The 57,503-nt window shown below is 59.7% G+C and carries 49 protein-coding genes and 3 tRNA genes (2 of these 52 running past the window's edge); 19 read left to right on the top strand and 33 right to left on the bottom strand.

Annotation, left to right across the window (positions count from 1 at the left end; genetic code table 11):
* Positions 1-268: the beginning of an AMP-binding protein gene (locus AC3WMT_RS22455; RefSeq protein ID WP_103305272.1), read on the bottom strand. Its footprint begins 1,430 nt before the window's first position; only the first 268 of its 1,698 coding nucleotides appear in the window; it begins with the start codon at positions 266-268; its stop codon lies off the left edge, out of view.
* A gap of 359 nt (positions 269-627) precedes the next feature.
* Here AC3WMT_RS22455 and AC3WMT_RS22450 point away from each other — a divergent pair, with 359 nt between their 5' ends.
* The 4 genes from AC3WMT_RS22450 to AC3WMT_RS22435 are packed head-to-tail and all read left to right on the top strand — an operon-like array spanning position 628 to position 6,190.
* Positions 628-1,791 (top strand): isovaleryl-CoA dehydrogenase, encoded by a 1,164-nt coding sequence (locus AC3WMT_RS22450; protein WP_103305271.1) that lies wholly within the window; start codon positions 628-630, stop codon positions 1,789-1,791.
* Positions 1,792-1,804: 13 nt separating this feature from the next.
* A complete protein-coding gene (locus AC3WMT_RS22445) occupies positions 1,805-3,412 on the top strand; it encodes a carboxyl transferase domain-containing protein (RefSeq protein ID WP_103305270.1) in 1,608 nt (535 codons plus the stop codon).
* Between the two features lie 13 nt (positions 3,413-3,425).
* Positions 3,426-4,241, top strand: a complete 816-nt coding sequence (locus tag AC3WMT_RS22440; RefSeq protein ID WP_103305269.1) for a gamma-carboxygeranoyl-CoA hydratase — start codon at positions 3,426-3,428, stop codon at positions 4,239-4,241.
* Positions 4,241-6,190 (top strand): acetyl/propionyl/methylcrotonyl-CoA carboxylase subunit alpha, encoded by a 1,950-nt coding sequence (locus AC3WMT_RS22435; RefSeq protein ID WP_103305268.1) that lies wholly within the window; start codon positions 4,241-4,243, stop codon positions 6,188-6,190. Before AC3WMT_RS22440 ends, AC3WMT_RS22435 begins: the two co-directional genes overlap by 1 nt.
* Positions 6,191-6,231: 41 nt before the next feature.
* Here AC3WMT_RS22435 and AC3WMT_RS22430 read toward each other — a convergent pair whose 3' ends face one another.
* Positions 6,232-6,891, bottom strand: coding sequence for a LexA family protein (locus AC3WMT_RS22430; protein ID WP_103305267.1), 660 nt, complete (start codon positions 6,889-6,891; stop codon positions 6,232-6,234).
* Between the two features lie 129 nt (positions 6,892-7,020).
* Here AC3WMT_RS22430 and AC3WMT_RS22425 point away from each other — a divergent pair, with 129 nt between their 5' ends.
* Positions 7,021-7,359, top strand: coding sequence for a DUF6124 family protein (locus AC3WMT_RS22425; RefSeq protein WP_103305266.1), 339 nt, complete (start codon positions 7,021-7,023; stop codon positions 7,357-7,359).
* Between the two features lie 143 nt (positions 7,360-7,502).
* Here AC3WMT_RS22425 and AC3WMT_RS22420 read toward each other — a convergent pair whose 3' ends face one another.
* On the bottom strand, positions 7,503-7,742 hold the full coding sequence (locus tag AC3WMT_RS22420; RefSeq protein ID WP_103305265.1) for a hypothetical protein: 240 nt from the start codon (positions 7,740-7,742) through the stop codon (positions 7,503-7,505).
* Positions 7,743-7,839: 97 nt separating this feature from the next.
* Between AC3WMT_RS22420 and AC3WMT_RS22415 the strand changes: the two genes are divergently transcribed.
* Together AC3WMT_RS22415 and AC3WMT_RS22410 are read left to right on the top strand one after the other, a co-directional pair.
* Positions 7,840-8,991 (top strand): M14 family metallopeptidase, encoded by a 1,152-nt coding sequence (locus AC3WMT_RS22415; protein WP_103305264.1) that lies wholly within the window; start codon positions 7,840-7,842, stop codon positions 8,989-8,991.
* Positions 8,992-9,141: 150 nt separating this feature from the next.
* A complete protein-coding gene (locus tag AC3WMT_RS22410; protein ID WP_103305263.1) occupies positions 9,142-10,356 on the top strand; it encodes an MFS transporter in 1,215 nt (404 codons plus the stop codon).
* Here the strand turns inward: AC3WMT_RS22410 and AC3WMT_RS22405 are convergent.
* The 5 genes from AC3WMT_RS22405 to AC3WMT_RS22385 all read right to left on the bottom strand — a co-directional run bounded on the left by AC3WMT_RS22405 (position 10,353) and on the right by AC3WMT_RS22385 (position 15,865).
* Positions 10,353-10,898, bottom strand: a complete 546-nt coding sequence (locus AC3WMT_RS22405) for a cytochrome b (protein ID WP_103305262.1) — start codon at positions 10,896-10,898, stop codon at positions 10,353-10,355. The genes AC3WMT_RS22410 and AC3WMT_RS22405 overlap by 4 nt on opposite strands.
* The gene (locus AC3WMT_RS22400) at positions 10,895-12,001 is read right to left on the bottom strand and encodes a catalase family peroxidase (RefSeq protein ID WP_103305261.1); all 1,107 of its coding nucleotides are present in this window, start codon (positions 11,999-12,001) and stop codon (positions 10,895-10,897) included. The genes AC3WMT_RS22405 and AC3WMT_RS22400 overlap by 4 nt, the downstream gene beginning before the upstream one ends.
* Before the next feature lie 121 nt (positions 12,002-12,122).
* The gene (locus AC3WMT_RS22395) at positions 12,123-12,887 is read right to left on the bottom strand and encodes an enoyl-CoA hydratase-related protein (protein WP_103305298.1); all 765 of its coding nucleotides are present in this window, start codon (positions 12,885-12,887) and stop codon (positions 12,123-12,125) included.
* Positions 12,888-12,938: 51 nt separating this feature from the next.
* On the bottom strand, positions 12,939-14,273 hold the full coding sequence (locus tag AC3WMT_RS22390; protein ID WP_103305260.1) for a ferredoxin reductase domain-containing protein: 1,335 nt from the start codon (positions 14,271-14,273) through the stop codon (positions 12,939-12,941).
* Positions 14,270-15,865 carry an amino acid adenylation domain-containing protein gene (locus AC3WMT_RS22385; protein WP_103305259.1) on the bottom strand — a complete coding sequence of 532 codons (1,596 nt, stop codon included), beginning with the start codon at positions 15,863-15,865 and terminating at the stop codon, positions 14,270-14,272. Before AC3WMT_RS22385 ends, AC3WMT_RS22390 begins: the two co-directional genes overlap by 4 nt.
* A gap of 269 nt (positions 15,866-16,134) precedes the next feature.
* Between AC3WMT_RS22385 and AC3WMT_RS22380 the strand changes: the two genes are divergently transcribed.
* Both AC3WMT_RS22380 and AC3WMT_RS22375 read left to right on the top strand, forming a co-directional pair.
* Positions 16,135-16,641, top strand: a complete 507-nt coding sequence (locus tag AC3WMT_RS22380; RefSeq protein WP_103305258.1) for a sigma-70 family RNA polymerase sigma factor — start codon at positions 16,135-16,137, stop codon at positions 16,639-16,641.
* On the top strand, positions 16,638-17,384 hold the full coding sequence (locus AC3WMT_RS22375) for an anti-sigma factor family protein (RefSeq protein ID WP_103305257.1): 747 nt from the start codon (positions 16,638-16,640) through the stop codon (positions 17,382-17,384). Before AC3WMT_RS22380 ends, AC3WMT_RS22375 begins: the two co-directional genes overlap by 4 nt.
* A gap of 106 nt (positions 17,385-17,490) precedes the next feature.
* Here the strand turns inward: AC3WMT_RS22375 and AC3WMT_RS22370 are convergent, their stop codons facing one another.
* The 7 genes from AC3WMT_RS22370 to AC3WMT_RS22340 all read right to left on the bottom strand — a co-directional run bounded on the left by AC3WMT_RS22370 (position 17,491) and on the right by AC3WMT_RS22340 (position 24,107).
* Positions 17,491-18,462, bottom strand: coding sequence for a Csu type fimbrial protein (locus AC3WMT_RS22370; RefSeq protein ID WP_103305256.1), 972 nt, complete (start codon positions 18,460-18,462; stop codon positions 17,491-17,493).
* A complete protein-coding gene (locus AC3WMT_RS22365; protein ID WP_103305255.1) occupies positions 18,459-20,816 on the bottom strand; it encodes a fimbria/pilus outer membrane usher protein in 2,358 nt (785 codons plus the stop codon). Before AC3WMT_RS22365 ends, AC3WMT_RS22370 begins: the two co-directional genes overlap by 4 nt.
* Before the next feature lie 244 nt (positions 20,817-21,060).
* Positions 21,061-21,849, bottom strand: coding sequence for a fimbrial biogenesis chaperone (locus tag AC3WMT_RS22360; protein WP_103305253.1), 789 nt, complete (start codon positions 21,847-21,849; stop codon positions 21,061-21,063).
* A 34-nt stretch (positions 21,850-21,883) separates the two neighbouring features.
* Positions 21,884-22,384: a Csu type fimbrial protein gene (locus AC3WMT_RS22355; RefSeq protein ID WP_103305252.1), complete on the bottom strand. Its 501-nt coding sequence runs from the start codon at positions 22,382-22,384 to the stop codon at positions 21,884-21,886.
* A 4-nt stretch (positions 22,385-22,388) separates the two neighbouring features.
* Positions 22,389-22,925 (bottom strand): Csu type fimbrial protein, encoded by a 537-nt coding sequence (locus tag AC3WMT_RS22350; protein ID WP_103305251.1) that lies wholly within the window; start codon positions 22,923-22,925, stop codon positions 22,389-22,391.
* Positions 22,926-22,945: 20 nt separating this feature from the next.
* Positions 22,946-23,479, bottom strand: a complete 534-nt coding sequence (locus AC3WMT_RS22345; protein ID WP_103305250.1) for a Csu type fimbrial protein — start codon at positions 23,477-23,479, stop codon at positions 22,946-22,948.
* A gap of 106 nt (positions 23,480-23,585) precedes the next feature.
* Complete coding sequence (locus tag AC3WMT_RS22340; protein WP_475225611.1) at positions 23,586-24,107, bottom strand: Csu type fimbrial protein; 522 nt, start codon at positions 24,105-24,107, stop codon at positions 23,586-23,588.
* A gap of 285 nt (positions 24,108-24,392) precedes the next feature.
* Between AC3WMT_RS22340 and zapE the strand changes: the two genes are divergently transcribed.
* Both zapE and AC3WMT_RS22330 read left to right on the top strand, forming a co-directional pair.
* Positions 24,393-25,532, top strand: a complete 1,140-nt coding sequence (gene zapE / locus AC3WMT_RS22335) for a cell division protein ZapE (protein WP_103305248.1) — start codon at positions 24,393-24,395, stop codon at positions 25,530-25,532.
* A gap of 96 nt (positions 25,533-25,628) precedes the next feature.
* On the top strand, positions 25,629-26,942 hold the full coding sequence (locus AC3WMT_RS22330; protein WP_103305247.1) for a leucine-rich repeat-containing protein kinase family protein: 1,314 nt from the start codon (positions 25,629-25,631) through the stop codon (positions 26,940-26,942).
* 123 nt (positions 26,943-27,065) lie between these two features.
* Here the strand turns inward: AC3WMT_RS22330 and AC3WMT_RS22325 are convergent, their stop codons facing one another.
* Positions 27,066-27,770 carry a YebC/PmpR family DNA-binding transcriptional regulator gene (locus AC3WMT_RS22325; protein ID WP_038362748.1) on the bottom strand — a complete coding sequence of 235 codons (705 nt, stop codon included), beginning with the start codon at positions 27,768-27,770 and terminating at the stop codon, positions 27,066-27,068.
* Positions 27,771-27,991: 221 nt separating this feature from the next.
* Between AC3WMT_RS22325 and AC3WMT_RS22320 the strand changes: the two genes are divergently transcribed.
* The gene (locus tag AC3WMT_RS22320) at positions 27,992-29,392 is read left to right on the top strand and encodes a type VI secretion system Vgr family protein (RefSeq protein ID WP_103305246.1); all 1,401 of its coding nucleotides are present in this window, start codon (positions 27,992-27,994) and stop codon (positions 29,390-29,392) included.
* Between the two features lie 6 nt (positions 29,393-29,398).
* Here AC3WMT_RS22320 and AC3WMT_RS22315 read toward each other — a convergent pair whose 3' ends face one another.
* Together AC3WMT_RS22315 and AC3WMT_RS22310 are read right to left on the bottom strand one after the other, a co-directional pair.
* Entirely contained in the window at positions 29,399-30,790 is a 1,392-nt protein-coding gene (locus AC3WMT_RS22315; protein WP_103305245.1) for an FAD-dependent oxidoreductase, read from the bottom strand.
* A 72-nt stretch (positions 30,791-30,862) separates the two neighbouring features.
* Positions 30,863-32,188 (bottom strand): MFS transporter, encoded by a 1,326-nt coding sequence (locus AC3WMT_RS22310; RefSeq protein ID WP_103305244.1) that lies wholly within the window; start codon positions 32,186-32,188, stop codon positions 30,863-30,865.
* A 282-nt stretch (positions 32,189-32,470) separates the two neighbouring features.
* On the opposite strand from AC3WMT_RS22310, the gene AC3WMT_RS22305 reads away from it, so the two are divergent.
* Complete coding sequence (locus tag AC3WMT_RS22305) at positions 32,471-33,343, top strand: LysR family transcriptional regulator (RefSeq protein ID WP_103305243.1); 873 nt, start codon at positions 32,471-32,473, stop codon at positions 33,341-33,343.
* A 121-nt stretch (positions 33,344-33,464) separates the two neighbouring features.
* On the opposite strand, the gene AC3WMT_RS22300 is transcribed toward AC3WMT_RS22305, so the two are convergent.
* Positions 33,465-34,325, bottom strand: coding sequence for a LysR substrate-binding domain-containing protein (locus AC3WMT_RS22300; protein WP_103305242.1), 861 nt, complete (start codon positions 34,323-34,325; stop codon positions 33,465-33,467).
* A gap of 112 nt (positions 34,326-34,437) precedes the next feature.
* On the opposite strand from AC3WMT_RS22300, the gene AC3WMT_RS22295 reads away from it, so the two are divergent.
* Together AC3WMT_RS22295 and phnX are read left to right on the top strand one after the other, a co-directional pair.
* Positions 34,438-35,547 (top strand): 2-aminoethylphosphonate--pyruvate transaminase, encoded by a 1,110-nt coding sequence (locus tag AC3WMT_RS22295; RefSeq protein WP_103305241.1) that lies wholly within the window; start codon positions 34,438-34,440, stop codon positions 35,545-35,547.
* Positions 35,548-35,699: 152 nt separating this feature from the next.
* Entirely contained in the window at positions 35,700-36,527 is an 828-nt protein-coding gene (gene phnX / locus AC3WMT_RS22290) for a phosphonoacetaldehyde hydrolase (RefSeq protein WP_103305240.1), read from the top strand.
* A gap of 102 nt (positions 36,528-36,629) precedes the next feature.
* On the opposite strand, the gene AC3WMT_RS22285 is transcribed toward phnX, so the two are convergent.
* Complete coding sequence (locus AC3WMT_RS22285; protein ID WP_146041250.1) at positions 36,630-37,403, bottom strand: hypothetical protein; 774 nt, start codon at positions 37,401-37,403, stop codon at positions 36,630-36,632.
* 350 nt (positions 37,404-37,753) lie between these two features.
* Between AC3WMT_RS22285 and AC3WMT_RS22280 the strand changes: the two genes are divergently transcribed.
* On the top strand, positions 37,754-38,302 hold the full coding sequence (locus AC3WMT_RS22280) for a cytochrome b (protein WP_103305239.1): 549 nt from the start codon (positions 37,754-37,756) through the stop codon (positions 38,300-38,302).
* Positions 38,303-38,510: 208 nt separating this feature from the next.
* Here the strand turns inward: AC3WMT_RS22280 and AC3WMT_RS22275 are convergent, their stop codons facing one another.
* On the bottom strand, positions 38,511-39,437 hold the full coding sequence (locus AC3WMT_RS22275) for a 1-aminocyclopropane-1-carboxylate deaminase/D-cysteine desulfhydrase (protein WP_103305238.1): 927 nt from the start codon (positions 39,435-39,437) through the stop codon (positions 38,511-38,513).
* Positions 39,438-39,582: 145 nt separating this feature from the next.
* Entirely contained in the window at positions 39,583-41,622 is a 2,040-nt protein-coding gene (locus tag AC3WMT_RS22270; protein WP_103305237.1) for an oxidoreductase, read from the bottom strand.
* A 208-nt stretch (positions 41,623-41,830) separates the two neighbouring features.
* Between AC3WMT_RS22270 and AC3WMT_RS22265 the strand changes: the two genes are divergently transcribed.
* Together AC3WMT_RS22265 and AC3WMT_RS22260 are read left to right on the top strand one after the other, a co-directional pair.
* Entirely contained in the window at positions 41,831-42,958 is a 1,128-nt protein-coding gene (locus AC3WMT_RS22265) for a nitrilase-related carbon-nitrogen hydrolase (RefSeq protein ID WP_103305236.1), read from the top strand.
* A gap of 3 nt (positions 42,959-42,961) precedes the next feature.
* Positions 42,962-44,002 (top strand): AraC family transcriptional regulator, encoded by a 1,041-nt coding sequence (locus tag AC3WMT_RS22260; RefSeq protein WP_103305297.1) that lies wholly within the window; start codon positions 42,962-42,964, stop codon positions 44,000-44,002.
* Positions 44,003-44,348: 346 nt separating this feature from the next.
* Here AC3WMT_RS22260 and AC3WMT_RS22255 read toward each other — a convergent pair whose 3' ends face one another.
* Together AC3WMT_RS22255 and AC3WMT_RS22250 are read right to left on the bottom strand one after the other, a co-directional pair.
* The gene (locus AC3WMT_RS22255; RefSeq protein ID WP_103305235.1) at positions 44,349-45,191 is read right to left on the bottom strand and encodes a DUF2242 domain-containing protein; all 843 of its coding nucleotides are present in this window, start codon (positions 45,189-45,191) and stop codon (positions 44,349-44,351) included.
* 92 nt (positions 45,192-45,283) lie between these two features.
* On the bottom strand, positions 45,284-46,183 hold the full coding sequence (locus AC3WMT_RS22250) for a LysR family transcriptional regulator (protein WP_103305234.1): 900 nt from the start codon (positions 46,181-46,183) through the stop codon (positions 45,284-45,286).
* Between the two features lie 118 nt (positions 46,184-46,301).
* On the opposite strand from AC3WMT_RS22250, the gene AC3WMT_RS22245 reads away from it, so the two are divergent.
* A complete protein-coding gene (locus AC3WMT_RS22245) occupies positions 46,302-47,507 on the top strand; it encodes an MFS transporter (protein WP_103305233.1) in 1,206 nt (401 codons plus the stop codon).
* Between the two features lie 726 nt (positions 47,508-48,233).
* On the opposite strand, the gene AC3WMT_RS22240 is transcribed toward AC3WMT_RS22245, so the two are convergent.
* The 9 genes from AC3WMT_RS22240 to AC3WMT_RS22200 form a co-directional block, all read right to left on the bottom strand.
* On the bottom strand, positions 48,234-50,105 hold the full coding sequence (locus tag AC3WMT_RS22240) for a SurA N-terminal domain-containing protein (RefSeq protein ID WP_103305232.1): 1,872 nt from the start codon (positions 50,103-50,105) through the stop codon (positions 48,234-48,236).
* 227 nt (positions 50,106-50,332) lie between these two features.
* The gene (locus AC3WMT_RS22235; protein WP_003183171.1) at positions 50,333-50,605 is read right to left on the bottom strand and encodes an HU family DNA-binding protein; all 273 of its coding nucleotides are present in this window, start codon (positions 50,603-50,605) and stop codon (positions 50,333-50,335) included.
* A gap of 148 nt (positions 50,606-50,753) precedes the next feature.
* Positions 50,754-53,150: an endopeptidase La gene (gene lon, locus AC3WMT_RS22230; protein ID WP_007917325.1), complete on the bottom strand. Its 2,397-nt coding sequence runs from the start codon at positions 53,148-53,150 to the stop codon at positions 50,754-50,756.
* A gap of 163 nt (positions 53,151-53,313) precedes the next feature.
* Positions 53,314-54,597: an ATP-dependent Clp protease ATP-binding subunit ClpX gene (clpX, locus tag AC3WMT_RS22225; RefSeq protein ID WP_016775335.1), complete on the bottom strand. Its 1,284-nt coding sequence runs from the start codon at positions 54,595-54,597 to the stop codon at positions 53,314-53,316.
* A 112-nt stretch (positions 54,598-54,709) separates the two neighbouring features.
* Positions 54,710-55,345, bottom strand: a complete 636-nt coding sequence (gene clpP, locus AC3WMT_RS22220; RefSeq protein WP_007951559.1) for an ATP-dependent Clp endopeptidase proteolytic subunit ClpP — start codon at positions 55,343-55,345, stop codon at positions 54,710-54,712.
* Positions 55,346-55,437: 92 nt separating this feature from the next.
* Positions 55,438-56,748, bottom strand: coding sequence for a trigger factor (gene tig / locus AC3WMT_RS22215; protein ID WP_103305231.1), 1,311 nt, complete (start codon positions 56,746-56,748; stop codon positions 55,438-55,440).
* A 402-nt stretch (positions 56,749-57,150) separates the two neighbouring features.
* A tRNA-His gene (locus AC3WMT_RS22210) sits at positions 57,151-57,226 on the bottom strand.
* A 76-nt stretch (positions 57,227-57,302) separates the two neighbouring features.
* A tRNA-Leu gene (locus AC3WMT_RS22205) sits at positions 57,303-57,387 on the bottom strand.
* Between the two features lie 58 nt (positions 57,388-57,445).
* A tRNA-His gene (locus AC3WMT_RS22200) sits at positions 57,446-57,503 on the bottom strand (it continues 118 nt past the right edge of the window).

Genomic DNA, 57,503 nt, shown 5'->3' with positions numbered 1-57,503 from the left:
ACCACTGCGCGCAATTCGGTGCCCAGATGCCGAGCCGGTCGCCAGCCTGCAAACCCAATGCGAGCAAGGCTCTGGCATGCACATCCACGGCGTCGGCCAGTTGTCGCCATGAGTAGCGCAACTGCTGATGGCGCACCACCAGCGCCTCGCCGTCCGCGTACTGCGTGACGGTCTCGTCGAACTTCTGCCCGATGGTCATCGCCAGCAAGGCCTTGTTCTGAGAACCGCGGCTATAGCTGCGCTGCGGGTTTGCACTGGGTTGATCCATGACGACCCCTATTGTCTTTATTTATGGGTTGCCGACAGTCACTTGCAGGATTGAGCTTTGTGGCGAGAGGATTTATCCCCGATCGGCTGCGAAGCAGACGAGTACCCGGCGAATGCGTTTTTAACGCGATCACAGGTTTCAGGGCCGCTACGCGCCCCATCGGGGATAAATCCCCTCACCACAAAGGCTCAGTCCTACAGAACCGGTCCGCTTTCAATCTTGAACTGCCCCTACTCTCGCTCAAGCTGACGTTAACGTAAAGGGTGATTGACAGCCATTCGCCGCAGGCTTACGTTAACGTAAAGGTGAGAACTGAAACGCCACTCTCCCCACCCTACAAAAAAGCCAAAAGGTGCCTCATGAGCTATCCATCCCTGAATTTCGCCCTCGGTGAAACCATCGACATGCTGCGCGATCAGGTTCAGTCCTTCGTCGCTAAAGAGATCGCTCCGCGTGCGGCGCAGATCGACAGTGACAACCTGTTCCCCGCCGACATGTGGCGCAAATTCGGTGACATGGGCCTGCTCGGCATCACCGTGCCGGAAGAGTACGGCGGTGCTGGCCTGGGTTACCTGGCGCACGTGGTGGCGATGGAAGAAATCAGTCGCGGCTCGGCGTCGGTGGCGTTGTCCTACGGCGCGCACTCCAACCTCTGCGTCAACCAGATCAACCGCAACGGCAACCACGAACAGAAAAGCAAATACCTGCCGAAGCTGATCAGCGGCGAACACGTCGGCGCCCTCGCGATGAGCGAGCCTAACGCCGGCTCCGACGTGGTTTCGATGAAACTGCGCGCCGACAGACGCGGTGATCGCTTTGTCCTCAACGGCAGCAAGACCTGGATCACCAACGGACCCGACGCCAACACCTACGTGATCTACGCCAAGACCGATCTGGAAAAAGGCCCGCACGGCATCACCGCATTCATCGTCGAGCGCGACTGGAAAGGCTTCAGCCGCAGCAACAAGTTCGACAAGCTCGGCATGCGCGGCTCCAACACTTGCGAGCTGTTTTTCGATGACGTTGAAGTGCCGGAAGAGAACATTCTCGGCGTGCTCAACGGCGGTGTAAAAGTCTTGATGAGCGGCCTCGATTACGAGCGTGTCGTGCTCTCCGGCGGCCCAACAGGCATCATGCAGTCGTGCATGGACCTGATCGTGCCGTACATCCACGACCGCAAACAGTTCGGCCAGAGCATCGGCGAATTCCAGCTGATCCAGGGCAAAGTTGCTGACATGTACACCCAGCTCAACGCCAGCCGCGCCTATCTCTACGCCGTCGCCCAGGCCTGCGAGCGCGGCGAAACCACGCGCAAGGACGCCGCCGGCGTGATCCTCTATACCGCCGAACGCGCCACGCAAATGGCCCTCGACGCAATCCAGATTCTTGGCGGCAACGGCTACATCAACGAGTTCCCGGCCGGGCGTCTGTTGCGTGACGCCAAGCTATACGAAATCGGCGCCGGCACCAGTGAGATCCGTCGCATGCTGATCGGTCGCGAACTGTTCAACGAAACCCGCTAAAACGGAGCTGGCCATGGCTATTTTGCATACTCAGCTCAATCCTCGATCAGCGGAGTTCGCCGCCAACAGCGCAGCGATGCTCAAGCAAGTCGACGCCTTGCATACCCTGCTTGCCCAAGTGGCGCAGGGTGGCGGCGCAAAGGCTCAGGAACGCCACACCTCACGGGGCAAACTGCTGCCGCGTGAGCGCATCAATCGCTTGCTCGATCCGGGCTCGCCGTTTCTGGAAATCAGTCAGTTGGCCGCGCACGCCGTTTATGGCGAAGACGTGCCCGCCGCTGGCGTGATTGCCGGGATCGGTCGGGTTGAAGGCGTCGAATGCATGATCGTCGCCAACGACGCGACCGTGAAAGGTGGCTCGTATTACCCGCTGACCGTGAAGAAACACCTGCGCGCGCAGACCATCGCCCAGCAAAACCGCCTGCCGTGCATTTATCTGGTGGACTCCGGCGGCGCCAACCTGCCGCGTCAGGATGAAGTGTTCCCGGATCGCGAGCACTTCGGGCGGATCTTTTTCAACCAGGCCAACATGAGCGCCATGGGCATCCCGCAGATCGCCGTGGTCATGGGCTCGTGCACCGCTGGTGGTGCGTACGTGCCAGCGATGGCTGACGAAGCGATCATGGTGCGCAATCAGGCAACCATTTTCCTCGCTGGCCCGCCGTTGGTGAAAGCCGCAACCGGAGAAGTGGTCAGCGCCGAGGACCTTGGTGGCGCCGATGTGCACTGCAAGATTTCCGGGGTGGCCGACCATTATGCCGAGAGCGACGAGCACGCCCTCGCCCTCGCCCGCCGCAGCGTTGCCAACCTCAACTGGCGCAAGCTCGGCGAAGTGCAGCAGCGCGCGCCGATTGCGCCGCTGTACGCCAGTGACGAGTTGTATGGCGTGGTCTCGGCCGACGCCAAGCAACCGTTCGATGTGCACGAAGTGATTGCGCGACTGGTCGACGGATCGGTGTTCGATGAGTTCAAAGCGCTGTTCGGTACCACGCTGGTGTGCGGTTTTGCTCATCTGCACGGCTATCCGATTGCGATCCTCGCCAACAACGGCATCCTCTTCGCTGAAGCCGCGCAGAAAGGCGCGCACTTCATCGAACTGGCCTGCCAGCGTGGCATTCCATTGCTGTTCCTGCAGAACATTACCGGCTTCATGGTCGGGCAGAAATACGAAGCCGGCGGCATCGCCAAGCATGGCGCAAAACTGGTAACGGCGGTGGCCTGCGCCAAGGTGCCGAAATTCACCGTGATCATCGGAGGCAGCTTCGGCGCCGGTAACTACGGCATGTGCGGCCGGGCCTATGATCCGCGTTTTCTGTGGATGTGGCCGAACGCGCGAATTGGCGTGATGGGCGCCGAACAGGCAGCGGGCGTGCTGGTGCAGGTCAAACGCGAACAGGCCGAGCGTAGCGGCCAGGCCTTCAGCGCCGAGCAGGAAGCCGACATCAAGCAGCCGATCCTCGACCAGTACGAAGAACAGGGGCATCCCTACTATTCCAGTGCGCGGCTGTGGGACGACGGCGTCATCGACCCGGCGCAGACCCGTGATGTGCTGGCCCTGGCCTTGTCCGCGTCGCTGAACGCGCCAATCGAACCGAGCCGCTTCGGCGTGTTCCGGATGTGATCGGGAGAATCTCATGAGCGACTTCAACACCCTTGAACTGCAGACTGACCCACGCGGTTTCGCCACGCTGTGGCTCAACCGCGCCGAAAAGAACAACGCGTTCAATGCCGAGATGATCCGCGAGCTAATCCTCGCCCTCGACAAGGTGGCCAGCGACGCCAGCCTGCGTTTCCTCCTGGTGCGCGGGCGCGGCAAACATTTCAGCGCCGGTGCCGATCTGGCCTGGATGCAGCAATCGGCCGAACTCGATTACCACACCAACCTCGACGACGCCCGCGAACTGGCAGAGTTGATGTACAACCTCGCCAAGCTGAAAATCCCGACCCTGGCTGTGGTCCAGGGCGCGGCGTTCGGCGGCGCACTGGGCCTGATCAGTTGCTGCGACATGGCGATTGGTGCGGATGACGCGCAGTTCTGCCTGTCGGAAGTGCGCATCGGTTTGGCACCTGCGGTGATCAGCCCGTTCGTGGTGCAGGCCATCGGCGAACGTGCCGCACGTCGATATGCCCTGACCGCCGAACGCTTTGGTGGCCAACGTGCTCGGGAAATCGGTTTGTTGTCCGAGAGCTATCCGGCGACCGAACTTGATGGGCAAGTTGAACAATGGATCAACAACCTGCTGCTCAACAGCCCCGCTGCCATGCGAGCCAGCAAAGACTTGCTGCGCGAGGTCGGCAACGGTGCACTGACCCCGGCGCTGCGCCGCTACACCGAAAACGCCATCGCGCGCATCCGCGTCAGCCCCGAAGGCCAGGAAGGCTTGCGCGCCTTTCTGCAAAAACGCCCACCGGGCTGGCAAGCCGCAACCACCACCAAGGAGCCGCGTTGATGAGCGCACCTGTTCTCACCACCCTGCTGGTGGCCAACCGTGGCGAAATCGCTTGCCGCGTGATGCGCACCGCCAAGGCTCTGGGCCTGACCACCGTCGCTGTGCACAGCGCCACCGACCGCGACGCGCGGCACAGCCGTGAAGCGGATATCCGCGTTGATCTCGGTGGCAGTAAAGCCGCCGACAGCTATCTGCAAATCGACAAACTGATCGCTGCAGCGAAAGCCAGCGGCGCGCAGGCGATTCACCCGGGTTATGGCTTTCTTTCCGAGAACGCCGGGTTTGCTCGCGCCATTGAAGCGGCGGGCCTGATTTTCCTCGGCCCACCCGCCTCGGCCATCGACGCCATGGGCAGCAAATCCGCCGCCAAGGCGTTGATGGAAACGGCTGGCGTGCCTCTGGTGCCGGGTTATCACGGCGAAGCCCAGGATCTGGATACCTTCCGTGATGCCTGTGAGCGGATTGGTTATCCAGTGTTGCTCAAGGCCACTGCCGGTGGCGGCGGCAAGGGCATGAAAGTCGTCGAGGACGTCAGTCAATTGGCCGAAGCGCTGGCCTCGGCTCAGCGTGAGGCGCAGTCGTCGTTCGGTGATTCGCGGATGCTGGTGGAGAAATACCTGCTCAAGCCGCGCCATGTGGAGATCCAGGTGTTTGCCGACCAGCATGGCAATTGCCTTTATCTCAACGAGCGTGACTGCTCGATTCAGCGCCGCCACCAGAAAGTCGTCGAGGAAGCACCGGCACCTGGCCTGACACCGGAACTGCGTCGCGCCATGGGCGAGGCAGCGGTTCGTTCGGCGCAGGCGATCGGCTATGTCGGCGCCGGCACCGTGGAGTTCTTGCTGGATGCACGCGGCGAGTTCTTCTTCATGGAGATGAATACGCGGCTGCAGGTCGAGCATCCAGTCACCGAAGCCATCACCGGACTGGATCTGGTGGCGTGGCAGATTCGCGTGGCCCGTGGGGAAGCGCTGCCGATCACACAAGCGCAAGTGCCGCTCAACGGGCATGCGATTGAAGTGCGGCTGTATGCCGAAGATCCGTCGAACGATTTCCTGCCAGCCACCGGGCGTCTGGAGTTATATCGCGAATCGGCTGAGGGGCCGGGACGGCGGGTGGATAGCGGCGTTGCAGAAGGTGACGAGATTTCGCCATTCTACGACCCGATGCTCGGCAAGCTGATTGCCTGGGGCGAGGATCGTGAACAGGCGCGACTGCGGTTGTTGGGCATGCTCGATGAATTCGCGATTGGCGGACTGAAGACCAACATCAATTTTCTGCGCCGAATCATCGCGCATCCGGCGTTTGCCGCTGCGGAACTGGATACCGGGTTTATTCCGCGTTATCAGGAGCAACTGTTGCCGGTTCCGGGCGAGTTGAGTGATGCGTTCTGGAATGCCGGGGCGCAGGCGTTCGTGCAGACTTTGCCGGCGCTTGCGCGCAAGGATGACCCGAGTTCGCCATGGGCATTGAACAGTGGTTTGCGTGCAGGTCTGCCGCAGGAAATCACTGTGCATTTGAGCTGCGAAGGCCAGGATCGAGCGCTGACGCTGGGTGCCAGTGGCGACGCGAAGCTTGCCGGTGAAGCGCTGGTTGTCGAACACGATGGCGTGCGTCGTTCCTTGCGCGCGATTCGCCAGGGCGATTCGTTGTTTCTGCAATGGGAAGGTGAGTTGCGGCGCATTCAGGCCTTTGACCCGATCAGCGCCGTCGAAGCCAGCCATAGTCATCAGGGTGGCCTGACGGCGCCCATGAACGGCAGCATCGTGCGTGTTCTGGTCGAGGCCGGGCAATCAGTAGAGGCCGGTGCGCAACTGGTGGTGCTGGAAGCCATGAAGATGGAACACAGTATTCGCGCGCCGCATGCCGGGGTGATCAAAGCGCTGTATTGCCAGGAAGGTGAAATGGTTGGCGAAGGCAGCGCTCTGGTTGAATTGGAAGAAGTGTAAATGACGAAGATCGATCCTACGCCAAGCGAGGATCGATCTGACTAGTAACGCGCCGTTGCCTGAACCACTACGCCGATGATTCGACAGTCATCGGTAAACAAGGCTTTCGGCCAGGTCGGATTGAGCGGCACCAGGTAACGCTGACCGCCCTCTTCGTCCAGCTTGCGGAAGATCGCCTCTTCGCTGTCGGCCCACCGCGCAATCACCAGTTTGCCAGGCACCGCTTCCGCCTCCGGATCCACCAGGATCAGCATACCTTCGGCAATGCTCGGGCCGCGGGGTGCGGTCATCGAGTCTCCAGCCACCGTCAGCCAGAACGCTGCCCCTCGGGCATGGTAGTCCGTCAGTTGGAAAACCTGCTTGTCTGTCAACGAGACATAGACCGGCTGACCGTTTTCGCGCACTTCGCACGGTGTTCGCCAATCGCTGACCGGGTAGCGGAAGTACGGGTTGTACTTCTGCGCCAGCGGCATGTCGTCGTCCGGCGTGACTTGCGGTTCGCGAATCACCAGGACCACCTCAAGGAAGTCCATGCCCAGTGCCTGCAGCACGCGGTTCATTTGCGTGATACCAGGCTCCCGGCGTTTGTTCAGCCAATGGCCGATCCCGCCTTGGGACATGCCGACGCGCTCTCCGAGCTCTGTTTGAGTGATTTTGAGTTCACTCATCTTGGCCTTGACCAACTCAATCCATTTATCCATGTGCGGCACCTTACGCTGACGCCTTCGGCCGACAAAACACATATTGTAGTATTTAAATTCTAGTCACAACTACGCATCGTACTATTCTGAAGCCACGGATTTTCAATCGAACAAGGAGTGGCCCTTATCATGAATATCAGCAGCAAAGACTTGCCAGATCTGCAAATGGACACCACGTTCACCTCTCCCCAAGGCAACGCAGCGGCACAACGTGCCCTGGACTATTACTTGAAACCTGCTGTATCAGAACCCGAAGTCGATGAACGATTTTTCGACGTCAGACGCCATCTCAGTGGCGAAGAGGCCCTGGTGCACGCCTCGGATTTGCTGCGATGTGCGGCGGCGACCGCCTTCAAGGCAGCGGAAAATTTGCAAGGCGCGAGTCGCGACCTGGCCTTTTCGGTGGTGCACATGGTGGATATGGCGCGGGCGATGGTCGACCATTCGCTCGATAGCGAGGAAGTCTGAGGAACGGAATCGGGACGGACAGGAAAGAATTTTCCAATCGCGCAGATAAAAACATTTGACTTGCAAATGATAATGATTATTATTGCAAGCAGCTGGTCGCGAGATCAGTCGATGGACCAGAGACCTTAGGTCGGTCTTCTGGACTATCTCCTCATCAGGCTAATCACGGTTTTTGACCCGGCTTTTTGCCGGGTCTTTTTTTTGCCCGTTTTTCGGGCTTGTGGCTTCAGGCTAATGAAGTCTTTATGTGCTGCAAATTCGATGGCGCGGATAATATCAAAAGAATATCGGTTGGCAAGCCAGGCCCGGCCACATTGGGCCAAACTAATAGCAATTAGCACTTGAGAATCAATCGCATAGCCCCTAAGCTGCGTCCGCGTCATGGAGGACGCCCCCCGCCACACCCCGCAATTTCCCTCGGTTTCACCGCTGTCTTGCGTGTAAAGTAGCCGCCATAAAAATCATATTCAGGAACCGATTATGACCGTGGCCAAATCTTCGTTCGACATCAGCGCCAACTTCGACAGCGGCAACATCCAAGTCATCGACATCAGTAATCCGCTCAACCCGGTTCTGGCTATTCGCCCAGACACCCGCAGCGCGCATTTCCAGTGGTTCCACTTCAAGGCCAGCGGCCTGCATGTCCATCAGGAACACTGGTTTCGCCTGGTCAACGCCAGCCAGTCCTCCTACAACAAAGCCTGGACCGGCTACCAGGCCGTTGCGTCCTACGACCACGTCAACTGGTTCCGCATACCCACCCAATTCGAAGGTGACAGCCTGCGCTTCTGCCTCGAAGCCGAGCAGACCCACGCCTGGTTCGCCTACTTCGAACCCTATAGCCGTGGCCGCCACGACTGGCTGATCGAGCAGGCACTGACCAAGGCCGGCACCGAGTTGCTGGCGACCGGCAAGAGCGTCGAGGGCCGCGACATTCAACTGCTGCGCAAAGGCAGTGGCGCCGAAGGCCAGCGCAAAGTCTGGATCATCGCCCAACAGCATCCGGGCGAGCACATGGCCGAATGGTTCATGGAAGGCGTGATCGAGCGTCTGGAAAAACACGACGATCCGGTCTTGAACAAACTGCTCGCCAGCGCCGACCTTTACCTTGTACCGAACATGAACCCGGACGGCGCTTTCCATGGTCATCTGCGCACCAATGCAATGGGTCAGGATCTGAACCGCGCCTGGCAGAACGCCAGCCAGGAAGTCAGCCCCGAGGTATTGTTCGTACAGCAGCAGATGGAAAAGTACGGCGTCGATCTGTTCCTTGACGTACACGGCGATGAAGAAATCCCTCACGTATTCACCGCTGGTTGCGAGGGCAATCCGGGTTACACGCCACGGATCGAGAAGCTTGAAGAGCATTTCCGCAGCCACCTCAAGCGCACCACCAAGGACTTCCAGACCCAGTACGGCTACACCCGCGACGAGCCGGGCCAGGCCAACATGACCCTGGCGTGCAATAGCGTCGGCCAGAAGTATGACTGCCTGTCGCTGACGCTGGAAATGCCGTTCAAGGATCACGACGACGCGCCGAACCCGCAAACCGGCTGGTCGGGCAAACGCTCGAAACAACTGGGCAAGGACGTGCTGACCACAATCGCCGATATGGTCGATACCCTGCGCTGATCCGCTCCCCTCGCACCTGCAAAAGATCGCAGCTTGTCTGCGATCTTTTGCTTTGTGTGGTCCACGGATTCGATTAATCAGGTTGCAAAGTGAAACCAAATTACCTACCGTGATTCTGGTTTTAATTTGAAACCTAAAAAGGATCCGGGTATGAAACCTCAATCACTCAGTAGCAGCGTGGTGCTGCTCTTCGCCGTGGCCTGTGGTCTGGCAGTGGGCAATGTGTATTACGCGCAGCCATTGCTGGATGCCATGGCCGACGCATTCGCTTTGTCGCCGGCAACCATCGGTATCGTTATCACCCTGACACAGGTGGGTTACGGCGTCGGATTGGTGCTGCTGGTGCCACTCGGCGATTTGCTCAACCGACGGCGATTGATCGTCAGCCAGACGCTGCTATCCGCCGTGGCCCTGTTAATGATCGGACTGGCCCCCAACAGCGTCTGGTTGCTGCTGGGCATGACACTGACCGGTTTACTCGCCGTGGTGACGCAAGTGCTGGTGGCCTATGCTGCGACCCTGGCTATCCCGGCACAACGTGGCCGAGTGGTGGGTGTGGTCACCAGCGGCATCGTCGTCGGCATCCTGCTGGCGCGTACCGTTGCAGGAGGAATGGCTGATCTGGCCGGATGGCGCGCAATCTATTGGCTGTCGGCGGGCCTGACGTTGTTGATGGCGTTGCTGTTGCTTCGCGTATTGCCCAAGCATGAAGACCCACAACCGGCGTCGACCTATCGCGCATTGATCGCCTCGGTATTCGTCCTGTTCAAGGAAGAACCCGTTCTGCGTCAACGCGCGCTGCTCGCCCTGCTGACATTCGCCAGCGCCATGGTGCTGTGGACGCCGATGGTCCTGCCGCTCGCAGCGCCACCGCTCTCGCTGTCGCACAGCGAAATCGGCCTGTTTGGCTTAGCCGGTGCAGCCGGTGCACTGGCTGCGGCGCGCGCCGGGCACCTGGCTGATCGTGGTCTGGGCCAATGGGTCAGCGGATTGTCGTTGTTGCTGATGCTCGGTTCGTGGCTGCCGATCGCCCTCACCCAATCATCGCTGTGGGCGCTACTGCTCGGCGTGATCACCCTCGATCTGGGCCTGCAAGCCGTTCACGTGACCAGTCAAAGCATGATCTACAGCGTGCGCCCCGAAGCGCAAAGCCGCCTCACCGCCGGATATATGCTGTTCTACTCGATCGGTAGCGCCCTGGGCTCAATCGGCTCGACCGCCATGTATGCGTGGGCCGGCTGGACCGCCGTGTGCCTGCTCGGTGCCGCAATCAACACCGTCGCCCTGCTCTACTGGTGGAAAACCCTGGCGCCACAACCTCGTGGCGAGGGAGCTTGCTCCCTGACCACAGAGGCCCGGCGTTAATCGCGATCACGCCCGCGCAACATGCTGTCGAGCACTTCGTCGCGGCGAACCCAGCCGTGAAACAGCGCCGCCGCCAAGTGCAGCAGCACCGTCAGGAACAACAGATAGGCCAGATAACCATGAGCCTTGCGCAGCAGCGCAAACAGCTGCGCATCCGCCGGCACAATCGACGGCAACTGCAGCGAACTGCTGAGCATGACGGGCTCGCCCGACGCGCTGATCATCGCCCAGCCGAGCAACGGCAGCGCCAGCATCAGCGCGTAGAGCAAGACGTGCGAAGCCTTCGCCGCCAGTACCTGCCAGTCCGGCAGGTCTGCCGGCAGCGGTGGCTGGCGAGTCGAGAAACGCACCAGCAGGCGCACGATCACCAGCGCGAGAATCGCAATCCCCAACGGCTTGTGCAGGTGGATCAGCCATTCATGCCGTTCTGACACCGAGGTGACCATTCCGGCCCCGATGAACAGCATCGCAATGATCATCAGCGCCATCAGCCAGTGCAGCAAACGCGCCAGCAGTGCGAAATGAGTCGGTTGAGTTCTCATTGACGAGCCTCCTGTTTGGCGGCGGGCAACTGGCTGACTTCGCTGGTACGGCGCAGATAGGAATCGGCGTAGCCGGCCGAACGGGCGGCTAGCAACGGGTCGTCGGTACCTTGAATCCCGGCTGGCAGCACCAGCGGGTCATAGTTGATGTCGCGGCACTCGCCACTGAGTTGCGGCTGGGTCTTCTCCAGCACCAACGTGCCGGCGTTCAACACCTTGCGCCCGGCGGGCCAGGTTTTGCTGGCATCGTTTACCGGGTCATCGGCGTTCGCCAGGGTGATGTTCAGCTGAAAACGCAGCGGCGCAGCGGCCAAGCGTTGCACCAAGTCTTTTTCCAGAAAATCTGCGCCCTCAGGTGCACTGGCACCGGCCGCGTCTTGCGCCAACGGCGTCATGCTCCAGCGCACCGCCTGCTTTTTGCCGCTGGCGTCGACCAGGTAGAACGCGTTGACGCTGTTATAGGTTTCGGTGGCATAACTGGCGGACGGTTTTGCAGTCTTGACCCACGTCAGAAACGGCACGGCTTCCGGGTGAGAGGCGAAGAACGCCGGAACCTTCGCCGGGTCAGGCTTACCCGTGGCCGGATCCGGCGACTGCGCCTGCTGCAATTGATAGAACGCCTCAGGCGTGCCAACCGGGAACACCGGCATGCTGTTCATCCCGGTGCGCCATTGCTGCCCATTAGCCTGGGTAAATCGCAGCGCCAGACTGCGGATCGGCACGCTGCTGTCCGGCGCATAAGGATTGCCCGCCGGCAACGCAAAACGCCCGACCACCGGAGTGCGTGGCTCGTTGAACACCTGCGCGGTGGAGAACACCCGCGCCTCGCCACTGCTCTCGAAATGCCCGATCACGCACACACCTTTGGCGTGATTGCGGCGAAAGCCCGGGTGCACGCCGTTGTTCTTTTCCAGTACATCGACCAGCGCCTTGGGCGTCAGACGCTGTGGGTCAAAGTTACCGTGAACGTAGGCAAACGCTCCGGCCACCGCAGCGACTACCACAGCAATGCCGCCCAGACGCAGAATCAGGCTCGCCGCACTCAATGGCGGGCGTTGCGGCCCGCCGGGCCTCTTGATATCGGGTGAGATGCGATCAACCATGAAAGACTCCAGGGCCAATGGCCATAGGGAAAGGTGCTATGAGACGCACGCCTCGTAGGTTTATTCCCTTTGAACTGTAGTTTCTTTCACCGCACTACGTGTGACGCTGCGTCTGAGTAATTTAAACATGCTCGAATCGGGGTTCACGCTTCTCCAGAAACGCCTGCATTCCCTCTTTCTGCCCGGGGGTGGCAAACAAGCCATGAAATACCCGACGCTCAAACAATATGCCTTCGCGCAGTGCTAATTCCTGCGCACGATCTACCGCTTCGCGGGCAGCAGCTGTCGCCGCGCCTGAAAATCCGGCAATCCGCTGCGCAACCGCCAGTGCCTGTTCGAGCAATTGATCGGTGGCCGTTACACGCGACACCAGTCCCGCCTGTTCGGCCTCCCTGGCGTTGATAGAACGTCCGGTGAGAATCATGTCCATGGCTTTTGCCCGACCTATTGCGCGCGTCAACCGTTGAGTTCCGCCCATGCCCGGCATTACACCCAGGGTAATTTCCGGCAACGCAAACTTCGCCGATTCAGCCGCGATGATCACATCACACATCATCGCCAACTCACAGCCACCGCCATAGGCAAAACCCGCGACGGCTGCCACCTTCGGCGTCCGGAATCCGGTGAAAGCATCCCAGCCGGCAAAGTAATCCTCCTGGATCATTTCCACGCAGGATTTCGCATACATTTCCTTGATATCGGCGCCCGCGGCAAAGTACTCCTTCGTACCGGTAATCACGAAACAACCCACATCCGGATCAGCATCCAGCCCACGAAGCGTATCCAACAGCTCCTGCATCATCTGCGTACTCAGGGCATTTCGGGCTTGCGGGTGATTCAGCCGGATCAGCACAACCCGGCCCAGTCGTTCAATCAGTAGATTCATGTTCATTTCATTCCTTGAAAAAAGTGCCTGTCAGAAAAACTTCGCAGCCTGTCAGGAATCCCAGATAGCGCCGTAGGCCGGTATGCCCCGAGCTTCCATTTCCTCGACCACGCGCTCAGTCAATGTCTGATTGGAGATGCAAATGACCGCTTCAGCGCCGAACGACTGTACGGCGGTATAAGCCAGGGTCACCAGATCGGGTTTTCCCCGCACGTCCGTGTCCCAGATCAGGGCGTCAGGCTGGGCTTCGAGGATTTCGTCCACCAGCGGATCGCCGTAGGTGGCTCTCGGACTGCGAGTCGACCAGATCAAGCGTATGGGCACTTGTCTGGCCAACAGATGTGGCAGCACCGGCCCGATACCGCTGCCGGTGGCGATATACACCACCGATTTGAACAGCGTTTCAATGTGCGCCACGCCGGCGGTGGTAATGCCCTTGACCCAAACATGCGTTGGCGCCTGCTCGATAAAAGCACCGGTCCAGTCGCCGGCACGGGAAATAATCAGTCGGAAACCGTCCTGCCCCGGCGCAGGAATATTGGCGAAGGAATGCCATTCCCACAGCGGATTACGGCTGATGGCCGTCGCGGACCCGGCAAACGGTGTGTGGTGACTGAAGTGGGCAATCACTGCATGTGACGAAGGCCGAACCAGACTGACCGGCACTTTTCGCAAATGCAGCCAGGGCAACGCGATGCTGAACGTCACCAGCAGCAACACCCAGAACGAGGCAGACACAGAAAGAACGTCCATCATCGCCGCCGTCGGATTCTGCTCTCGGGCAGACACCAGCGTCATCGCCCAGAACATCGCGAGCGCAGCCCATCCGGCAAAACGGTGAGTTCGTTCGAATGCATTGTGGAATCGCCCGCGAATGGCCGGCATGGCCATGATTGCCACCAGCAACATTAACCCTAGCAGCCCGCCACTCACTCCGATCAAGGTCAGCGAAACACCGCCCGGTCCCTGGAAACGCTGCCAGAGCATCGAACCGAACAACAACGCAAACCACGCAATCGCAGCCATCGCCCCACCGCTGTGCAGCCCGCCGAAGTGGAAGACCTTGGCCAGCGTTCGCCGAATCGCCAGCGGCCAGCTGGTGGGCGCCCGGGTTGCCAGCCAGAACAACAGATTGATGAGGTACTGCTGACGAATCAGTATGGCCAACGACAGGTTAGCCACCACCAGCCCGGACAGCGTCTGCAGATCCGCACCGGCGGTCGACCACCATTGCCCGGCCTTGATGCCGTAAACCAGCACGGCGATGTTGCAGGCCAGCACCAGCACCACCAGACGATTGTAATGCGAGAACATCGGCAGCGTTCCCAGGCGCCACCAGAGCACCCGTCGAGCAGGTAAAACGATGTTCAAATCAGGCCCGCTCATGCCTTCACCTGAGCATCGACGTCCGCATTTGACGTCTGATGCGCCACAGCCCACTCGAGCAGTAATCGCTTGTCGATTTTGCCCCGGGACGTCAGCGGAATCTCATCCACAGCGAGAATCAGCGAGGGCACACAATAATAGGCAAGCCGTGCTTCACAGCAGACTCGCGCCGCATCGACGTCAGTTGTGGCGGGATAGACGAAGGCTACCAGATGACGATTATCGAGCTTCAGTGCGACCGCGCGTTCACAGTTCGGCGCAGACTCCAGGACCGCAGACACCGAGTCGAGCTCAACCCGAAAGCCCCTGACCTTTACCTGATCATCGACACGTCCCAGGTGCTCAAGCTCACCGTCTGCCGTCCAGCGCCCCAGATCGCGGGTCCGGAACATCACGCGCCCCTGGCCCAGAAATGGGTCGGGCCGATAACGCTCACGGGTCAGTTGAGCATTGCCCAGATAACCCGCCGTCACGCAATCGCCGCCCGCCCACATCTCGCCCTGCTCACCCGGCTCGCAAAGTTGCCCTGCTTCATCGAGCACATACACCGTGTTGTTGGGCGTCGGTTTGCCAATCGTCAGTGCTCCCGAGCCCCGATAGTGCTGCATGGTATTGACGATCGTGGTTTCCGTCGGCCCACACGCATTGTAAAACGTGCAAATCGCTGCCCAGCGATCCGCCAACGGCTGTGGGCAAGGCTCACCCGCCAAAGCGACCACTTTCACTTGGCCACAACGAGCGGGGTCAAGCGTGGCAAGAATCGACGGAGTCGCGATTAACACGTCACACTGTTCAGCGGTCTGCGCGATGTCTTTGCCTCGGATCATGAGCGTCGCACCGTGGGCCAGACACCCCAGCACTTCCCAGGCCGCCATATCGAACGCGATGTTGAGGATCTGACCGACTTTCAACCCCGGTCGCATGCCGAGATTGCCGGGCTCGGTCAGCAGAATGTTGCAGACGTTGCGCTGAGTCACACGTACGCCGTTGGGCAGTCCGGTGGTGCCCGACGTAAACAATACAAAACACAGTGAGTCAGCTGATGATGTTGCGCCAAAGGTATTCAGTTCGTCCGCGGCGACACTGGCGACACGGATGAATTCATCCAGGTGAATGCAGTGTTGTGCCGTGGCCAGCGGAATCGCCGGCGCCAGTTCGGATAGCGTCAGGACTACCCGCACCTGGGCGACGTCCATGATGTGGCGTAATTGCGCAGCGGGGGTAATACCCACATGCTGCGGAATATAGGCGGCCCCGACTTTCAGCGTGGCCAGCATGCCCACCAGCATCGGAATCGACCTTTCGACGAACAGTCCCAGATGGTCGCCCGGTAACACGCCTTGTTTGAGCAAAACTGCGGCGAGTCGATTAGCCTGGCGGTTCAGTTCGCCGTAGGTGATGGAATGGCCCTGATGCCGAGCGGCGACAGCCTGAGGCCGGGCAAGGGCTTGTGCTTCGATTGCGCGATGAATCAACCTCGCGTCAGGCTCGACTTTTGGGCCGCAGCCAAAGCGCTGCCATGGGTTGGACTGAACTTTCAACCGGGAATCGAAGCCCCGTGTCGACCGGTTAGTTATCGCGAACGCATTCATTGGAAATTCCCTTTTCTGATTTCAACCATTTTCTGGTCACGTCCGTCATCGGTGGCCTTGGCTGCACCGGTAGAAAAACGCGCCTTTCAAATGTGTTGAGCAGGGAAATTGAAATCCATTACATGGACTACAACTCGCGGAGAGCCGTCATACAAAACGAAGGATAAAAACTTACAGCTACGAGGATGGAATAAGCTTCGCTGAGGGGCGTCTTCCTTCTCAACACTGTCTTTCTGGCTCAGGGTATTGCCTTCGATGAAAACCTCGGCATGAACGCACTCGATGAACAACTGCGTGAGCTGATCCCCAGATTGCGCCGCTTTGCCGTGTCACTGACACGCAACAGCAGCAGCGCCGACGATCTGGTGCAGGCGAGTCTGGAGCGCGCCCTGTCGGGTTGGGGCGACAAGCGCGCCGACGGCGATTTGTGTGCATGGCTGTTCGCGATCCTGTACCGCCAGTTTCTCGATGCCCATCGTCGTTCGCGCCGCTATGCGCGGATGCTCGAATTCTTCACCGGTCGCGACGATGCCGAACCTTCGGTGGAGCGCACCGTCATCGCCCAGTCGACCCTGCAAGCCTTCGACCGACTGCCCACCGAGCAGCGTGCCCTGCTGCTCATGGTCTCGGTCGAAGGCCTTTCCTACAAAGAGGTCGCCGAGATCCTTGGCGCCCCGATCGGCACCGTGATGTCGCGCCTGTCCCGCGCCCGCCAGGCCTTGCGCCAACTCAGCGACGGCGAAATCAGCAGTCCTTCTTTGCGGATACTCAAATGATCAGCCTGCCTCCCAACGAGCGTGACCTGCACGCTTATGTCGACCACCAGCTCAGCGATGCCGATCGGCGTGTGCTGGAGACCTGGCTCGCCAGCCATCCGGATGAAGCCGCGCAGGTTCGCGCCTGGCAACAGGATGCCCAGCAACTGCGCGCGGCGTTGAGTGGCGCGTTGCAGCAACCGATGAATCCAGCGCTTGATCCGGCGATGATTCGCCAGCGCCAGAAACGTCAGTCACGCCGTCATCTGGCCAGCGCCGCGGTGTTGCTGATCGCGGTGAGCGTCGGCGGTTTCAGCGGTTGGCAGGCTCGGGAAATGACCTTGGTGCGCTCCTCTGTATTACCCATGACCGACGCCTTGCAGGCTTATCGACTGATTGCTCAGCAAGGCATGCTGCCGGCGGATTACCAAATGGCAGGCGATGGCGATATGCAGCGCTGGCTCGACCGCTATTTCACGCAGGCCCGTCGTTTGCCGGATCTGACGGCGGCCGGGTTCCAACCGGTCAGCGGACGTCTGCTCAGCACCGATGAGGGGCCAGCGGCGATGGTGATGTATGAGGATGCGAGTGGGCACAAGGTGAGTTTTTACGTTCGCCCACCCGGCCCGAAAAACACCTTTTTGCCACGCGGCACCCGCAGTGACGGGGATTTGCAGGCCGAATACTGGTCGGGTGGTGGTTACAACTATGCGATGGTCAGCCCGGTTGATACACCGGCTGCCCCCCTGCTGAAACAGTTTTGAAACACAGCATGACCCTGTGGGAGCAACTGTCTTCACCCTGCCATTCGTCACCGCCATTCGGTGCCATCGCGGGCAAGCCCGCTCCCACTAGGGGTCGGCGCAAGGTTCAGAACCCCACATCCAGCACCACGTTGTCCAGATACGTCCCTGCCGGCGGTGTGGTCTGGTCGGTGTAGATCTTCGCGTTGTAATTGAAAATCTGGCTGCCAGTCCCGAGTCCATTGCCCGGATTGACCTCGGCATCGGTACTCGCCCGACGCGCGGCCCCGACACTGCCCCAGCGCGTCGTGCCGGCACTTTTGAAAATGTCATAAGCCAGATAGTTGCTCCCGGAAATCATCCGTCGTCGCCCACCCGCGCTGACCGGGTTTTGCCCGTCGCTCAGGCCCACAGTGTAGGCGCTGCCCTTGGTGCAGGCCAGGTTGATGGTCTGCCCGGTGACCGGTGTGAAGGCGCTGACCACCGGTGCGCTGCCGAACGCGATGTTTGGCGCCGTGATCGTGCAGTCGTTGGAGACGGTCAGGTTCACGGTCAACGTGGTAGTGCCGCTGTTGATGTCGCGCCCAAGGCAAATGGCGCCGATGCCGATACCCGAACAGTAATTCCAGTTCCAGAAGATGCTCAGGGTTTCGGTATACACCCCCGCTGCGACGTTGCTGCCGATGGTCGTCCCCAGGTAGAGCGGCACGGTTTTCGGCGTCGTACCGCCCAGCAGTCCCAAGGCATCGATGATGCCATTGCGGGCGAAGTCATACGCCGTGCCGCGAGTCAGCGGGTAACTGGTGCTGTTGTTGGCGTAGACCGTGTAACTGATGACATCGCCAGTGGGCCCGAGCAGTCCGCTCTGGGTCGACGAAACGGTGCCCCAGAAGTGGTCATTGCTGGTGAGCAGTGACAGCAAAGAGCCGGTGCAACTCAGCCCGCCATTGAGCGTGGAGCTGGGTTGCGATGTGGTGCGCACGGCAATCGAACTGAGCGTTCCGAAGGCCGCCGGCGTGGTACTGACCACCGAGCAAGCGGCCTGCGCCGCCCCCGGCGACAACAGCGCCAACCACAACAGCCAGCGTGCGCCGATCATTGGCACACCAGCGGGCCGATCAGCGGCACCTGATTCTGGTTCATGTCGACATTGAACTGCGCCTTGCAGGTTTTGCCGTCCGCCAGCGTAACTTGCAGCGAGTTCTGCGCTTGCAGGTTTTCCAGATAGACCAGGCCATCCCAACCGACCACGGTACGTGCGCCGCTCTCTTCATGCAGCACGCCTGCGCCCAACGGCAGCTCACGTTGCTGCGCATCGACCAGGACGATACTCGCGGCAATGATTTTGCTCAGCGGAAATTCCAGCAGATAACCGCTACCACGGCGTACCGCGATGCGCTGTTCAACATTGGGGCTGCGCACATTCGGCGGCAGGTTCAGCGGATCGATTTCGTACTTGCCACGGTAGTAAGCGCTGCTCCACGGCACCAGGAGATGACCGTTTTTATCGGTCTGGCCTACCTGCTGGTTTTCGTAACGCACCGGAATGTCGGCAAAACCATCGGTGCTGACCACCACAAAGGCATCGTCGATGCGGTTGGCGGCAAACACCTGCCGGTCCATCCACACCAGCGATCCACTGGCATCGGCCCAACGGGTTTCGGCGTCGGACGTGCCATACACACCGGCCTGCAACTGCACCGATTGCAGGCGCCAGGTCACGTCGGCCTGGCGATAATCGGCGCCATCACCCTTGGCGTACCCCAGATTGAAGCCGACCCCGCCCTCGGTCGGCACCGAGCGACTGTAGTTGACGCGCTGCTGGGTTTGCCCGGTCTTGCTGCGCTCGCTGCTGATCGCCAGGCTGCCACGCAGATCGAACGGGATCACCAGTTGCGCCTGCACAGCCCAGTTGCTGTCGCCGATCTCGCGGTTGGCCGACAGATAAAAACTGCTGTTGCGCCACAACGGTTTGCTCCAGCTCAGGTTGAGCAGGCGCGTACGGGAATCGTCGGCGGCACGCACATCGAAATAACCGGCACCGAGGCTGCCCCAGCGATCCAGGTTGAGGCTCAGCGTGGCCTGTTCGCTGCGGCGGCTGAGGCTGATATAGGGGCTGTCGACCACGGTCAGGTCAGCGTATTGATCGTGGCGTTGCAGGCGCTGGTAAGAAAAGCTGAAACGCTGATTGCTGTACTGATAACCGAGGCTCAATTGCTCGCCACCGTCTCCGTCGAAACGGCTCTGACTGATGGCACTGTTGAGCACGCCGAAATTGCCCAGGCGCAGGTTACCGCCGAGCCCGCCGAGGGTCAGGTTTTGCGCGGCTTCGGCATGGCTTTCCAGGGTAAAACTGTCGCTGACGCCGTAACGCAGGCTGCCGGAAGTGACGCCCGGCCCATAGTTGAAATCCTTCAGCGCGTAGTCGCGACGCAAGGTACCGGCCGCCACAGAAAAGTCGCTCAGGCCCTTTTGCAGCAAACTGCTGGTCACATAAAACGGCACCGTGGTCGACACCTGCCGCCCCAGTGCATCCGTGGTCACCACCACCGCTTCGCCGGCACCGTTGATGAACGGAATGTTGGTCAGCGTATACGGCCCCGGTTGCAGATCGGCGCTGCTGGATTTGTAGCCATTGATGAACAGATCCACCGAGGATGGCACCGCCGCCTCGCCGGCAAACTGTGGCAGCGGATAGGTCACCAGATCCGGGCGCACGGCAAAGTCGCGGGAGAATTGCACGCCCCCCAGGCGCACCGAACTGCTCCAGGGCAGCGCGCCGCTGATCACGTCGCCCGCCTCGTAGGTGAGCATTCGCTCGTCATCGGAGTAACGCCACGTGGTGTCGTAACGCAGGTAACCGTTGCTCATAGTGTTGAGCGAATCACCGGACAAGGTGCGCCGGTATTGCCCGGTATTGGACAACGTGCCCCAACTGTCGAACAGCCGCACCTCGTTCCACGCCGCCAGGTAGGTGCCGGCATCGTCGGTATCGTTGAGGTACAGGTCATAGTTGAACAGCGCGCCGAAACTGCTCAGTGCCGGCGTGCGCGGGTAGTTCTGACGATTGCCGATGAACTGCTCCGGCAACCACTCCGGTGGCACATCCAGCAGCAGGCGCTGGCCGACACTGTCGTAATCGCTGTGCAGCCCCGGCAGGCTGTCGAGGTCGACTTCGGCGCCAACACCGTCGGGCAGTTTCATGCCGGTTTCGCGTAACGCCGTGCTCGGCAGAAACAGCCGCCCGTCGCGCTGATCCACCGCCACCACACGTCCGGTATTCATCTGGTTGACCACCAGTTCGAGAAACAGCTGTGCATCGCTGACGGCCTCCATGCCGCTGGGAGGCGGCGGCAGTTCACCGGCCCCGGATGGTTGAACGAACACCAGGCAACACGCGCCGGTCATGAGCCACAACGGACGCTGAATACGGCGAGCCCATCCTGGGCTCATACGCGCTTTACGTCCGTCAATGGACTGATTCCTCCTGATACTTCCCTAGCCAGACTCATATCTCAGTGACACTACCCAACCCATGTGGCGAGGGAGCTTGCTCCCGCTCGGCGGCGCAGCCGTCGTAAACCAGTCACCCAAATCTAACTGAGACACTGCAGTCATCTGTTTTGGGGCTGCTTCGCAGCCCAGCGGGAGCAAGCTCCCTCGCCACAAAAAGCACAGCTAAAAAATCTTCGTCCGGCTACCGTGCCGGGCTGATGCTCTGCACCTGCGGCGCCCCATTGACCCGTACCTGCAACGCCGAATCAGCCGCCGCAGCACCTGGCGCCGGCCAGCGCATCACCGCGCCCGGCAACACATAACCGAGCAGTCCCTCGGCCAATGGCTTGCTCTGCCCGCCCTGCTTGATCGCCACGTCGGTCAATCGCGCATGCACCGCGCCCTGATTGCGCACCTCTACATATGGCCGCCCCTCCACGGCCACCGTGCGCCAGCTCAATTGCGGCAGGCCGATGCCTTTGGGATCTCGCGGGCGAGTGCTGTCCTCCTTGCTCCACAGCCCCGCGCCGTAGGCAAACAGCGGCACCGAATAGCGCATCTGGAAGCGGATGGCAGCGGCGGTCTTGCCGCCGTCAGCGGAGGCCGGTTGTGCGGACGGGATTTCGTCGATGATGATTCGATAAGCCAGTTCCTGCCCCGGCGGCACGTCTTTGGTGCGGGTCAGGCGCACCAGTTGTTTTTGCCCCGGCTCGATCTTCGCCACCGGCGGACTGCCAATCACGTCGCGTTGATTCTGGTATTGCTCCTCGAACCCGCTCTGGCTCCAACTGAACACGCGAATCTGCAGATTGGCGGTTTCGTTGCCGCGGTTCTCCAGCCATAACGCACTGGCCTGCTGATCGGCCTCCAGCACCGGGTCAATCGGCCAGATCAATACCGAACTGGCCGCCAGCGCGTTGCCGGTCCCAAGCATGACCAGCGCCAACATCGCGCACTGAACCAACGAATGCCGTGATGTAACTGACCCCATAGACCTGCTCCTTGTCGGCAATCCAGCCTTCGCCTCACCACGACAGTTGCACCTGCAACACGTCGCTGTACGTCCCCCCAGGCTGATTGCCCGGCAATTGCACCTGACCGTAAATCGGCAGGCTGATGTTGTTCGCATCGCTATAGGCCACCGCCACGCTCTGGCCGATGCCCAGGCTCTGGCTGTACGCCGCATCGCGAAACAGCGTATACGCCACCCGCGCGCTGCCACTGTTGATCTGCATGTGCCGGCCGCTGCTGTTGTACTGACCGCCATCGACGCTCATGTTCAGTGTCACCCCCGGTGTGCATTGCAATTGCACACCGCCGGTCAGCGCGACCTGCACCGTGCCGGTGGCCAGGGCCGAACGTGAACCGAAATTCAGCCCGCCATAGTTCGACACCCCACCGACCACCAGACACCCCGCCGTGACCGTGGCGCTGACCTGAAAGCTCTGACTGGTCGCAGCGGTCAGCGGCAGCGGCGCACTGCCCGCACAAAGCAGGAGCAGCGCGATGCAGCCTTGACGGCGCATGGCATCAGAACGTCAGTTCAACAGCGACAGTGTCGGTGTAGGTCCCTGCCGGCAAACCGGCCTTGCCCACCGCTTGACCGTAGATATTCACCGTTTGCGCCACGCCGGTGCTGGCGGCCAGATTGATCGTGCCGTCAATCGCCAACAGCTGCGAATGCCCGGCGTCGGTGTACAAGTCGTACGGCACATAATTGGCGACGCCGTCGTACAGCGCGCGCGTCCCCCCCGGTGACATGCCGTCATGGGAGCCCGCCCGGACCTTGACCGTCGGTGTGGTGCCACTGGAGCAGAGAATCGACAACGCCCCGCCACCACCGCCCAGCACTTGCCCGGTGGCCGTGGTGAACAGGCTGTTGGCGGTGCCGAAGTTCAACGCACCGAAGTTCAGACCGGTGGAGCCTCCGGCGCCGTTGACCTGACAGCTGCTGGTCAGGATCAGGCTCGAGGTGATCTGGCCGGTGACAGTGGTGGCGGCATGGGCACTGGAAAACAGTGCCAGACCAAGCAACGACAAACCTATCCTTGATGCATACATACGCATGGTTTCCGTCCTCTACGGGGTTACCAGTCGAGCGTCACCGTCAGGGTGTCGGTATAGACACCTGCCGGGACCGCGCGGGTATTCGCCACCACCGAGCCAAATACCGGGATCGGTATCTGCGCACCGCTGGTGACAGCGAAATTGTGTTGTTGACCGATGCTGTAGCTCTGACTGCCGGAGGCATCGAGAAACAACTGATAGGGAATGGTCTGGCGGCCGTTGCTCAGGCGCCGGGTGTTGCCGTCACCATGGGCGCCACCGTCGATGCTGACGGTGAAACCGGTGACCGAAGGGTTGCAGGCGACATTCAGTCTGCCACTGCTGTCACCATCGAGGCTGGCCTTGATCGGTGCGTTCCAGGTCGGGCCCTGAAGGCCGAAGTCAAGCTTGCCCAGATCGCTGACCGGGCTGGCGGGGTCGCTGGTGTTGGTCACTTCGCAGCCGGCAATGAGGATCAGCCGCGCATGAATCTGCCCGCTCACCGCCGCTTGTGCGTCGTCAGCGAGTAACGCGAGCGTACCTGCCGCCACGACCATCCAGTACTTGCCTGTCATTGTGTCCGTCCCTGCTCCTTGAGGAATGGCTCAACCACCACGTTCATTGCTGAACACCTTCCTTGCACAATCCGCATCCGGCGGATTGCCAATCACAACCTGGCGATCACCAGGTCACCGTCACCTTGACCAGGTCCGAATAACGACTGACCTTCGGAACCTCCGCCAGGCGCTCGATCCGCGCATACAACGGCAGCTCCACGGTGCCCGTGTCCGGCACTCGACCGCTGACGGGTACATCCACCACCAGTGGCACACGACGCGCGGCGTCCTGATACAAGCGGTACGGAATCGGCTTGCTGTCAGCCGCCCCGGCCATGTAACGGACTTCCCCGACACCGCCGTGCAAACCGCCATCGACGCGCAACTGATAAGGCGTGTCCGGGTTGCATTCCAGGCGCGGCAGCCGTTGATTGGTCAAGGCCGCTCCGAGTGGCCCGGCCGGGTCGTCGAGGCGCGCGGTACTGCCGAAATCAAGCACGCCGAGCTGCTCGATACCGGCCTCGCGCTGCTGGCCGATCAACTGGCAGCCGCGCTGCACATCGACACGTACCTCGACCTGAAGATCCGCCGCGTACACGGGTGCAACACACGCACCCAGCAGGCCCATGACCACCCGTAGATTCACTGCCCGGTTCCTTGTCAGCGATCACTTGCGTTGTCGTTACTGTGTTTCAGGTTAGCAACGGACGGCGATTGCGCCAGTCGATTGGATCCATGGACAGAACGGGATATGTTTCGAAAGATTGGCAACAGGCCGAATCATCTCGCTGAAAATAGCTGTACGGGCCGCACAATATTGTTCACTGACCGCCCACTTTCCAGCGACGGCACTGGAGCGTCCGTTGCACGTCTGGTTACACTGTGCCGCCGCGCTCCCGGGCGCCGGATTGATGACTCGGAGTGACGCAGCGTGCCCGCCCAACCACCGAAACGATCACGCCTGACCCAGCGCTGGCCGGCGTTGCGCCGCCTGTTCGGCAGAGGCCTGCCCGCCAGCGCGGGGCATGACGCCAGTGCGCAGTCGATCCGCGATTACTTCGGCAACAAGGCCCGCAGCCAGGGCTACACCCTCAGCCATGCCCAGCAGCGAGTGATCGATTGCATGGCGCAGCAGGCCAGCCTGCTGTTCGGCGCGTCAACGCACACCCCGCAGAGCCTTTATCTGCACGGAGCGGTCGGACGCGGCAAGAGCTGGTTACTGGATGGCTTTTTTCAGGCACTGCCAATCACGCAGAAGCGGCGCCTGCATTTCCATGAATTCTTTGCGCAACTGCATCAGGGCATGTTCCGCCATCGCCGGGAGGACGATGCCTTGGCCATCACCCTCGACGAGCTGTTGCAGGACTGTCGGGTGCTGTGTTTCGACGAGTTTCACGTGCATGACATTGGCGATGCGATGCTCATCACGCGGTTGTTCAAGGCGTTGTTCCAGCGCGGCATTCTGCTGTTGCTGACCTCCAACTATCCGCCTCAAGGCTTGCTGCCCAATCCGCTCTATCACGCGCGTTTCAAACCGGTGATCGAGCTGATCAACGCACGCATGCAGGTCATGGAAGTGGGCGGCCCGCACGACTACCGCACTCTGGCGCACAACCATGCGCATCAACTGTTCACTCAGGGCCAGTACGTGTGGCCAGCCACGTCAGCGCAGCGTCAGGCCTTGAGTCTGCCAGCAGAGAATGCGCCAGCCATTTCGTTAGTGGTCGCCAATCGGCCGTTTCAGGCGCGGCTGCATGACGATCGACGTGTGGTTTTTACCTTCGCCGATCTGTGCGAACAGCCGACGGCCGTGGTGGATTATCTGGAGTTGTGTCGGCGTTTCGACCACTGGATCATCGACCACCTGCCGCTACTGGACGGGTGCTCGATCGCCACACAACAACGCTTCATCAACGTGATCGACGTGCTGTACGACCAGGACAAACACCTGACATTGCTGAGTCGACTGCCGTTGCACGAAAGCCTGGCGGGCGACGCCATCGACCTGGCCCGCACCCGCAGCCGACTGGGCCAGTTGCAGCACCTGACAACCACCGCAGCCCACTTGTAGGGTTTCAGCGCAGTTTCGCACTCGGGTCTGCGCCGGGCAGGCATCTGCCGTTATCATGTCGCCCATTCTCAGCGACCCTCTATTGCGAATACCTTCATGCATACCCTTGCTCAATTGCGCGCCGGCGAATTGTCGGGCATTAAACGGCTGGATCTGGCCTGTGGCCTGACCGAGTTCCCGTCGCAGATCTTCGACCTGGCCGACACCCTTGAGGTGCTCAATCTCAGCGGCAACGCCTTGAGCAGCCTGCCGGATGATCTGCACCGCCTGACCCGGCTGCGTGTGCTGTTCTGCTCCGACAACCAGTTCACCGAACTGCCAGCCTGCCTCGGCCAATGCGCAGCGCTGAGCATGATCGGCTTCAAGGCCAACCGCATCGTCGAGGTGCCCGGCGCAGCGCTGCCGCCCTTACTGCGCTGGCTGATCCTCACCGACAACTGCATCGAAACCCTGCCGGACGAACTCGGCGAGCGCCCTTACCTGCAAAAACTCATGCTGGCGGGCAATCGCCTGCAATCGCTGCCCGCATCTTTAAGCGGTTGTCATCGCCTGGAACTGATCCGCATCGCCGCCAACCGCCTCACCGAGTTGCCCCCGGCGCTGCTGACATTGCCGAGCCTGACGTGGCTGGCCTACGCGGGTAATCCGCTGGAAACCGAGGCCGATGCCGCCGCCCTTGAAGCCACACCGCTGATCGACTGGTCGGCGCTGCGTCTGGAGCAACAACTGGGCGAAGGCGCCTCCGGGGTGATTTCCCGGGCGATCTGGCAACGCGCCGACGGCTCGCAGCAGCCGGTCGCGGTGAAACTGTACAAAGGCGAGATGACCAGCGACGGCTCACCGCTGCATGAAATGAACGCCTGCATCACCGCAGGATTGCACCCGAATCTGATTCGCGTGGAAGGTCGTATTCATGGCCATCCCGACGGCCAACAGGGTCTGGTGATGCAACTGATTGATCCGAGCTTTCGCAACCTCGCGGCATTGCCGAGCCTGGTGTCATGCTCGCGGGATGTCTATGCCGAGGATTGCCGCTTCACTGCCGAGGTGGCGCTGAGCATTGCCAAGGGCATCGCTGCGGCGGCCGAGCATCTGCATCAGCAAGGCATCACCCACGGCGATCTCTATGGACACAACATTCTGTTGAACGATCAGGGTGAGTGTTTACTGGGGGATTTCGGCGCGGCGTCGTTTCATGCCACCACGGACAACCTCGAAACGCGTGCGCTGCAACGCATCGAAGTAAGGGCGTTCGGGGTTTTGCTTGGGGAACTGCTGGCGCGGATCGACTCAGGGTTGAGCGATGAACGGCGTGCGGTGCTGGAAGCACTGGAGCAGCGCTGCTGTCAGGCGGATGTGCTGGCGCGGCCGGGGTTCAATGAGGTCGTGCAGCAATTGCAAAATCTCTGATTCATACAACACCTGTGGCGAGGGAGCTTGCTCCCGCTCGGCTGCGCAGCAGTCGTCGCTTTGGGACGGCTTCGCCACCCAGCGGGAGCAAGCTCCCTCGCCACAGGTCAGTTTTGAAACAAATCAGCCAGCCAGACCGACGAACATATCCTGCACGTCGTCATGGTTGTCGAGGCCTTCAAGGAACGCTTCAACTTCAGCCATCTGCTCATCGCTCAAGCCGCTGACCGGGTTCTTCGGCTGGTAGCCCAGCTTGGCCGACAGCACGGTGAAACCTTGTTCCGGCAGGGCTTTCTGCACCGAATCGAGGTCGGTCGGATCGGTCAGGAACAGGGTCGCGCCCTCTTCACCGGGTTCAAAATCCTGGGCACCGGCTTCGATCGCGGCCATTTCCGGATCGGCGTCCGGGGTGTCCGGCGACGCTTCGATCATGCCCACATGGTTGAAGTCCCAGGCCACCGAGCCCGAAGCCCCCAACTGGCCCTTGCGGAACGCCACGCGGATTTCCGCGACGGTGCGGTTGATGTTGTCGGTCACGCACTCGACGATCAGCGGCACCTGGTGCGGGGCAAAACCTTCGTAGGTCACGCGATGGTATTGCACGGTTTCGCCCAACAGACCGGCGCCTTTCTTGATGGCGCGATCCAGGGTTTCCTTCGGCATCGAGGCTTTCTTGGCCTGTTCGACCACCAGACGCAGGTGTGCGTTGGTGGTGGTATCGGCACCGTTGCGGGCAGCAATGGTGATTTCTTTCACCAGTTTGCCGAAGATTTTGCCCTTGGCGTTGGCTGCCGCTTCTTTGTGTTTAACCTTCCACTGTGCGCCCATTACTCACTCTCTTGATCTGTGGCGCCGAGACATCTATTGGCCGACGCGTGCCGGCCAGTTTATACGGCCTAAAGTCGGCAATCGACCAAAAAAATCCTATGTGGAATCGACTTCTTCACCAGAGCTTGTAGGGCGATTCTGAAAAACCCCTTTGACATAACCATTCCGCGCTGGGGTTTCGTACCCTCTGAGACCCGTATTGCCTGACAGAGCCTGTGCGAATGCTCAATGACAAGGAAAGTCCGTTCACCCTCACCCTGACTGATAGCGGATTGTGCCTGCCGGTATTGCGCTTTCACGGCGAGGAAGCGCTCAACCAGCCCTATCGCTTCGACATCGAACTGATTGGCCTGGCGCCCGCCGTGACGCCGGGCGCATTGTTGCAGCAACCTGTGTTTCTGCGCCTGAACGACCAGCATGGGATTCACGGCGTGGTCCGCAGTGCCAGTTGCGAACACCGCGGTACTCACCGGATCGGCTACCGACTTGTCGTGGTGCCAGCCCTGCAAAAGTTGGCGCAACCGAGCAAACGGCGTGTGTTCGTGCAACTGAGCGTGCCGCAGATCCTGCAGCAGTTGCTCGATGAAAATACCCTGCCTGACGATGGCTATCGGATTGAAATGACCGTGGGCCACTACCCGGCACGGCCGTTCTGCATCCAGTTCGACGAAAGCGATCTGGCGCTGCTGCACAGGCTTTGCGAAGAGGAAGGCATCCACTATCACTTTGAACACCGGGCGGACAGTCACATTGTCGTGTTCGCCGATGACAGCTTGAGCCTGCCGCAGGAACCGGCGCTGCTGCCGTTCACCGATGATGCGCAAGTGCCGTTGCCCAGTGTCAGCGCGCTGTACCAGCATCACCACGCCGCGCCCATTGCGACACTGCATGCCGTGCGCAATCGAGGGCCGCAGGCAAGCAGAGAAGCGGCCGCCAATCAGACCCCGGCCAATGCGCAAGCAACCCTGCCGTCACTGGAACAACGCCACAGTGAACAACGCAGTCGTCGCCACCTGGAGCGCCAACGTTGTCAGCACCGTTCGATCAATGGTCGCAGCGACTGCATCGGTTTACTCAGCGGACATTTGCTGCAGGTGACGGAGCACCCGATCAACAGCTTCAACGAACAATGGCGGATCACCTCCATCCGCCACCAGGGTCAGCACCCATCGATTCTTGACCCGCGTCCGAGCGAACATCGCTATCACAACGACTTCACCGCTCAACCCTGGTCAAGCGACTTCCGCCCGCCGCTCAAACAACCGCGCCCCGGCATCGCCGGTTATCATCTGGCGCAAGTGCTTGGCGCGACGGGGCATCCGGCGCGACTCGATGAACAAGGGCGCGTCGCCGTCAGATTGTGGCCTGCGCAACCATCGTCAACCGCCGATAGCGATGCAATCTGGCTACCTGTCGCCATGACCCGAGCCAACGGCCGAGTGGCGCCCGATGACTTGCCTTGTGCAGGCAGTGAGGTATGGGTGAGTTTTCTTGATGGCGATCCGGACCGACCGATTCTATGCCTGGGCACCCAGCGCAATCCGCCGCCGCACAAAACACCGCCCCTGCACGACGACAGCTTATTGCTCGACTGGCTGCTCAATCAGCCGCACTCCCTGTAGGCGCCGTCAGCCCTTGTCGGCCTTGCCCGCCGCCGCTGCAAATTTCGCCAGGCGTACGTCCAGATGCCGGGGGCGCCGGCCATGATCTTCAGCGCGCTCCTTGCGGCGGATGGCGTTGCGCACCATCAGCGAGCCGAGGTAGCGGATCGGCTCCGGCGGAAAATACCCCAGCGGCCCGTTGACCAGTGGTGAGCGGGACCACGGGTTATCCAGGCCCTGCACCAGCGACGCGAGAATCTGCCCGCCCATGTGACACGGGCCGACACCACTGCCGGAGTAACCAAAGCCGTAAAACACATTGCCGCTATTGCTCATCTGGCCAAAGAACGGCAAACCGGTGACCGAGCGATCCGAGGGCCCATTCCACGTCGCATCGATTTTTACTTCGGCAAACGCCGGGAAAAAGTCGCCGAGACTGCGCTTGAGCAAGCCCGCATACGGCGATGGCTGATCGAACACCGGCAGCATTCGCCCGCCATAGGCAAAGGTGTTGCCGCCCTTGCCGAGCATGATCCGGCCGTCAGCGGTGTTGTGGTAGTAGTGCACGAAAATCCGCGAGTCGAGTACGGTGACGCCACTGGTCAAACCGATGTCCTGCAACAGATCCGGACGCGGTTCGGTGATCAGCATGTCGCTGGAGACAATCGCCACACTGCGTTCGAACTGTGGAAAGGCACGGGCCATCCACGCGTTCATCGCCAGCACCACACGGTCGGCGATGACGTTGCCGTTCGCCGTCTGGATCCGCGCCGGGCGCCCTTCTTCGAGGCCGGTCATCGCCGTGTTTTCGTGGATCTTCACCCCCAATTGCAACGCCACCCGGCGCAATCCGCGCACCAGTTTGCCCGGTTGCACACTGGCCGCCGCTGGCGAAAACCAGCCTTCCAGATGCTTGCTCGACCCGGCCATGCGCTGCACATCGGCGACCGGACGTTGGCTGAACGAGTTGATGCCGTTGCGCTCAAGCGCCGCGATCACTGCATCTGTCGAGCCGACCTGCGCCTGATTGGTCGCGGTGTACAAGGTGCCGTCGAGACGGTATTCGGCATCGACGCCGTACTGTTCGCAGAACTCGCCGATGGCATGAATGCTGCGCTCGGACTCCTTGACCAGGCGCACTGCTTCCTCAACACCGAACAAGCGCTCGAGGGTGAAATACTTGGCCGACCACGACAGCGCACAGCCGCCATTGCGGCCACTGGCGCCGGCGCCGCAGATGTCGGCCTCGATCAACAGCACATCGAGTTCGGGGTTCTGTTGCTTGAGCATGATCGCCGTCCACAACCCGGTGTAACCACCGCCGACGATGCACACATCGGTGCGGACTTCGCCTTGCAGAGGTGGGCAAGTCGCCGACGTATCGGCCTGCAAGGCCTGCTCCAGCCAAAACGGTCTCATGGGTTTTCTCCAGTCAGTGGGCCACGGCACAGCCTGCCGCGAACGCCGCAGCAGGCCACGAGGCAAGGGTTTTCAGGTACGCAGCGGTTTGATCGTCAGCCGGCAATTGGGAATTGAGGCGCGCGGCTCCATCAGGCCAACCGGGCGGCTGTTCCAGTGTGGAATCAGCACCAGCGCCGAGAACAGCGCGCAACCGGCGAAGACGATGAACACCGTCACCGAATCGAAGTACCCAGGCAGCAAGCCACCGAGCACCGCGCCGACCGAGCCGCAGCCGTTGACGAATCCGGCCGCCGTGGCGCCCGCCTTGGCTTTGCCGAAGTCGATGGCGGCCGCGCCGCTGATCATCGAGTCCGGGCCGTAGAGGGTCAGGCCCATGACAAACAGCAGCGCCACCACCAGCAACACGCTGCCGGTGTGTAACGCGCCCATGAACAACGCCAGCGTCACGGTCAGTGCCAACAGACTCAGCACGCAGGCCGGCATGCGCCGGGCGCCGAAAAGTTTGTCCGAAGCCAGACCGATCATGATTGGCCCGAGCAACCCGGCCAGTTCAAAAGACGTGGGAATGATCGCCGCGCCAACCTTGCCGACGCTGGGCATTTGCTCGAAAACGATCACCGGCCCCCACAACAGAATCGCGTAACGCGCCGGTTTCAGCATGAAATACGCAAGACCCAGCACCAGCACCGTGCGGTTGCGCAGGATCTCCTTCAACGGCTCCCACACACTGAGTTTACTGTTGGCTTCGGCCTCTTCAGCACTCAGTTCCGGCTCCGGTTCCACCGCTGGCAGGCCGACGTCTTCCGGTTTGTCGCGCTGGAAGATAAAGAACAGAACAGCCACCACCGCCACCACCACCGCGCTGGAGATAAACGCCGCGTGCCAGGTACCGACGAGCGTGTACGCCCACCAACCGGCGAATGGCGACGCCACCAGACCGCCAAAGGCGTAGCAGGAACTCCACAACCCGAGCACGCGCCCGCGCTGCTCGGAAGGGAAAAAACTGCCCAGGTTTTTACACAAGCCCGACCATCCGGTGGACTGCGCCAACCCCTGGATCAACATGCAGGTGGCGAAGATCGGCAACGTCGCAAAACTGCCCATCACCAGCGCCGCCGCCGCGGAGATCAGCAAGCCACCGAGCACCACGACCCGTGGGCCAAAGCGGTCGGCGAGCATGCCCCAGGTGAATTGGCCGATGGCGTATGCCGCCAGATAGATCGCATCGAGGTTGGCCATGGCCATCTTGTCGAGCATGAACGTCGGGTCTTCGCCGATGCCCAGTTTGGCCACCGAGAACGCTTTGCGAGTGAAGTAGAAAGCGGCGTATGCAAGCCAGGTGATCGCGAAAATCTGCATGCGCCAACGCGCAATGGTGCCGATGTGCTTGTTCATGGTGGTTCTGACCTCAGGGTGTGAGTGTGCCGGCAGAATCGTTGAGTAAACGCCTGTGTTTTTTATTGTTGAGCACTGCGATATCACCCCATCCCTATGGCGATACCGGTCAGATGAGTCCTGCTTTTGCACACGCAGGCTCATCGCCAACCCTGCTGTCCGAGCGGGCAGTCAGCGATGGCGTGAGCGGATCAAAGCAATTACTGTTTAATAAATAAAATCGATTTATCGTATTTCACACATAAGCTCAGCTTGTTACTGACCGTTTAATCAGGAGCCACCATGTCTGTCTCCCACGCTCAGCTCAAAGCGTTTCATGCCGTGGCCGTACACGGAAGCTTCACCAAAGCCGCCGAGCGGCTTTTCCTCACGCAACCGGCGATTTCCGACCAGGTGCGCAAACTGGAAGAGCGCTTCGGCGTTCTGCTGTTTCATCGCAATAAACGTTCGGTACGCCTGACGGATCTGGGCGAGCGCTTGCTGGCGATCACCCAGCGCCTGTTTGTGATTGAAGCCGAAGCACAGGAATTGTTGCAGGAGTCCCAGGCCTTGCAGACCGGCAGCCTGATTCTGGCGGTGGATGCGCCGGTGCATGTGCTGCCGCAGATCGCGCGATTTTGCGAGCGCTATCCGGGGATCAGCGTGAAGATCGAGACCGGCAACACCGATGAATCACTGTTTCGGCTGTTCAACTATCAGGCCGATCTGGCGCTGCTGGGCCGCGATGTCAGTGATGAGCGCTTGCTCTGCGTGCCACTGCGCAACGATCCGATGGTGGCGTTCGTGTCGCGCAATCATCCGTGGGCCGAACGCGAGTCGATCTGTCTGGCGGACCTCGACGACACGCCGCTGGTGTTGCGCGAACATGGTTCGGTGACGCGGCAGACGCTGGAAGAGGAAATGGCCCGGGCCGGATTTCGCATACGCCCGGCCATTCAGGTCGAAGGCCGGGAAGCGGCACGCGAGGCGGTGGTGGTGGGGATTGGTGTCGGGGTGGTGTCGGCGGCGGAGTTTGGTGCGGATTCGCGGGTGTGCGCATTGCCGATCATCGATTGCACCCGGCGCTTGACCGAGACACTGGTGTGTTTGCGCGAGCAGAGTTCGCGGCGGGTGGTGGCGACTTTCCTGGAGATGGTCCGCGAGAGTCTTGTGTAATCAGGACCTGCCCCATCGCTGGCAAGCCACTCCCATAGGGATTCAGCCCGTTCACACATTTTGTGTACACCAGAAAAACCTGTGGGAGCTGGCTTGCCAGCGATGAATGCGCCACGGTGTATCAGACTGGTGCGAGACCAAAAAAAGCCTGAATCAAGCGCAACTCCCGTCGCCGCTCCATGCAGCCGATCATGTGCCGATTGACCAGTCCCTCGCCAACAATCGGAATCGCTACCACTCGCGGGTCATGGCTGACTTCCACCGAGGACACCACGCCCACCCCCAGTTCCGCCGCCACCGCTTCCGTTACTGCCTCGCGGCTGTCCAGTTCCAGCAACACCCGCGGCTGGATCGACGCCTGCGTACAGGCCTGGTCAAACGTGCGCCGGGTAATCGAACTCGGCTCACGCAGCACCATGATCACTTGATCCAGCTCTTTGAGTTTCACGTCTGAAGCGCGCGCCGCCCACGGATGCCCTGCCGGCACCAACGCGCAAATCCGCGACTCGCTCAGCGCCTGCAAATGCAGGCCTTTACGCGGTTCGACTTCGGTCAGCACGGCCACGTCGGCGTGTTCGGATAACAGCGCCGCCAGGGTTTCCTGCGCATTGCCCAAGCGCAGATTGACCGTGATCCCCGGATAGCGCGCACGCAGACTGGCGAGCATCGGCATCACCATGTGCGGGCCATCCGCCGCCACTTCCAGCCGCCCGGTGAGCAATTGCCGGTTGGCTTCGAGCATCGTCTGCGCTTCTTCCGCCAGCCCGAACATCGCCCGGGTAATGGCCGCCAGTTTGGTGCCCTCCTCCGTCAGTTCCACCCGTCGCGCAGTGCGTCGCAGCAAGGTGATCTGGTAGTGCTCCTCCAGCGCCTTGATGTGTCCGGTGACCGCCGGTTGGCTGATAAACAGGCGCGCGGCGGCACGGGTGAAGCTGCCCTCACGGGCCACGGCATCAAAGGCGCGAAGCTGGAACAGATTCATGAATAACTCTCACTGATGGTTGGCATAACAACAAACAATTTGATTGATGCAACGGCGAATTGCAACGTATGCCCCGTAGCTTCATACCCCAGCGCAATCCGAGGACACACGAATGAGTATCGCCGAACCCATCCTGCTCACTCCCGGCCCGTTGACCACTTCGGCCCGCACCCGCCAGGCGATGATGGTCGACTGGGGGTCATGGGATGACCGCTTCAATCAACTGACCGCCAGCCTTTGCGAACAACTGCTGGCGATCCTCAATGGCGCCGCGACCCATGAATGCGTGCCCCTGCAAGGCAGCGGCACCTTCGCGGTTGAAGCGGCCATCGGCACACTGGTGCCACGCGACGGCAAAGTGCTGGTGCTGATCAACGGCGCTTATGGCAAGCGTCTGGCGAAGATCTGCGAAGTGCTCGGCCGATATTTCAGTACCTTCGAAACCGCTGAAGACGAACCGACTACCGCTGCTGACGTCGATCGTCTGCTGCGCGCCGACGTCTCCATCACCCACGTCGCCTTGATTCACTGCGAAACCAGCACTGGCATCCTCAATCCGTTGCCAGAGATCGCCCAGGTTGTTCAGCAACACGGCAAACGTCTGATCATCGATGCCATGAGTTCCTTCGGCGCACTGCCGGTGGATGCGCAGCACGTGCCGTTCGATGCGCTGATCGCCGCGTCCGGCAAATGCCTGGAAGGCGTGCCGGGGATGGGTTTTGTTTTCGCTCGCAAAGAGTCGCTGGCTGCGGCGGCCGGCAATTCGCATTCGCTGGCGATGGACCTGTTCGACCAGCACGCCTACATGAAAAAAACCGGACAGTGGCGCTTCACCCCGCCGACCCACGTGGTCGCGGCGCTGCACGAAGCCCTGCTGCAATACAACGAAGAAGGCGGCCTGCCGGCACGGCACGCGCGCTACGTCGCCAACTGTCAGGCCCTGATGGAAGAGATGGGCAAGCTGGGTTTGCGCAGCTTCCTGCCGGCGGCCATTCAGGCGCCGATCATCGCCACGTTTCATGCACCGAAAGATCCGCGTTACCAGTTCAAGGATTTCTACGAACGGGTCAAGGCCAAGGGTTACATCCTCTACCCCGGCAAACTGACCCAGGTCGAAACCTTCCGCGTTGGCTGCATTGGTCACGTCAGCCCGGACGAAATGCGCCAGGCCGTCGCGGCAGTGGGCGAAGTACTGCGCGAGATGGAAGTCCTCGACATCTGATCCGACTTGATCCCTGTGGGAGCGGGCTTGCCCGCGATAGCGGTATGACATTCAGCATAAATGTCGACTGAAAGTGCCCCATCGCGGGCAAGCCCGCTCCCCACAGGATCGCCGAACCTTTTGAATAGCTTGTTCTCATAGGAATCTTTGCCATGAACTACACCAACCCAACCCAGCTGCAAGCCGCCATCCTCGACTGGGCCGGCACCGTGGTCGATTTCGGCTCGTTCGCACCCACGCAGATTTTCGTCGAAGCCTTTGCCGAGTTCGACGTCCAAGTCTCCATCGAAGAAGCCCGCGGGCCAATGGGCATGGGCAAGTGGGATCACATCCGCACTCTGTGCGATCAGCCACAAGTCGCCGAGCGTTATCGCAAAGCGTTCGGCCGCACCCCGACCGACGATGACGTCACCGCCATCTACAACCGCTTCATGCCCCTGCAAATCGAGAAAATCGCCGAGCACTCGGCGCTGATTCCCGGCGCGCTGGAGACCATTGCCAACCTGCGCCAACAGGGCATCAAGATCGGTTCCTGCTCCGGCTATCCGAAACAGGTGATGGACAAAGTCGTGGCGCTGGCCGCCAGCAACGGCTACGTCGCCGACCACGTAGTCGCCACCGACGAAGTACCCAATGGTCGCCCATGGCCGGCGCAGGCACTGGCCAACGTGATTGCCCTGGGTATTGACGATGTCGCCGCTTGCGTGAAAATCGACGACACCGTCCCGGGCATCCTCGAAGGCCGTCGCGCCGGGATGTGGACCGTGGCGCTGATCTGTTCCGGCAACGCGCTTGGGCTTGATTACGCCGGTTTCCGTGCGCTGGGCAGCGACGAACTGGCCAGCGAGCGCAAGCGCATCCACGCGTTGTTCGAAAGTTCGCGCCCGCATTACATGATCGACACCATCAGCGATCTGCCGGAAGTAATCGCGGACATCAACAAGCGTCTGGCTCGGGGCGAAATGCCACAAACCGTGTAAGTGCCAAATAAAAAACACCGCCGACTTCAAATCAAGTCCGCGGTGTTTTTAGTGACTACGATGTAAGCAGTCACGACTTATTACACGTCAACTTCCGTTAGCTTATTCCGAGATCAATTTATTATTTGCATCGAAAGCCAGGCCGTCCGGATACCGTTTACTGCCATCCGGAAATCTCACTGTTCCATCTTCCCAAACAACACGCCCATCCGGGTATTCAGTCGTATTATCCGACCAGACAATCCGCCCATCGGGAAACTCGACGCGACCATCCTGATGGTGAATAACACCGTCCGGGCCCTTCAGCGAAGTTTGATTCGCATCGATCAGGCTGCCATCGGGCAGCGAGGTCGAGCCATCCTTGTTAAGGACTCCACCCAGATTGATCACAAGTGTCGCCAGAGCAATGGGGTCAATACTGAAGTTGATGGTCGGCCATGGCATTGGCGGCCTTTCCACTTTTACAGGCGCGGTAGTTTCGCCGGGCGCTACTGGCTTGGTCGGCGTAACGGTATCGACTGGCTTGACCGGTGGCTTGGTCGGCGCATCAGGTTTGACCGGTGGTTTGACCGGCGCAACAGGCTTGACCGGCGGCTTGACCGGCGCAACAGGCTTGACCGGCGGCTTGACCGGCGCAACAGGCTTGACCGGCGGCTTGACCGGTGCAACAGGCTTGCCGGTGCGACGGGCTTTACTGGCGGCTTCACTGGCGCTACTGGTTTCACCGGTGATGTGACTGGCGAAACGGGTTTGACCGGCGCCGGTTTGCTGATCGGGCTTGGCTTGAGACCGGGCTGCGGCTTGGGAACAGGCTTCCTGGCCATTGCCTTCTTTACAACATATGCGTTTTGATTTTTGCTCGTAAACATGGCGCACCTAATTAAATAAATAATTAACAAACAATAAATTCCCTGGCAAACCAACAACACTCAGGAACTGAAAACAACATTAACCAGCACACTAAAATCACACAAGACAAAGTCAAATACAGAATATAAACAACACACCGTTACACCCAACTTATCCACACAGACACAACCAATGATACTTGGTATTAATTAAGTGCCCCTTCACCTTCTCTCAGCCAAACCCCAAATACATCGCCCGGCAACGCACAATTAAAAAATCGTTCATTCAAGGCAAAAACCACCCATCGGGTTTACAGTTAAAGCATGCCGTCGCTCAAGAACGGCCGTTTTCGACGCTGATCTGTGAGGAAACACCGTATGCCGTGGACAAGCTCCGAATCTCGCTACAGCACCGTATCGGTTCTGCTGCACTGGCTGATGCTGGTGTTGTTGGTGCTGGTGTACGCCAGCATGGAATTGCGCGGCCTGTTCCCCAAGGGCAGTGGAGGGCGCACGCTCATCAAGGAAGCCCACTACATGCTCGGCCTGACCGTGTTCGTGCTGGTGTGGTTTCGCCTGCTGGCCCGCAGCGTCGGCCCCGCCCCGCAGATTTTTCCTGCTTCGCCGCAATGGCAAACCGTGCTGGCTCGGCTGATGCACTGGGCGCTGTACCTGTTCATGATCAGCATGCCGATTCTCGGCTGGTTGATCACCAGCGCCGAAGGGCATCAGGTGATGTTCTACGGGTTTGATCTGCCGTTGCTGGTGGGTGAGGACAAAGCGTTCGCCAAACAAGTGGAAGGCTGGCACGTGCTGATCGCCACTATCGGTTACTGGCTGATCGGGCTGCACGCGCTGGCGGGGATCTACCACCATTACGTGGTGAGGGATAACACGCTGTTGCGGATGATGCCCAAACGCGGCTGAAACGCTTTTGGAGGCATGCTGGATTCTCTGTGGCGAGGGGATTTATCCCCGATGGGCTGCGCAGCGACCCCAATTCAGCCACAACTGGTCCTCCTGATTTACCGCGTATTGAAGTTTTGGGGCCGCTTCGCAGCCCATCGGGGCGGTGCGACGTTTCGCTAAATCCCCTCGCCACAATAAATCCCCTCATGACAGAGATACGCTGCAATCAGGGGACGCGGTCGAATCCCCGTCGCCCCTGCAATCCGCCGGTATGCACGAAAATCAGCCGAGTGCCGCGGGCAAATCTGCCCGCCTCGACGTGGCTCTTTAGCGCCAGCAACGCCTTGCCGGTGTAAAGCGGCTCCAGCAGCATACCGCTCGCCTGCTGGCTACGGTCGATAAACTCAAGCAGCCCAGCATCGACCTTGGCAAAACCGCCACGACTGGCATCAATCAATTCATACCCTGTATTGGCCATTCCAGCTTCGTGGAGGACTGCCTTGATCTGAGGCGCCACCCCATGATCCTCCGGCACCGCCAGCGCGCCATACACCGGATGCGCACCCGCCTCCGCCAGCACCAGCCCCGCCAAAGTGGTTCCGGTGCCACATGCGAGCCACCATCCGTGGTAATCGCTCCAGCCGAGATTCGCCAATTGCGCGTCCACCTGAACCTTCAGCGCCGCGCAACCCAACGCCCCAGGCAATCCACCGCCGCCCTCTGGCACCGCAAACAGCGTCGGATATTGCGCCTGCCACGGTGCCCAGAACCCCGGTTCATGCCGCGCCCGATAACCGCCGTAACCCAGCCAATGCAGCTGCATGCCGAACGCCTGCAAATCCCTCGCCGTGGGCGTTTCCTGCGCATGCCCACGCAATAGCCCGACCGTTTTGAAGCCTAGCCGTTTGCCCGCCGCCGCTAGTGCATGCAGATGATTGGAATGCGCGCCGCCGAGGCTGATGATGCCTTCGGCACCGGCCCGTTCGGCAGCCTTGAGATGCTCGGTGAGCTTGAACCACTTGTTGCCGCTGATCAGCGGATCGATCTGATCCAGGCGCAGGATCGCCACTTCAACATTGGCGGCGGTGAGCCAGTCCAGATGAAGGTGTTCGAGGGGGGTTTGGGACAGCCAATCGGAGGGAGGCAAAAACATGAGCGGCGATTCGATCTGGACAGAGCCAGCATTCTAGTCGCTCATAAGCAGCCATCGCGAGCAGGCTCACTCCTGCATTTGAAATGCGTCCACCTGTAGGAGTGAGCCTGCTCGCGATAGCCATTGGCACGCTAGGCCTGGGAAATCAGAGTTCGGCCGCCAGACGCGAGCCCTGGTTGATCGCCCGTTTGGCATCCAGCTCGGCCGCGACATCCGCACCGCCGATCAGGTGCACGTTCTGCCCGGCCTCCACCAGCCCGTCGTGCAGCTCACGCAACGGATCCTGGCCCGCGCAGATCACAATGTTGTCCACCGCCAACACCTGCGGCTCGCCGGTTTCGCCGATACGGATGTGCAGGCCTTCGTCGTCGATGCTCAGGTATTCAACGCTGTTGAGCATCTGCACCTGCTTGTTCTTCAGACCTGTGCGATGAATCCAGCCGGTGGTCTTGCCCAGACCGTCGCCGACCTTGGTTTTCTTGCGCTGCAACAGGAACACTTCGCGGGCCGGTGCATGTGGCTCAGGTTTGATCCCGGCGACACCACCCCGTGCCTCAAGGTGAGTGTCGATGCCCCACTCCTTCCAGAACGCGGCGCGATCCTGGCTGGTGGCCACACCTTGATGGACAAGGAATTCCGACACGTCGAAACCGATACCGCCAGCGCCAATCACCGCGACACGCTTGCCGACCGGCTTGCGCTCAAGGATCACGTCGAGATAGCTCAATACCTTGGCATTCTCGACGCCCGGAATGGCCGGCACACGCGGCGCAATACCGGTGGCGAGGATGATCTCGTCATAACCGCCTTCCACTAGTTTCGCCACGTCGACACGGGTGTTCAGGCACACCTCGACATGGGTGGTCTGCAACTTGCGTTTGAAGTAGCGCAGGGTTTCAAAAAATTCCTCTTTGCCCGGCACACGCTTGGCGATGTTGAACTGGCCGCCAATCTCACTGGCCGAATCGAACAAGGTCACCTGATGGCCGCGCTCGGCCGCCACGGTGGCGGCGGACAACCCGGCAGGACCGGCACCGACCACGGCGATTTTCTTGATCTGCTGCACCGGCAAATAGTTAAGCTCGGTTTCGTGGCAGGCACGCGGGTTGACCAGGCAACTGGTGAGCTTGCCGCCGAAGGTGTGGTCAAGGCACGCCTGGTTGCAGCCGATGCACGTATTGATTTCGTCGGCACGGCCTTCGGCAGCCTTGTTGACGAAGTCCGGGTCGGCGAGGAACGGCCGCGCCATCGAAACCATGTCGGCATCGCCCTCGGCCAGAATCTGCTCGGCGATTTCCGGGGTGTTGATGCGGTTGGTGGTGATCAGCGGAATGTTCACCGAACCGCGCAGCTTGGCCGTGACCTTGCTGAATGCCGCACGCGGCACTTTGGTGGCGATGGTCGGGATCCGCGCCTCGTGCCAGCCGATACCGGTGTTGATGATGGTCGCGCCTGCCTGCTCGATGGCTTTGGCCAGGGTGACGATCTCGTCCCAGGTGCTGCCGCCCTCGACCAGATCGAGCATCGACAGACGGAAGATGATGATGAAGTTCGGGCCGACCGCTTCGCGGACGCGACGCACGATCTCCACCGGCAGGCGCATACGGTTTTCGTAGCTGCCGCCCCAACGGTCGGTGCGGTGGTTGGTATGCGCGGCGAGGAACTGGTTAATGAAATAACCTTCCGAGCCCATGATCTCGACGCCGTCGTACTCGGCGGTCTGCGCCAGTACCGAACAGGTGACGAAATCGCTGATCTGCTTTTCGATGCCTTCCTCGTCCAGCTCTTTGGGCTTGAACGGATTGATCGGCGCCTGAATCGCACTTGGCGCAACTTGTTTCGGGCTGTAGGCATAACGTCCGGCGTGGAGGATCTGCATGCAAATCTTGCCGCCCGCTTCATGCACCGCGCGGGTGACGATGCGGTGCTTGAGCGCTTCTTCCTCGGTAGTCAGCTTGGCCGCGCCGGAGTACACGCCGCCCTCATCGTTCGGGCCGATACCGCCAGTCACCATCAGGCCGACGCCGCCACGGGCACGTTCGGCAAAGTACGCCGCCATGCGCTCGAAGCCGCCCGGTTTCTCTTCAAGACCAGTGTGCATCGAGCCCATCAGGGTGCGGTTGCGCAGCGTGGTGAATCCCAGGTCCAGCGGGGCCAACAGGTGCGGGTAATGAGCGGTGGTCATCGGTAACTCCACAACGAGCGATCACGGAAAAATTGCGGGAGCTCTGCGTCCCCCGTCAGTCATGTTCGACAGACTAAGAGTCGCATCGCTGTCACTCAATGACCGTAACTGACAAGTTAATGATCAAAATGCGCAGCGCCCCTTGGCAACCAGCGCCATGGGCCCTACCCTAGTCGCCACACCCTGTACCCGGCTGTTGTTGGTTTTCATGCGCAAACTTCTGTACCTGTTTTTCTCCATGGCCATCGTGGCCACCCTGACCACCTACGCCATGTGGGCGGCAGACCGGCCGGCGGGACATTACCTGTCGGACTTGCGCATCAAACTGGCGGTCGACCAAGGCACACCGGCCGACCGTGGTAATTTGCTCGGCATCCAGCCCGAACTGTTCCCTACCGATTATCAGAGCCCCGAGCGCCTGCACCGCAAACTCGCGGCCTATCTGCAGCAAGCGCAGGATCAGGGCCTGTTGAACGACAAAACCGTGGTGGTGTTGCCGGAACACATCGGCACCTGGCTGATGATCAGCGGCGAGAAAGATGAGTTGTATCAGGCGCCAAGCCTCGCCGAAGCGATGAACTGGCTGGCGGCGAGCAATCCACTGTTATTCGCCCGCGCCTGGCTCAGCGCCAAGGGCAGTGACCGCGTCAACGACGCGCACCTGCGCATGAAGTCGCGCTCCATGGCCAAGGATTACCAGGCCTTGTTCGGTGGTCTGGCCAAGGAGTTTCACGTGACGCTGGTAGCCGGCTCGATCGTGCTGCCCGAGCCCAGCATCCGTGATGGTCAGCTAAAACCCGGCAGCGGCGCGCTCTATAACAGCAGCGTGGTATTCGGTCGCGACGGTGTGCCCCTCGGCCAACCGCAACGGCAGATGCATTCGGTGTTCGATCAGCGTGATGTGATTCAGGCCGGTGAACAGACAATCAACGTCGTCGACACCCCGGCCGGGCGCCTCGGCGTGTTGATCGGCAGCGACAGCTGGTATCCGGACAACTATCGCAAACTCGACGAGCAAGGCGCGCAATTGGTTGCGGTACCGGCGCAGGTGTTCGGCCATGGCACGTGGGACAAGCCGTGGCGTGGCTATAAGGGTTCGAGCACACCGAGTTCGGTCAGCCTCAAGCCCGGTGAGGTCAGCGAAGGTCAGGCATGGCATCGCCTGACCCTGACCGCGCAACCGCCCAGCAGCCGCGCGATTGCCGGCATGAGCGTGTTTCTGCGCGGGCAGTTCTGGGACCTGTCGAGCTCCGGTCAAAGTTTTCTCAGCAGCAACGGTCAGCAGTTCGCCGATGGCGAAGCCCGTGGCGCCCGTTTGCTGAATATCTGGTTGTAAATGATGAAGCCGCTACCGATGCGCCTCGGGGATCTGTCGGTAGGTTTCGTGCATAGCCTCGCCGATGCCGTGCGCAGTCATGGCGCCGATCCCCAGCCGCTGCTTGAGCAATACGGTCTGGATGCCGCTCGTTTGGCCGAGGCCGGAGCACGGCTGTCGATTCCGCGTTATATGCGTCTGGGCCATAGCGCGATTCAACTGACGGAAGATCCGGCATTAGGCCTGCGCATGGGCCAGCTCAGCCGATTGAGCCAGGCGGGACTGGCCGGTGTGACCGCCGCGCAGGCGCCGACGGTGCGTGAAGCGGCCCGCTGCCTGATCCGTTTCGAGCCGTTGTACGGTTCCAATTATCGCGGCCAGTCGAGTTTCCACGAAGACGCCAACGGTGCTTGGTTGCGCTTCTATTCGATCAGCCCGTACAACGCCTACAACCGCTTTGTGGTGGACTCGATCATCGCTGGCTGGTTGCACCAGTTATCCAGCGTCGGTCGCGAACCATTGCGCGCCGAGCGCATCGACATCGAATTCGATGAACCGGATTATCGCGATGCCTATGCAACCCTGGGAGATAACCCGATTCAGTTCGGCGCCGAACGCAACCAATTACGCCTGAGCCTGAGCAGCCTCGCCCAGCGCAACCCCGAACACTGCCCGAGTACCTGGCGGCACTTGCTGCAACTGTGTGAACGGGAACTGGAACAACTGACCCGCACCCGCAGCCTGCGCGAGCGCATCACGCAATTGCTCGGTCCGTTGCTCAACGGTGGCCGGGAACCGGATCTGGAGGAAGTGGCGGCACGCCTGAAGCTGCCGACCTGGACCTTGCGGCGCAAACTGGCCGAGGAAGGCACACAGTTTCGCGCGATCCTCAATGACACTCGGCGTGATCTGGCGATGACCTACATCCGCGACACAGAACTGGCGTTCGGCGAGATCGCTTACCTGCTGGGGTTTGCTTCAGCCGAAGCGTTCCAGCGAGCGTTCAAGCGCTGGAGCAGCCAGACGCCTGGCGAATTCCGCCGCAGTCATCGCAAAACAGCCTGAAACCTCAAAGCTCGGTCGCATCTTCCGCAGGCTCTGGCGGATCCAGCTCAAAGGCCTGGTATTCGAGCAGTTCTTCTTGATAGTCGTCCATCGTGTATTCCCCCTACTGCTCTCTTCATTTGTGTCCCGAGCATATCGCGCCTGTGTGAAGGAAAAGTGAAACACGACCTTCATGGATAAAACGTAGCAGGCGGTCAGGAATTTATCATGGGATTTTTCAAGAAGGCCTGAAACCACTGTGAGAGCAGGCTTGCTCGCGAAAGCGTCGGCACATCCGACATCGATGTGACTGATCAACCGCTTTCGCGAGCAAGCCCGCTCCCACAGGAGGGTGCCCGGCTCTGGCCTATTGGCCGTTGGCAGGCAACGCCGGAATCGGCTCGGACGGCGGTGGGATGTTCGTCGGATTAGCCGGTGGCGTGATGGTTTCCGTGGTCGGCGCAGGGTCTGCGCTTGGTGCCGGAGTGATCGGCGTAGCGTCCACTGGCGGCGCAACCGGCTCGGAACTGACCGGGGCGGTCTCTACGGGCGCTGGTGCGGTCACGGCCGGGTCTGCCGCAGGAGCAGTTTCAGCAGCCGGCGTCAGATTCGTCGGAGCCGCTTTCGGCTCAGGTACGCCCAGGTCGGTCTTGGGTTTCTCCTCGATGTGCGCCGCTTTCTTCGTCTCTGCCGGCAAGAACTGCTCGACCAGGGTAAAGAAGCGCTCATAGAACTTCTGCGCCGTCACCGTTTCACTGGCGACCTTGACCATCGAATCGTCCGACGAGCCGATCGGCATCGACACCGAGCCGAGCACACCGACACCCAGACTGGCCGAATTGTTGGTCTTCTTCAGTGCGTAGCGATCCTGCAGGGCGTTGGCGAACACCGTGGCGTGATGCTTGCCACTGGCATCTTCGGCACAGACCACGTTGAAACTGATTTCCAGGTGCGTTTCGCCGGTCTGCTGGAAGCTCTTGTGACCGCTGACCAGTTTAGGGTCGCTGCTGGTGATGATGTAGCCCTGACTGAGCAACGCCCGGCGTGCCGCTTCGCAACTGGCGGTGTCGGTCACCGGATAATTGCGCGAGAACGTACCGGAATCATCGAAGTTTTCATGCTCATACATCGGCTTGTCTTTCGAACAGCCGGCAACAGCGGTCAACAACAGCGCCAACCCGACAACACGCATGGGAGTGGAAATCAACATTGAACATCCTGAGGGAAAACAGTCCGGGGCGTATTGTGCAACAGATCGTGACCCCGCGGCGTATGGATTAGTGTCTTAAAACGGTTACAACTCTATCGACCTTCGGCGTCGGGAAAAAGTCGCCTCGATAAATGATCGATGAAAACCCGCAATTTGGCGGTGGCATGGCGGCTAGACGGCCACAAGACCCAAAACTGCCCGGTGTGCTCCAGATACGCGTCCAGCACCCGCTGCAGGCGTCCCTGCGCGACGGCTTCATGGGTCATGAAATCCGGCAGGCAGGCAATGCCCATGCCGGCGAATGCCGCGTGGGCAACGGCCTCAATGGACGTGCTGACCAGCCGCGCCGGCAATATCGGCTCTGCGGTGAAGGGTTCTCTACGCAAGGGCCACGGCTCCAGTTTGCCGGTGGCATGGAAGGTGTGGCGTAAACACGCGTGAGTCGCCAGCTCGGTGGGGGTTTGTGGCACACCGCGTTGCTGCAAATAAGCCGGGCTGGCCACCAACACCATATGAAACTCGCCCAACGGTCGTGCCATCAGCCGTGAATCACGCGGTTTGCCGGTACGGATGACGGCATCGAAACCCTCCTCCACCACGTCGACCATGCGATCAGTCAGATCCAGATCCAGTTCGATCTGTGGATACTGCGTCATGAATTCGTTCATGACCGGCATCACCAGCCCATGCACCTGCGGCAGGCTGATCCGCAACTTGCCGTGGGGCTGCGAAGCGGCATCGCACAGCTCGAACTCAGCCGCCTCGACCTCGGCGAGGATCTTGCGGCAACGCTCGAGAAACAGTGCGCCCTCGCTGGTCAGCGTGACACTGCGTGTGGTGCGATGAAACAGCCGTACGTTCAGCCGCGCCTCAAGTCGCGCAATGCTTTTACCCACCGCCGAAGACGACACCCCTTGCAACCGGCCAGCCTCAGTAAAACTGCGCGTTTCGGCGACCTGAACAAACACCGAAATACTGCCCAGGCTATCCATACCAACCCTCCATTGACGACATCCATGTCCGATATGTTCGGAACCATAACCTGTTTTTCGCCAATGCGCAGCGCTCTACCCTGTGTCCCTCGTCAACTCTGCACAGGGATGCTGGCTCATGAACGACGCACCACTCACCTGCACTACGCTCGATAATCCACCCGCAACCGGCGAACGCTTACCGCTCGCCGCGTTACTGGCGCTGGCGACCGCCGGTTTCATCACAGTAATGACCGAAGCCATGCCGGCCGGCCTGTTGCCACAAATGAGCAGTGGCCTGAATGTCTCTCAAGCGCTGATCGGGCAACTGGTCACGCTCTACGCCATCGGCTCGATCGTCGCCGCCATACCGCTGACCATCGCCACTCGCGGCTGGCGTCGCCGACCACTGCTGCTGTCCGCTATCGGCGGCTTTGCCATTGCCAACAGCATTACCGCCGTGTCTGAGCTGTACTGGCTGACCCTGACTGCACGGTTCATCGCCGGCGTGTTTGCCGGCCTGCTCTGGGCCCTGCTCGCCGGATACGCAAGCCGAATGGTCGCCCCACACCTGCAAGGTCGCGCGATCACCGTGGCCATGCTCGGCGCACCGATTGCACTGTCCCTGGGAATTCCCGCCGGCACCCTGCTCGGCACCCTGATTGGCTGGCGTCTGAGCTTCGCAATCATGACCGCATTGACCGTGCTGCTGGTGATCTGGGTACGCTGGCAAGTGCCAGACTTCCCAGGCGAGCGTGCCGGCAAACGCCTGCCACTGCGTCAGGTCTTCACCCTGCCAGGCGTGCGACCGGTGCTGTTCGTAACCCTGTCCTACGTGGTTGCACACAATCTTCTGTACACCTACATCGCGCCATTCCTGCAACCGTCAGGATTGGGCGGTGAAATCGACCGGGTGTTGCTGGCATTCGGCGTGGCGTCAGTACTGAGCCTGTGGATCGTCGGCAGCCTGATCGACCGCTGGCTGCGCGAACTGGTGCTGATCAGCGCAATCCTCTTCATGCTTGCAGCCATCGCCCTGGGCATCTGGCGCGAATCGCCAAGCGTGGTCTACATCGCCACAGCCGTGTGGGGACTGGCATTCGGCGCCATGCCCTCGCTGCTGCAAACCGCTTCAGCGAAAGCCGCGAAGGACGCCGCCGACACCGCCCAGTCGATGCTGGTCACGCTGTGGAATGTCGGCATAGCCGGAGGTGGACTGGCGGGTGGACTGCTGCTGGACAGCGTGGGGGTCGAGCACTTTCCGTGGATCGTCGCGGTGCTGCTGGTCTCGACCTTCTATGCCGCTACCAATGCCCGACACCATGGATTTCCACGAGCGGCGTAATGCTCAATGGTTTAAATACCCTCGCAACACCCGACCGGATATCCCCCGGCGATGCCGAGATTCCCTGTGTAGGGCTGCCGCAGGCCACGATCTTTTGATCATCACAACGTCAAAGTCAAAAGATCGCAGCCTTCGGCAGCTCCTAGAGAGCATGAGAATACCCGCCAGAAATTAGTGGCCGTAACACTGCCTTCGGAAGCAAGCCCCCTCCCACAGTTTAAAACCAGATTCACCCGCCAGAAACAGGTCGGCCTAAAGGCCGCCATCGCTGGCAAGCCAGCTCCCACAAAGAAATGAGTACACCCAAAACGCGGCGCATGCCGCCCCACTCAACACAATGAGCGTTAGCTCGAGTACCGCTTTTGACCTTCACCACTCAACACAATGAGCGTTAGCTCGAGTACCGCTCTTGATCTTAAAAGGCCCGTCGGCAGGCTGAGCGGAGGGGTTCATCCGGGGAGGACATCGAGAGGAGGTGCAGCGAAGCAAACCGGAGGCGATGCCCCGGATGAACCCCGGAGCGAAGGAACCCGAGCCACAGCGAGGGCCGTACGTCAGGGTAAAGCCTTTTTGGTTACTTTTTCGGCGTCTGGAAAAAGTGACCCGCCGTAAGGGCGGAACCCTAATCAGCCACACCCACAGCAACGGATCCACCAACAATCAACCGCCCAATAAAAAAGCCCCGACCAATCGGCCGGGGCTCCCTTATCAAATCTCAGTCAAACATCAGAACTTCTTGATGTCAGCCTGACTCTCCAACTGCTTGCGATACGCCGCAAAGTCCTGCTGACCTTCACGCGACGCCAGGAAGCGACGGTACTGAACCTTCTCTTCATCCGTCGGCGCAGCCGCTTCGTTAACGCCATTCAGACGCACGATCATCAGACTGCCATCCGGCAGAGTCACGCTGCTGAACGTCGGCTTGTCCTTGGCAGCCGGTTTCGGCATACGGAACAGCGCTTGCAACACAGCAGGATCAACCCCTTCCTGACCACGAGTGGCCGCTTCAGTGGTTTTCCAGTTCTGCCCTTCAACAGCCTTGTCCAGCGGCGCCTTGCCATCGCGCAGATCGGCGATCAGCTTCTCGGCCTTGGTCTTGGCAGCAGCGCTGGCGTGCTCTTTGGTCAGCTGGGTGCGAATCGCCGCACTCACGCTTTCCAGAGGCAGTTGCGCAGGCTTCAGATGCTCCTTGGAGCGCAGCACAATCACAGTTTCCGGATCCAGTTCGATGGCGGTGCTGTTGGCACCTTCATCAATCACTTCAGTGCTGAATGCGGCAGTGACCACGGCACGGTTAGCCGCAACACCTTCACCACCTTCACGGCCAAACGGCTTGGAGGTGTGCACGGTCAGCTTCAGATCTGCCGCTGGCTGAGCCAGGTCAGATGCTTCGAACGCGGAGTCTTCCAGTTGCTTGGTCGCTTCGACGAAACGTTGCTCGACCTGCGCTGCTTTCAACTCGCGGGTCAGCTTGTCTTTCAGGCTGGCCAGCGTTGGCACTTCAGGCGCTTCCACACCCAACAGTTTGATCAAGTGGTAACCGAAGTCGGTGCGCACCGGCTCCGACACCTGATCTTTGGCCAAAGCGTACAAAGCTTTTTCGAAGGCAGGGTCATAGACGCCAGGACCGGCATAACCGAGGTCGCCACCATTGTTGGCCGAACCCGGGTCCTGCGAGAACTCCTTGGCCAGCGCTTCGAACTTCTCGCCCTTGGCCAGACGCGCCTGGACTTCTTCGATCTTCGCTTTGGCCTGAGCTTCGGTGATCTTGTCGTTCACTTCGATCAGAATGTGCGCGGCACGACGCTGCTCCGACAGGTTGGCGATCTCTTTTTGATACGCCGCCTGCAGGTCTTCGTCCTTGACGGCGACCTGATCGAAGAACGAAGACTTCTTCAGCTCTACATAGTCGATGATCACCTGATCCGGAGTCATGAACTCCTTGGCGTGTTCATCGTAGTAAGCCTTGACTTCGTCGTCGGTCAGTTTGACCGCAGCCGGGTCAGCCTTGATGTTCAGCGTAGCGAAATCACGGGTCTGTTTTTCCAGACGGGCGAATGCCATCACTTCGGCGTCAGTGACAAAACCGCTGCCCGCCACACCGGCGCGCAGTTGGCCGATCAGCATTTCCTGAGCCAGCATCTGGCGGAACTGCATACGGCTGTAACCCAGTTGACGGATCACCTGGTCGAAACGCTCGGAGCTGAACTTGCCGTCGACCTGGAATTCAGGTGTCTGCAGAATCACTTGATCCAGCGCGCCTTCGGAGAAAGCGAATTTCGATTGTTCTGCGCCTTGCAGCAGCAGCTTGCGATCGATCAGCCCCTTGAGGGCCGATTCGCGGAGCATTTTCTCGTCAAGCAAAGAAGCATCGAAGTCCTTGCCCAACTGTTGCATCAGCTGACGGCGTTGCATATCAACGGCCTGGCTCAGCTCGTTCTGGCTGATTTCTTCACCGTTGACCTTGGCCGCCTCATTCTTGTGAGTGGCGGCCTGGAAAATGGCGTCGAAACCGGTCAACGCCATCAGCAAAATGATGGCTCCGATAATGGTCTTGGCAATCCAGCCTTGTGAATTGTCCCTGATATTCTGCAGCATGCGTCCCCCAGAAACGGTTGAACTTCAAAATTAGGCAACCGTGGAGCGTGGGTAGAATCCGGATAGAAGAAAGGCGCATCCGAGGATGCGCCTTCTCGTAACTGGCGGAGCGGACAGGGCTCGAACCCTCGATCCCGGCGTTACAGGCAGCTGTTTCAGCGACCTGCGCTACCGCTCCGCTGCCAAGTCAGGCATGACCCCGACCCGGATGGGTAAAAACCTGAAACTTAGTTAACAGCTTCTTTCAATGCTTTACCGGCTTTGAAACCTGGCTTCTTGGCAGCCGGGATTTCCAGAGTCTTGCCGGTCTGAGGGTTACGACCGGTACGAGCCGGACGGTCAGTCACGGAGAAAGTACCGAAACCAACCAGAACAACGGAGTCGCCAGCCTTCAGAGCGCCAGTGACGGATTCGATTACAGCGTCCAGCGCACGGCCAGCAGCAGCTTTCGGGATATCAGCGGATGCAGCGATAGCATCAATCAGTTCCGACTTGTTCACTCTAAGTCCCCTTATATCTATTTTGAGATGATTCTAAGTTTTTTGGTGAAAGCAAAAACGAGTGCTGAATGGCCTACAGACACTTAAGAGCCGCTTTATAACAAGGGCTCTAAAAAGCTGTCAAGGAAGCCACCCAGGCAAAAACGTATTAATGCGTGCTAATTCTTTCCTTAGAGTCAGACTCGCGTTTTTCGTCCTTGGCAACTATCTCCGGAGCCACATCCGGCAAGGGCTCCGGCGCGTATTGCAGCGCAATTTGCAGGACCTCGTCAATCCATTTAACCGGTTTAATCTGCAGATCCTGCTTGATATTGTCAGGAATCTCCTTCAGATCGCGCACGTTCTCTTCCGGAATAATCACAATCTTGATTCCACCGCGGTGGGCCGCCAGCAGTTTTTCCTTCAAACCACCAATTGCCAGCACCTGACCACGCAGAGTGATTTCACCGGTCATGGCAACATCGGCGCGCACCGGGATGCCGGTCAATGCCGACACCAGCGCCGTGCACATGCCCACACCGGCGCTAGGACCGTCTTTCGGCGTCGCCCCTTCCGGCATGTGAATGTGCGTGTCGCGCTTCTCGTGGAAGTCCAGAGGAATGCCCAGGCTCTTCGCACGGCTGCGCACCACTGTCAGGGCCGCAGTGATCGATTCGACCATCACATCACCCAGCGAACCGGTCTTGATCAACTGTCCCTTGCCCGGTACGACCGCCGCTTCGATGGTCAGCAGTTCGCCGCCAACCTGAGTCCAGGCAAGCCCGGTCACCTGACCGATCTGATCTTGCTGCTCAGCCAGACCGTAGCGGAATTTGCGCACACCGAGGAAATGCTCCAGCAGATCAGCTGTCACTTTCACCGAGAAGCGTTTTTCCAGAGCGTGCTCTTTCACAGCCTTGCGGCAGACCTTGGCGATCTGACGTTCAAGGCCACGCACACCCGCTTCACGGGTGTAGTAACGAATGATGTCGCGGATCGCTTCTGCGTCGAATTCCAGCTCGCCCTTCTTCAGACCATTGGCGGCAATCTGTTTGGGCGACAGGTATTTGACTGCGATGTTGATCTTCTCGTCTTCGGTGTAGCCCGGCAGACGGATCACTTCCATCCGGTCGAGCAGCGCCGGCGGGATGTTCATCGAGTTCGATGTGCAGAGGAACATCACATCCGACAGGTCGTAATCGACTTCAAGATAGTGATCGTTGAAGTTGTGGTTTTGCTCGGGATCGAGCACTTCCAGCAACGCCGACGCCGGATCGCCACGCATGTCGCTACCCATCTTGTCGATTTCATCGAGCAGGAACAGCGGGTTGCGTACGCCAACCTTTGTCATCTTTTGAATCAATCTTCCCGGCATCGAACCGATGTAAGTCCGGCGATGACCACGAATTTCCGCTTCATCACGTACGCCACCCAAGGCCATGCGCACGAATTTACGGTTGGTGGCGTGGGCAATCGACTCTGCCAGCGAGGTTTTACCCACGCCCGGAGGACCGACCAGGCACAACACCGGTCCACGGATTTTCTTCACGCGTTTTTGTACGGCGAGGTATTCAAGGATACGTTCCTTGACCTCTTCGAGGCCGTAGTGATCGGCATCGAGAATGTCTTCAGCGCGCGCCAGGTCCAGACGTACCTTGCTCTGGGCCTTCCAAGGCACCTGCACCAGCCAGTCGATGTACGAGCGCACCACGGTGGCCTCAGCGGACATCGGCGACATTTGCTTGAGCTTGTTCAGCTCGGCAGTGGCCTTGGCCAACGCATCTTTCGGCAGACCGGCAGCGTCGATACGCTTTTTCAGGTCTTCGATTTCGTTGTGGCCTTCGTCGCTGTCGCCGAGTTCTTTCTGAATGGCCTTCATCTGCTCGTTCAGGTAGTACTCGCGCTGACTGCGCTCCATTTGTTTTTTGACGCGACCACGAATACGTTTTTCGACTTGCAGCAGATCGATCTCGGCATCCAGCAACGCCAGAACGTGCTCGACCCGGGCAGACAAATCGATGATTTCGAGGATTTCCTGCTTCTGCTCGATCTTCAACGCCATGTGCGCAGCCATGGTGTCGACCAGGCGGCCCGGCTCATCGATGCTGTTGAGCGAAGACAGGACTTCAGCCGGGACTTTCTTGCCCAACTGTACATATTGTTCGAACTGCGACAGCAGCGTGCGCACGAACACTTCGGATTCGCGCTCGGCGGCGTCGACTTCTTCGATCAGCGAGACCTCGGCACGGCAGTGGCCGTCGACTTCGCTGAAGCGCTCGACGGTGCCGCGCTGCTCACCCTCGACCAGAACCTTGACGGTGCCGTCAGGCAGCTTGAGCAGCTGTAGAACAGTGGCGATGGTACCTACGCGATAGAGAGCGTCTTCACCGGGATCATCGTCAGCCGGGTTTCTCTGGGCCAGCAGCAGGATCTGCTTGTCGCCCGTCATCGCTGCCTCGAGGGCTTCGATGGATTTCTCGCGCCCCACGAACAGCGGGATAACCATGTGCGGATAAACCACGACATCACGCAATGGCAGGAGAGGCAATTCGATGGTTGTCTTCATGATTTCGCCTCTACGGCGGCCATATGGCCGTAATCAGATGGAATTAAGCTTGAAACCAAGATGGGGGCTGCCTTGAAAAAAAACAAGCGCAAAGCGGATGTAAAAAACGACATAAAAAAAAAGAGGCCCGAAGGCCCCTTCTTTGTTGCGACGCGGTGGACGCTTACGCGTCCGGCGCTGCCTTGGCCGTCGGCTCACTGTTTTCGTAAATATACAGTGGCTTGGACTTGCCTTCGATCACACTCTCGTCGATCACGACTTTACTCACCTCGGACTGCGAGGGGATTTCGTACATCGTGTCGAGCAGCACACCTTCGAGAATCGAGCGCAACCCACGGGCACCGGTTTTACGCTCCAGGGCACGCTTGGCGACAGATTTCAGTGCGTCGGAACGGAATTCCAGATCCACGCCTTCCATCTCGAACAGCTTGGCATACTGTTTGGTCAGAGCATTTTTCGGCTCGGTGAGGATCTGCATCAACGCAGCCTCATCCAGCTCGTCCAGCGTCGCGAGGACTGGCAGACGACCGACAAACTCAGGGATCAGACCGAACTTGACCAGATCGTCAGGCTCGACTTCACGCAGGGATTCACCGACTTTCTTGCCTTCTTCCTTGCTGCGTACTTCCGCGTTGAAGCCGATGCCACCTTTGGTGGAACGGTTCTGGATAACCTTCTCGAGACCCGAGAAAGCACCACCGCAGATGAACAGGATGTTACGAGTGTCGACCTGCAGGAATTCCTGCTGCGGATGCTTGCGGCCACCTTGCGGCGGAACGGAAGCGACCGTGCCTTCGATCAACTTGAGCAAGGCCTGCTGCACGCCTTCACCGGAAACATCGCGGGTGATCGACGGGTTGTCGGACTTGCGGGAAATCTTGTCGATTTCGTCGATGTAGACAATACCCATTTGGGCTTTTTCTACGTCGTAATCGCACTTCTGCAGCAGTTTCTGAATGATGTTCTCGACATCTTCACCTACGTAACCCGCCTCGGTGAGGGTGGTTGCGTCAGCGATGGTGAACGGAACGTTCAGCAGGCGGGCCAGTGTTTCGGCCAGCAGGGTTTTACCGGAGCCTGTCGGGCCGATCAGCAGGATGTTGCTCTTGCCGAGTTCGACGTCGTCAGCCTTTTTGTCACGCTGGTTCAGGCGCTTGTAGTGGTTGTACACCGCTACGGCCAAAACCTTTTTCGCACGCTCCTGACCAATCACATACTGATCAAGGATGCCGCTGATTTCTTTAGGCGAAGGCAATTTATGCGCGCTGCTTTCGGCCTGGGCTTCCTGCACCTCCTCGCGGATGATGTCATTGCACAGGTCGACGCACTCGTCGCAGATAAAGACCGAGGGGCCGGCAATCAATTTGCGCACTTCATGCTGGCTTTTGCCACAGAAGGAGCAATAGAGCAGCTTGCCGTTGTCCTCGCCGTTGCGGGTGTCAGTCATTCGTTCGATCCAAATCCGATAGGCTTGCAACACAAGATGAAGGCTATTGCGGGCTTTTTCAAGCCCGCCGCTGATCAGACCAGCCGACCAAGCCTATTTTGAGCTGCTTATTTTAAGCTGGGCGCTGGTTGATCACTTCGTCGATCAAGCCGTATTCCTTCGCAGCTTCCGCACTCATGAAGTTGTCGCGGTTGGTATCGCGCTCGATTTCTTCCAGAGTGCGACCGCTGTGTTTGGCCATTAGCGTGTTCAGACGCTCGCGAATGAAGAGGATTTCCTTGGCGTGGATTTCGATGTCCGACGCCTGGCCCTGGAAACCGCCCAAAGGCTGGTGAATCATCACACGCGAGTTAGGCAGGCAGAAACGCTTGCCTGGAGCACCTGCGGTCAGCAGGAATGCGCCCATGCTGCAGGCCTGGCCGATGCAAGTGGTTGATACGTTGGGTTTGATGAACTGCATGGTGTCGTAGATCGACATGCCTGCAGTCACCGAACCGCCCGGGGAGTTGATATAGAGATGGATGTCCTTGTCCGGGTTTTCCGCTTCAAGGAACAGCAGTTGCGCGCAGATCAGGTTGGCCATGTAGTCCTCTACCGGACCAACCAGAAAGATCACTCGTTCCTTGAGCAGGCGCGAGTAGATGTCATAGGCGCGTTCGCCACGAGCAGATTGCTCGACAACCATCGGGACCAGGCCGCCTGCGGCCTGGATATCAGAGTTCTGCTGAATATACGAATTACGGAACATGCTCTGCAGTCACTCCCAAATAGTTATGTCTTGAATACGCATAAGCCAGCTCGAAGGCTGGCTTATGTGTGTACTTCTTAACGCAAAAACAATCAGTCGGCTTTTGGAGCTTCTACCGGCTTGACCGCTTCTTCGTAAGAGACCGATTTGTCGGTCACGCTAGCTTTCTGCAGAACAGTATCCACAACTTGTTCTTCCAGCACAACCGAACGCACTTCGTTCAGTTGCTGCTCGTTTTTGTAGTACCACGACACGACCTGCTCAGGCTCCTGGTAAGCCGAAGCCATTTCCTGAATCATTTCGCGAACGCGGGCTTCGTCAGGCTTCAGGTCGAACTGCTTGACCACTTCAGCCACGATCAGGCCCAGCACTACGCGACGCTTGGCTTGCTCTTCGAACAGCTCGGCCGGCAGTTGATCAGGCTTGATGTTGCCACCGAACTGCTGAACAGCCTGCACGCGCAGACGGTCAACTTCGTTGGACAGCAGAGCCTTAGGCACTTCGATCGGGTTGGTGGCCAGCAGACCGTCCATTACCTGATTCTTGACCTTGGATTTGATCGCCTGACGCAGTTCACGCTCCATGTTCTTGCGAACTTCGGTGCGGAAACCGTCGATGCCGCTTTCCTTGATGCCGAATTGAGCGAAGAACTCTTCGTTCAGCTCAGGCAGTTTTGGCTCGGAAACGGTGTTTACAGTGACGGTGAACTCGGCGGTTTTGCCAGCCAGGTCCAGGTTCTGATAGTCCTCAGGGAAAGTCAGGTTCAGAACGCGTTCTTCGCCAGCTTTAGCACCTACCAGACCTTCTTCGAAGCCCGGGATCATGCGGCCGGAACCCAGCACCAGCTGAGTGCCCTTGGCGGAGCCGCCAGCGAATGCTTCGCCGTCAACCTTGCCAACGAAATCGATGTTCAGTTGGTCTTCGTTCTGGGCAGCGCGATCGGCCACTTCGAAACGGGTGTTCTGCTTGCGCAGGATGTCGAGCATCTTGTCCAGATCAGCGTCAGCCACGTCAGCGCTCAGGCGCTCAACAGTGATGCCTTCGAAGCCGGCAACGGTGAACTCAGGGAACACTTCGAATACAGCAACGTATTCCAGATCCTTGCCAGCTTCGAGCGACTTAGGCTCGATCGATGGCGAACCTGCCGGGTTCAGCTTTTGCTCAACCACTGCTTCATAGAAGGAGGACTGGATGACATCACCAACAGCTTCCTGACGAGCATCAGCACCGAAACGGCGCTTGATTTCGCTCATTGGCACTTTGCCTGGACGGAAGCCAGCAATCTTGGCCTTTTGGGCAGTCTGCTGCAGACGCTTGTTGACCTGAGTCTCGATGCGCTCTGCCGGCACGGTGACGCTCATGCGGCGCTCGAGAGCAGTAGTATTTTCAACAGAAACTTGCATGGATATTCCTCGTTGCACAGACGTTAGCCGGCCGTTTCCGACCCCAGAATCAAGGGCATGCATTCTAGTGGGTCAAACTCAAGAAGTCACCCTACTGAAAACGGGTAAAAAAACAGCGGGCAATTTATAGGGATAGATGCACAGATGCAGCGCGTCCCACAGGCGAATACAACCAATCACGCCAAGGCTCTGCGCCGACCTCTTCTATATATAGAAGGGACTGCCCATCACTCCTTGACGGCCGTTCTTGCAAGCAAGCCCGGCGAGCAGTGCAGCATCATCGAGCAACATAAATACGACGAAGCGCCCTGCCCCTGCGACCGAAAACCGGCAAGCGCCGGCTTTTGAAACCGCAAAAACAAAAAAGGCGCCAGACTGTTAAATCTGGCGCCTTTCGAAATATGGGGTGGACGATGGGGATCGAACCCACGACAACGGGAGTCACAATCCCGTGCTCTACCAACTGAGCTACGCCCACCATATTGCGTAACAAAAAAGCCAAACAACTTCTTTGTTGAACCTCACCAGCCCGAAGACATGCATGAAGCTTTGATTGGTGCGGATGAAGAGACTCGAACTCTTACGCCTCGCGGCGCTGGAACCTAAATCCAGTGTGTCTACCAATTCCACCACATCCGCGGATGAAGCTTTTTAAAGCAAAGGCGCCAGACTGTCACATCTGGCGCCTTTCGAAATATGGGGTGGACGATGGGGATCGAACCCACGACAACGGGAGTCACAATCCCGTGCTCTAC

The organism is Pseudomonas sp. FW305-7 (assembly GCF_058786735.1).
The sequence above is the reverse complement of the archived record's forward strand: the minus strand, read 5'-3'. Positions and strand labels throughout refer to the sequence as shown.

Excerpts from the sequence above, each read along its gene's own strand:
- AC3WMT_RS22410 (WP_103305263.1), top strand. The coding sequence starts at position 9,142 with ATGAAACCTCAATCACTCAGTAGCAGCGTGGTGCTGCTCTTCGCCGTG.
- AC3WMT_RS22270 (WP_103305237.1), bottom strand. The coding sequence starts at position 41,622 with ATGACCACCGCTCATTACCCGCACCTGTTGGCCCCGCTGGACCTGGGA.
- AC3WMT_RS22345 (WP_103305250.1), bottom strand. The coding sequence starts at position 23,479 with ATGACAGGCAAGTACTGGATGGTCGTGGCGGCAGGTACGCTCGCGTTA.
- AC3WMT_RS22245 (WP_103305233.1), top strand. The coding sequence starts at position 46,302 with ATGAACGACGCACCACTCACCTGCACTACGCTCGATAATCCACCCGCA.
- AC3WMT_RS22320 (WP_103305246.1), top strand. The coding sequence starts at position 27,992 with ATGCTCAATGACAAGGAAAGTCCGTTCACCCTCACCCTGACTGATAGC.
- AC3WMT_RS22325 (WP_038362748.1), bottom strand. The coding sequence starts at position 27,770 with ATGGGCGCACAGTGGAAGGTTAAACACAAAGAAGCGGCAGCCAACGCC.
- AC3WMT_RS22430 (WP_103305267.1), bottom strand. The coding sequence starts at position 6,891 with ATGGATAAATGGATTGAGTTGGTCAAGGCCAAGATGAGTGAACTCAAA.
- AC3WMT_RS22350 (WP_103305251.1), bottom strand. The coding sequence starts at position 22,925 with ATGCGTATGTATGCATCAAGGATAGGTTTGTCGTTGCTTGGTCTGGCA.
- AC3WMT_RS22275 (WP_103305238.1), bottom strand. The coding sequence starts at position 39,437 with ATGTTTTTGCCTCCCTCCGATTGGCTGTCCCAAACCCCCCTCGAACAC.
- AC3WMT_RS22415 (WP_103305264.1), top strand. The coding sequence starts at position 7,840 with ATGACCGTGGCCAAATCTTCGTTCGACATCAGCGCCAACTTCGACAGC.
- AC3WMT_RS22240 (WP_103305232.1), bottom strand. The coding sequence starts at position 50,105 with ATGCTGCAGAATATCAGGGACAATTCACAAGGCTGGATTGCCAAGACC.
- AC3WMT_RS22450 (WP_103305271.1), top strand. The coding sequence starts at position 628 with ATGAGCTATCCATCCCTGAATTTCGCCCTCGGTGAAACCATCGACATG.
- AC3WMT_RS22375 (WP_103305257.1), top strand. The coding sequence starts at position 16,638 with ATGATCAGCCTGCCTCCCAACGAGCGTGACCTGCACGCTTATGTCGAC.
- AC3WMT_RS22280 (WP_103305239.1), top strand. The coding sequence starts at position 37,754 with ATGCCGTGGACAAGCTCCGAATCTCGCTACAGCACCGTATCGGTTCTG.
- AC3WMT_RS22435 (WP_103305268.1), top strand. The coding sequence starts at position 4,241 with ATGAGCGCACCTGTTCTCACCACCCTGCTGGTGGCCAACCGTGGCGAA.
- lon (WP_007917325.1), bottom strand. The coding sequence starts at position 53,150 with ATGAAGACAACCATCGAATTGCCTCTCCTGCCATTGCGTGATGTCGTG.
- phnX (WP_103305240.1), top strand. The coding sequence starts at position 35,700 with ATGAACTACACCAACCCAACCCAGCTGCAAGCCGCCATCCTCGACTGG.
- AC3WMT_RS22260 (WP_103305297.1), top strand. The coding sequence starts at position 42,962 with ATGAAGCCGCTACCGATGCGCCTCGGGGATCTGTCGGTAGGTTTCGTG.
- AC3WMT_RS22370 (WP_103305256.1), bottom strand. The coding sequence starts at position 18,462 with ATGATCGGCGCACGCTGGCTGTTGTGGTTGGCGCTGTTGTCGCCGGGG.
- AC3WMT_RS22445 (WP_103305270.1), top strand. The coding sequence starts at position 1,805 with ATGGCTATTTTGCATACTCAGCTCAATCCTCGATCAGCGGAGTTCGCC.
- AC3WMT_RS22365 (WP_103305255.1), bottom strand. The coding sequence starts at position 20,816 with ATGAGCCCAGGATGGGCTCGCCGTATTCAGCGTCCGTTGTGGCTCATG.
- AC3WMT_RS22405 (WP_103305262.1), bottom strand. The coding sequence starts at position 10,898 with ATGAGAACTCAACCGACTCATTTCGCACTGCTGGCGCGTTTGCTGCAC.
- AC3WMT_RS22265 (WP_103305236.1), top strand. The coding sequence starts at position 41,831 with ATGCGCAAACTTCTGTACCTGTTTTTCTCCATGGCCATCGTGGCCACC.
- AC3WMT_RS22360 (WP_103305253.1), bottom strand. The coding sequence starts at position 21,849 with ATGGGGTCAGTTACATCACGGCATTCGTTGGTTCAGTGCGCGATGTTG.
- clpP (WP_007951559.1), bottom strand. The coding sequence starts at position 55,345 with ATGTTCCGTAATTCGTATATTCAGCAGAACTCTGATATCCAGGCCGCA.
- AC3WMT_RS22425 (WP_103305266.1), top strand. The coding sequence starts at position 7,021 with ATGAATATCAGCAGCAAAGACTTGCCAGATCTGCAAATGGACACCACG.
- AC3WMT_RS22390 (WP_103305260.1), bottom strand. The coding sequence starts at position 14,273 with ATGAGCGGGCCTGATTTGAACATCGTTTTACCTGCTCGACGGGTGCTC.
- AC3WMT_RS22395 (WP_103305298.1), bottom strand. The coding sequence starts at position 12,887 with ATGAATCTACTGATTGAACGACTGGGCCGGGTTGTGCTGATCCGGCTG.
- AC3WMT_RS22440 (WP_103305269.1), top strand. The coding sequence starts at position 3,426 with ATGAGCGACTTCAACACCCTTGAACTGCAGACTGACCCACGCGGTTTC.
- AC3WMT_RS22255 (WP_103305235.1), bottom strand. The coding sequence starts at position 45,191 with ATGTTGATTTCCACTCCCATGCGTGTTGTCGGGTTGGCGCTGTTGTTG.
- AC3WMT_RS22330 (WP_103305247.1), top strand. The coding sequence starts at position 25,629 with ATGCATACCCTTGCTCAATTGCGCGCCGGCGAATTGTCGGGCATTAAA.
- AC3WMT_RS22250 (WP_103305234.1), bottom strand. The coding sequence starts at position 46,183 with ATGGATAGCCTGGGCAGTATTTCGGTGTTTGTTCAGGTCGCCGAAACG.
- clpX (WP_016775335.1), bottom strand. The coding sequence starts at position 54,597 with ATGACTGACACCCGCAACGGCGAGGACAACGGCAAGCTGCTCTATTGC.
- AC3WMT_RS22305 (WP_103305243.1), top strand. The coding sequence starts at position 32,471 with ATGTCTGTCTCCCACGCTCAGCTCAAAGCGTTTCATGCCGTGGCCGTA.
- tig (WP_103305231.1), bottom strand. The coding sequence starts at position 56,748 with ATGCAAGTTTCTGTTGAAAATACTACTGCTCTCGAGCGCCGCATGAGC.
- AC3WMT_RS22385 (WP_103305259.1), bottom strand. The coding sequence starts at position 15,865 with ATGAATGCGTTCGCGATAACTAACCGGTCGACACGGGGCTTCGATTCC.
- AC3WMT_RS22420 (WP_103305265.1), bottom strand. The coding sequence starts at position 7,742 with ATGACGCGGACGCAGCTTAGGGGCTATGCGATTGATTCTCAAGTGCTA.
- AC3WMT_RS22310 (WP_103305244.1), bottom strand. The coding sequence starts at position 32,188 with ATGAACAAGCACATCGGCACCATTGCGCGTTGGCGCATGCAGATTTTC.
- AC3WMT_RS22315 (WP_103305245.1), bottom strand. The coding sequence starts at position 30,790 with ATGAGACCGTTTTGGCTGGAGCAGGCCTTGCAGGCCGATACGTCGGCG.
- AC3WMT_RS22355 (WP_103305252.1), bottom strand. The coding sequence starts at position 22,384 with ATGCGCCGTCAAGGCTGCATCGCGCTGCTCCTGCTTTGTGCGGGCAGT.
- AC3WMT_RS22300 (WP_103305242.1), bottom strand. The coding sequence starts at position 34,325 with ATGAATCTGTTCCAGCTTCGCGCCTTTGATGCCGTGGCCCGTGAGGGC.
- AC3WMT_RS22400 (WP_103305261.1), bottom strand. The coding sequence starts at position 12,001 with ATGGTTGATCGCATCTCACCCGATATCAAGAGGCCCGGCGGGCCGCAA.
- AC3WMT_RS22380 (WP_103305258.1), top strand. The coding sequence starts at position 16,135 with ATGAACGCACTCGATGAACAACTGCGTGAGCTGATCCCCAGATTGCGC.
- AC3WMT_RS22295 (WP_103305241.1), top strand. The coding sequence starts at position 34,438 with ATGAGTATCGCCGAACCCATCCTGCTCACTCCCGGCCCGTTGACCACT.